Source organism: Frisingicoccus sp., assembly GCF_048388605.1.
GTDB lineage: Bacteria > Bacillota > Clostridia > Lachnospirales > Lachnospiraceae > Frisingicoccus.
Map to the genome: position 1 here is coordinate 1 of NZ_DBGCTU010000030.1, position 57,671 is coordinate 57,671.

At 43.8% G+C, this 57,671-nt stretch carries 52 protein-coding genes, 1 pseudogene and 1 CRISPR repeat array (1 of these 54 running past the window's edge); of the genes and pseudogenes, 7 read left to right on the plus strand and 46 right to left on the minus strand.

The genetic code is table 11. From position 1 onward, the window contains the following. Window positions 1-140 precede the first annotated feature (140 nt). The 10 genes from ACMN7X_RS07025 to ACMN7X_RS07070 all read right to left on the minus strand — a co-directional run bounded on the left by ACMN7X_RS07025 (window position 141) and on the right by ACMN7X_RS07070 (window position 9,363). Window positions 141-1,367, minus strand: coding sequence for an ABC transporter substrate-binding protein (locus ACMN7X_RS07025; protein ID WP_418746761.1), 1,227 nt, complete (start codon window positions 1,365-1,367; stop codon window positions 141-143). A 62-nt stretch (window positions 1,368-1,429) separates the two neighbouring features. Next, entirely contained in the window at window positions 1,430-2,338 is a 909-nt protein-coding gene (locus ACMN7X_RS07030) for a dihydrodipicolinate synthase family protein (RefSeq protein WP_418746762.1), read from the minus strand. 198 nt (window positions 2,339-2,536) lie between these two features. Then, a complete protein-coding gene (locus tag ACMN7X_RS07035; protein ID WP_418746763.1) occupies window positions 2,537-3,178 on the minus strand; it encodes a GntR family transcriptional regulator in 642 nt (213 codons plus the stop codon). A 274-nt stretch (window positions 3,179-3,452) separates the two neighbouring features. Then, window positions 3,453-4,676 (minus strand): DUF6688 domain-containing protein, encoded by a 1,224-nt coding sequence (locus tag ACMN7X_RS07040; RefSeq protein ID WP_418746764.1) that lies wholly within the window; start codon window positions 4,674-4,676, stop codon window positions 3,453-3,455. A gap of 14 nt (window positions 4,677-4,690) precedes the next feature. Beyond that, the gene (locus ACMN7X_RS07045) at window positions 4,691-5,548 is read right to left on the minus strand and encodes an NAD(P)-dependent oxidoreductase (RefSeq protein WP_418746765.1); all 858 of its coding nucleotides are present in this window, start codon (window positions 5,546-5,548) and stop codon (window positions 4,691-4,693) included. 17 nt (window positions 5,549-5,565) lie between these two features. Further along, a complete protein-coding gene (locus tag ACMN7X_RS07050; RefSeq protein WP_418746894.1) occupies window positions 5,566-6,309 on the minus strand; it encodes an amino acid ABC transporter ATP-binding protein in 744 nt (247 codons plus the stop codon). Next, window positions 6,309-7,100, minus strand: coding sequence for an amino acid ABC transporter permease (locus ACMN7X_RS07055; RefSeq protein WP_418746766.1), 792 nt, complete (start codon window positions 7,098-7,100; stop codon window positions 6,309-6,311). Before ACMN7X_RS07055 ends, ACMN7X_RS07050 begins: the two co-directional genes overlap by 1 nt. A gap of 88 nt (window positions 7,101-7,188) precedes the next feature. After that, entirely contained in the window at window positions 7,189-8,106 is a 918-nt protein-coding gene (locus ACMN7X_RS07060) for a transporter substrate-binding domain-containing protein (RefSeq protein WP_418746767.1), read from the minus strand. Window positions 8,107-8,233: 127 nt separating this feature from the next. Beyond that, on the minus strand, window positions 8,234-8,761 hold the full coding sequence (locus ACMN7X_RS07065) for a nucleoside recognition domain-containing protein (protein ID WP_418746768.1): 528 nt from the start codon (window positions 8,759-8,761) through the stop codon (window positions 8,234-8,236). Beyond that, on the minus strand, window positions 8,758-9,363 hold the full coding sequence (locus ACMN7X_RS07070; protein ID WP_418746769.1) for a nucleoside recognition protein: 606 nt from the start codon (window positions 9,361-9,363) through the stop codon (window positions 8,758-8,760). The genes ACMN7X_RS07065 and ACMN7X_RS07070 overlap by 4 nt, the downstream gene beginning before the upstream one ends. Window positions 9,364-9,575: 212 nt before the next feature. Between ACMN7X_RS07070 and ACMN7X_RS07075 the strand changes: the two genes are divergently transcribed. Continuing rightward, window positions 9,576-9,839, plus strand: coding sequence for an AbrB/MazE/SpoVT family DNA-binding domain-containing protein (locus ACMN7X_RS07075; protein ID WP_418746770.1), 264 nt, complete (start codon window positions 9,576-9,578; stop codon window positions 9,837-9,839). A 104-nt stretch (window positions 9,840-9,943) separates the two neighbouring features. On the opposite strand, the gene rsmI is transcribed toward ACMN7X_RS07075, so the two are convergent. The 7 genes from rsmI to ACMN7X_RS07110 form a co-directional block, all read right to left on the minus strand. After that, window positions 9,944-10,792: a 16S rRNA (cytidine(1402)-2'-O)-methyltransferase gene (rsmI, locus tag ACMN7X_RS07080; protein ID WP_418746771.1), complete on the minus strand. Its 849-nt coding sequence runs from the start codon at window positions 10,790-10,792 to the stop codon at window positions 9,944-9,946. 11 nt (window positions 10,793-10,803) lie between these two features. Beyond that, a complete protein-coding gene (locus ACMN7X_RS07085) occupies window positions 10,804-11,538 on the minus strand; it encodes a tRNA1(Val) (adenine(37)-N6)-methyltransferase (protein WP_418746772.1) in 735 nt (244 codons plus the stop codon). A gap of 66 nt (window positions 11,539-11,604) precedes the next feature. Further along, a complete protein-coding gene (locus tag ACMN7X_RS07090; RefSeq protein ID WP_418746895.1) occupies window positions 11,605-12,507 on the minus strand; it encodes a PSP1 domain-containing protein in 903 nt (300 codons plus the stop codon). A 56-nt stretch (window positions 12,508-12,563) separates the two neighbouring features. Beyond that, entirely contained in the window at window positions 12,564-13,553 is a 990-nt protein-coding gene (holB, locus tag ACMN7X_RS07095; protein ID WP_418746773.1) for a DNA polymerase III subunit delta', read from the minus strand. A 70-nt stretch (window positions 13,554-13,623) separates the two neighbouring features. Beyond that, window positions 13,624-14,220, minus strand: a complete 597-nt coding sequence (locus ACMN7X_RS07100; RefSeq protein ID WP_418746774.1) for a guanylate kinase — start codon at window positions 14,218-14,220, stop codon at window positions 13,624-13,626. Further along, entirely contained in the window at window positions 14,192-15,652 is a 1,461-nt protein-coding gene (locus ACMN7X_RS07105; protein WP_418746775.1) for an aminotransferase class I/II-fold pyridoxal phosphate-dependent enzyme, read from the minus strand. The genes ACMN7X_RS07100 and ACMN7X_RS07105 overlap by 29 nt, the downstream gene beginning before the upstream one ends. After that, window positions 15,645-17,042 carry an NAD(P)/FAD-dependent oxidoreductase gene (locus ACMN7X_RS07110; protein WP_418746776.1) on the minus strand — a complete coding sequence of 466 codons (1,398 nt, stop codon included), beginning with the start codon at window positions 17,040-17,042 and terminating at the stop codon, window positions 15,645-15,647. The genes ACMN7X_RS07105 and ACMN7X_RS07110 overlap by 8 nt, the downstream gene beginning before the upstream one ends. Before the next feature lie 187 nt (window positions 17,043-17,229). Between ACMN7X_RS07110 and ACMN7X_RS07115 the strand changes: the two genes are divergently transcribed. Next, window positions 17,230-18,606, plus strand: a complete 1,377-nt coding sequence (locus ACMN7X_RS07115; protein WP_418746777.1) for an MATE family efflux transporter — start codon at window positions 17,230-17,232, stop codon at window positions 18,604-18,606. Between the two features lie 76 nt (window positions 18,607-18,682). On the opposite strand, the gene ACMN7X_RS07120 is transcribed toward ACMN7X_RS07115, so the two are convergent. From ACMN7X_RS07120 to cas3, 10 genes are all read right to left on the minus strand, one after another. Then, entirely contained in the window at window positions 18,683-19,987 is a 1,305-nt protein-coding gene (locus tag ACMN7X_RS07120; RefSeq protein ID WP_418746778.1) for an ATP-binding protein, read from the minus strand. Window positions 19,988-20,049: 62 nt separating this feature from the next. After that, window positions 20,050-20,286, minus strand: a complete 237-nt coding sequence (locus ACMN7X_RS07125) for a hypothetical protein (RefSeq protein WP_418746779.1) — start codon at window positions 20,284-20,286, stop codon at window positions 20,050-20,052. 457 nt (window positions 20,287-20,743) lie between these two features. After that, window positions 20,744-21,061 (minus strand): hypothetical protein, encoded by a 318-nt coding sequence (locus ACMN7X_RS07130; RefSeq protein WP_418746780.1) that lies wholly within the window; start codon window positions 21,059-21,061, stop codon window positions 20,744-20,746. 365 nt (window positions 21,062-21,426) lie between these two features. Next, window positions 21,427-22,726: direct repeats of the CRISPR family, unit length 33 nt; unit sequence ATTTCAATCCACTTTCTCCATGCGGAGAAAGAC. 193 nt (window positions 22,727-22,919) lie between these two features. Continuing rightward, window positions 22,920-23,210, minus strand: a complete 291-nt coding sequence (gene cas2 / locus ACMN7X_RS07135; protein ID WP_418746781.1) for a CRISPR-associated endonuclease Cas2 — start codon at window positions 23,208-23,210, stop codon at window positions 22,920-22,922. Window positions 23,211-23,266: 56 nt separating this feature from the next. Next, on the minus strand, window positions 23,267-24,298 hold the full coding sequence (gene cas1c, locus ACMN7X_RS07140) for a type I-C CRISPR-associated endonuclease Cas1c (RefSeq protein WP_418746782.1): 1,032 nt from the start codon (window positions 24,296-24,298) through the stop codon (window positions 23,267-23,269). A 31-nt stretch (window positions 24,299-24,329) separates the two neighbouring features. Beyond that, a complete protein-coding gene (gene cas4, locus ACMN7X_RS07145; RefSeq protein ID WP_418746896.1) occupies window positions 24,330-24,992 on the minus strand; it encodes a CRISPR-associated protein Cas4 in 663 nt (220 codons plus the stop codon). Then, window positions 24,982-25,839: a type I-C CRISPR-associated protein Cas7/Csd2 gene (gene cas7c / locus ACMN7X_RS07150; protein ID WP_418746783.1), complete on the minus strand. Its 858-nt coding sequence runs from the start codon at window positions 25,837-25,839 to the stop codon at window positions 24,982-24,984. Before cas7c ends, cas4 begins: the two co-directional genes overlap by 11 nt. Beyond that, window positions 25,836-27,824, minus strand: a complete 1,989-nt coding sequence (gene cas8c / locus ACMN7X_RS07155; RefSeq protein ID WP_418746784.1) for a type I-C CRISPR-associated protein Cas8c/Csd1 — start codon at window positions 27,822-27,824, stop codon at window positions 25,836-25,838. The genes cas7c and cas8c overlap by 4 nt, the downstream gene beginning before the upstream one ends. After that, window positions 27,821-28,558: a type I-C CRISPR-associated protein Cas5c gene (gene cas5c, locus ACMN7X_RS07160; protein WP_418746785.1), complete on the minus strand. Its 738-nt coding sequence runs from the start codon at window positions 28,556-28,558 to the stop codon at window positions 27,821-27,823. Before cas5c ends, cas8c begins: the two co-directional genes overlap by 4 nt. Window positions 28,559-28,577: 19 nt before the next feature. Further along, on the minus strand, window positions 28,578-30,965 hold the full coding sequence (gene cas3 / locus ACMN7X_RS07165; protein ID WP_418746786.1) for a CRISPR-associated helicase Cas3': 2,388 nt from the start codon (window positions 30,963-30,965) through the stop codon (window positions 28,578-28,580). Window positions 30,966-31,204: 239 nt separating this feature from the next. Between cas3 and ACMN7X_RS07170 the strand changes: the two genes are divergently transcribed. Continuing rightward, entirely contained in the window at window positions 31,205-32,893 is a 1,689-nt protein-coding gene (locus ACMN7X_RS07170) for a M3 family oligoendopeptidase (RefSeq protein ID WP_418746787.1), read from the plus strand. A 477-nt stretch (window positions 32,894-33,370) separates the two neighbouring features. On the opposite strand, the gene ACMN7X_RS07175 is transcribed toward ACMN7X_RS07170, so the two are convergent. The 3 genes from ACMN7X_RS07175 to ACMN7X_RS07185 all read right to left on the minus strand — a co-directional run bounded on the left by ACMN7X_RS07175 (window position 33,371) and on the right by ACMN7X_RS07185 (window position 39,706). Then, window positions 33,371-35,476: an RHS repeat domain-containing protein gene (locus tag ACMN7X_RS07175; RefSeq protein WP_418746788.1), complete on the minus strand. Its 2,106-nt coding sequence runs from the start codon at window positions 35,474-35,476 to the stop codon at window positions 33,371-33,373. A gap of 231 nt (window positions 35,477-35,707) precedes the next feature. Next, a complete protein-coding gene (locus ACMN7X_RS07180; protein WP_418746789.1) occupies window positions 35,708-36,769 on the minus strand; it encodes a hypothetical protein in 1,062 nt (353 codons plus the stop codon). Window positions 36,770-36,913: 144 nt separating this feature from the next. Then, complete coding sequence (locus tag ACMN7X_RS07185) at window positions 36,914-39,706, minus strand: RHS repeat-associated core domain-containing protein (protein WP_418746790.1); 2,793 nt, start codon at window positions 39,704-39,706, stop codon at window positions 36,914-36,916. Window positions 39,707-39,909: 203 nt separating this feature from the next. Here ACMN7X_RS07185 and ACMN7X_RS07190 point away from each other — a divergent pair. The 4 genes and pseudogenes from ACMN7X_RS07190 to ACMN7X_RS07205 form a co-directional block, all read left to right on the plus strand. Next, window positions 39,910-40,221, plus strand: a pseudogene (locus ACMN7X_RS07190) (hypothetical protein); the annotation flags it as partial. Window positions 40,222-40,312: 91 nt separating this feature from the next. Continuing rightward, window positions 40,313-40,591, plus strand: coding sequence for a type II toxin-antitoxin system RelB/DinJ family antitoxin (locus tag ACMN7X_RS07195; protein WP_178041161.1), 279 nt, complete (start codon window positions 40,313-40,315; stop codon window positions 40,589-40,591). Beyond that, window positions 40,588-40,878, plus strand: a complete 291-nt coding sequence (locus ACMN7X_RS07200) for a type II toxin-antitoxin system YafQ family toxin (RefSeq protein ID WP_418746791.1) — start codon at window positions 40,588-40,590, stop codon at window positions 40,876-40,878. The genes ACMN7X_RS07195 and ACMN7X_RS07200 overlap by 4 nt, the downstream gene beginning before the upstream one ends. Window positions 40,879-40,895: 17 nt before the next feature. Beyond that, the gene (locus ACMN7X_RS07205; RefSeq protein ID WP_418746792.1) at window positions 40,896-41,096 is read left to right on the plus strand and encodes a hypothetical protein; all 201 of its coding nucleotides are present in this window, start codon (window positions 40,896-40,898) and stop codon (window positions 41,094-41,096) included. Window positions 41,097-41,104: 8 nt separating this feature from the next. On the opposite strand, the gene ACMN7X_RS07210 is transcribed toward ACMN7X_RS07205, so the two are convergent. The 16 genes from ACMN7X_RS07210 to ACMN7X_RS07285 all read right to left on the minus strand — a co-directional run. Next, window positions 41,105-42,085, minus strand: coding sequence for an ABC transporter ATP-binding protein (locus ACMN7X_RS07210; protein ID WP_418746793.1), 981 nt, complete (start codon window positions 42,083-42,085; stop codon window positions 41,105-41,107). A gap of 2 nt (window positions 42,086-42,087) precedes the next feature. Continuing rightward, the gene (locus ACMN7X_RS07215) at window positions 42,088-43,071 is read right to left on the minus strand and encodes an ABC transporter ATP-binding protein (protein WP_418746794.1); all 984 of its coding nucleotides are present in this window, start codon (window positions 43,069-43,071) and stop codon (window positions 42,088-42,090) included. A gap of 16 nt (window positions 43,072-43,087) precedes the next feature. Next, window positions 43,088-44,437, minus strand: a complete 1,350-nt coding sequence (locus tag ACMN7X_RS07220; protein ID WP_418746795.1) for a xylulokinase — start codon at window positions 44,435-44,437, stop codon at window positions 43,088-43,090. Then, on the minus strand, window positions 44,434-45,174 hold the full coding sequence (locus ACMN7X_RS07225; protein ID WP_418746796.1) for a KDGP aldolase: 741 nt from the start codon (window positions 45,172-45,174) through the stop codon (window positions 44,434-44,436). Before ACMN7X_RS07225 ends, ACMN7X_RS07220 begins: the two co-directional genes overlap by 4 nt. 56 nt (window positions 45,175-45,230) lie before the next feature. Then, window positions 45,231-46,328 (minus strand): aminotransferase class V-fold PLP-dependent enzyme, encoded by a 1,098-nt coding sequence (locus ACMN7X_RS07230; protein ID WP_418746797.1) that lies wholly within the window; start codon window positions 46,326-46,328, stop codon window positions 45,231-45,233. A gap of 16 nt (window positions 46,329-46,344) precedes the next feature. Beyond that, entirely contained in the window at window positions 46,345-47,373 is a 1,029-nt protein-coding gene (locus ACMN7X_RS07235) for a glutamate cyclase domain-containing protein (protein ID WP_418746798.1), read from the minus strand. 35 nt (window positions 47,374-47,408) lie between these two features. Continuing rightward, entirely contained in the window at window positions 47,409-48,248 is an 840-nt protein-coding gene (locus tag ACMN7X_RS07240) for an ABC transporter permease (protein ID WP_418746799.1), read from the minus strand. 11 nt (window positions 48,249-48,259) lie between these two features. Next, entirely contained in the window at window positions 48,260-49,180 is a 921-nt protein-coding gene (locus ACMN7X_RS07245) for an ABC transporter permease (RefSeq protein ID WP_418746800.1), read from the minus strand. 83 nt (window positions 49,181-49,263) lie between these two features. Then, window positions 49,264-50,892: an ABC transporter substrate-binding protein gene (locus ACMN7X_RS07250; RefSeq protein WP_418746801.1), complete on the minus strand. Its 1,629-nt coding sequence runs from the start codon at window positions 50,890-50,892 to the stop codon at window positions 49,264-49,266. 69 nt (window positions 50,893-50,961) lie between these two features. Continuing rightward, window positions 50,962-51,861 (minus strand): MurR/RpiR family transcriptional regulator, encoded by a 900-nt coding sequence (locus ACMN7X_RS07255; protein ID WP_418746802.1) that lies wholly within the window; start codon window positions 51,859-51,861, stop codon window positions 50,962-50,964. 223 nt (window positions 51,862-52,084) lie between these two features. Next, window positions 52,085-53,428, minus strand: coding sequence for an ATP-binding protein (locus ACMN7X_RS07260; protein ID WP_418746803.1), 1,344 nt, complete (start codon window positions 53,426-53,428; stop codon window positions 52,085-52,087). A gap of 166 nt (window positions 53,429-53,594) precedes the next feature. Next, on the minus strand, window positions 53,595-54,098 hold the full coding sequence (locus ACMN7X_RS07265; RefSeq protein ID WP_418746804.1) for a tRNA (cytidine(34)-2'-O)-methyltransferase: 504 nt from the start codon (window positions 54,096-54,098) through the stop codon (window positions 53,595-53,597). Then, window positions 54,099-55,274 carry an aminotransferase class I/II-fold pyridoxal phosphate-dependent enzyme gene (locus ACMN7X_RS07270; RefSeq protein WP_418746897.1) on the minus strand — a complete coding sequence of 392 codons (1,176 nt, stop codon included), beginning with the start codon at window positions 55,272-55,274 and terminating at the stop codon, window positions 54,099-54,101. 5 nt (window positions 55,275-55,279) lie between these two features. Next, window positions 55,280-55,771 carry an Lrp/AsnC family transcriptional regulator gene (locus tag ACMN7X_RS07275; protein WP_418746805.1) on the minus strand — a complete coding sequence of 164 codons (492 nt, stop codon included), beginning with the start codon at window positions 55,769-55,771 and terminating at the stop codon, window positions 55,280-55,282. A 120-nt stretch (window positions 55,772-55,891) separates the two neighbouring features. Continuing rightward, on the minus strand, window positions 55,892-56,902 hold the full coding sequence (locus ACMN7X_RS07280) for an AIR synthase family protein (RefSeq protein WP_418746806.1): 1,011 nt from the start codon (window positions 56,900-56,902) through the stop codon (window positions 55,892-55,894). 150 nt (window positions 56,903-57,052) lie between these two features. Continuing rightward, a protein-coding gene (locus tag ACMN7X_RS07285) for an exonuclease domain-containing protein (protein ID WP_418746807.1) crosses the window boundary here: on the minus strand, window positions 57,053-57,671 show its 3' portion. It continues 95 nt past the right edge of the window; 619 of the gene's 714 nt are visible here — the last part of the coding sequence; its start codon lies off the right edge, out of view; the stop codon is at window positions 57,053-57,055.

Below are 57,671 nucleotides of genomic sequence, written 5' to 3' on the forward strand. Positions count from 1 at the left end.
AGGAGATGGTTGTCGTTAGCCATCTTTTTCTCTTTTTATAGAAAAATTTCAGGGAGGTATGTGACTCGGACGAGGCACATACCTCCCTGTTTAGAACTGTCTATTAACCGACAGCCCCTTTCAAAAAGGAAGAGGAATTACTATTCTTCAACAAGTATATATTCCAGGAACTCTGCTTTTCCGTCTACCATTTTACAAATTGTTCCACCATGAACCATTTCACGTATATCATCTGCCGTATATGTAGCCAGAGGGCCTACCAGGCCGTCAGTTTCTGCCAGGGCATCACGGATTGCCGCAGGATCTGTACTTCCGGCACGCTCGATAGCGTCCGCTACGATATAAATAGAACCATAATAGGTTGTCGCATACAGTTCCGGTTCTTCATTGTAGGCTGCTTTAAAGCTTTCTACAAACTTCTGAACCTCTTCTGAAGGATTGGATGTGGTAAAATCAGTTACACTGTACCAGTTATCCAACCATTCCGGCTGACAAAGCTCATTTACCTGAGGTGTAGAAATAGATGTTGAACCAATAACCGGTACATCCAATCCCAGATCATAAAACTGACGGGCAGCCAGAGCGGTTTCTGCATCATCCGTCCAAACGATCACACAATCCACGCCCGCATCTTTTAATTTCAATACCTGGCTTGTCATGTCCGTATCGCCTGTATTGTGCTGCTCTGTTACAAAGTCAATGCCTTTCTCTGTCAGATATTCTTCAGCGACAGTTCTTGCTCCGCTTCCGTAATCATTACTGTTTGTAAATAAGCCGATCTTTTTGCATCCGAGATTTTCGGTTGCATAAACAGCCGCCAGCTGTGCCTGAATGGAATCAGAAGCACGGATCCGGAACAACCATTCGTTGTTAATTGTGGTTACAAGCTTTGGACTGGTAGCGCCGACAAGCATTGGATATCCTGCTTCAGAAACAATTCCCTCAACAGCCAATGCCAGACCGGATAAGTTCGGTCCAACCTGTGCCACAACATTCTGACTTGCGATCAGGTTTGTTGCATTAATACCTGTATCCTGAGTACCGCCGTCATCGGCTACATAAAGTTCCAACTGTTTTCCCAAAACACCGCCGGCCGCATTAATCTCATCGACAGCCAGCTGAGCTCCCTGCTGAGTACGCAGACCGTTTGTCGGTGCGGAACCGGTGATGGATGCGGAAACACCAATTAAAATTGTGTCTGAATCATCGGCTGCAGCCGTTGTTTCTGATTTGGATTCCGCTGTTGTTTCCGTCGAAGCTGCTGTATCCTTTGTTTCTTTTGTTGTTGATGCGCCTGAGCTGCATCCTGCCAGCATTGATACGGTTAAAGCTGTTGCCATTAAACCCGCCAACCAACTCTTTTTCATATTATTCCTCCTCACATATTAAAAAAATATCCTTCTCATTTTATTCCCTGTACTCTTTTTAATTACAGAATATCCTTCATATCTGCCAGTAAAGCATCGATTTTTGCCTTTTCTTCCGGAACAAGGTCTCCTAAAGGCATTCTTGGCAGACCGGCGTCAAAGCCCTGGCATTTTAATACATATTTAAATACTTCATGCCAATGCGGATCATTTGTGTTGTAAGTAATAAAGTAATCTACGAATGGCTGAATCTTATTCCAGTAAGCTCTGGCCTTATCCACATCTTTTTCAATGGTGCAGATATCAAATAATGTTCTTGCAAATTTCGGGAAAATTGCAGGCATACCGCTGAGCCAGCCGTCAGCACCGGCAAAGAATCCTTCCATCGGCGCATAATCATGGCCATATAATACTGTAAGTTTGTCGCCGCAATAATATTTTAATTCATGAATACGGTTTGCATCGCCATGAGCTGCTTTAATACCATTGATCAGGCCTTCATCTACCATCGCTTTAATTTCCAGCGGAGTCATTTCATAACCGCAGAATCTCGGGTTATTATAAAGGATAATATCGATGTCGATAGCTTCACGAAGTTTTCTGAAATGATTTACAACCGCTCTCTTATGTGGCTGTAAGTAGTAAGGCATAATTACAAGAACACCCTCAGCGCCGCATTCCTGAGCATATTTGCTCAATTCAATTGTCTGAGCTGTAGAATATCTTCCGGTTCCAGGATATACAGGCACTCTGTGGTCTACAAAGTCGATGATGCTCTTCATGATCATTTTCTGTTCTTCCATGGACATGGAAATGTTGTCGCCTGTGCTTCCTACGCAGGAAATACTGTGTGCTCCGGAATCCAATACCCACTGAACATATCTCAGTGTCTCTTTCTCATTGTAAGATTCATCCTCATTCCAGAATGTCATGACTGCCGGCATAACGCCCATTCCTTTTGTGTTTCCCATTTTTTATCCTCCTTGATATATAAGTTTTTGTTTTATAAAAAGCTTCTTTTGAGCCCTTTAATTTAAAATTAAAAATAAAAAATTTTATTTTGTTTAAAAAAAATACCTTGTCGCGCGAAGCCTGACGAAGCGCGCCCATGCGAAGCATTTGACATACGGGATGCCCGAATGGGTATACTTTTTTTGTTTTTTTTAAATTTAATTCAGCTTTTCATTCAGCCGTTCTTCCATTTTATATATATGATTCTCAAGCACGCTTTTTGCTGTTTCGCTGTCTCTGCCTGCTATCGCCCGAATCATCTGCCCATGCTCTTTACAAGCCACAGGGTCATGCACCAAGGCAGTGCCCGTCGTACTGCGAATAACCATATAACGATTGATCAATATATGATATAAATCCGACAGGCAGCCGTTCCCGGCCAGCTCTACCATTTTCCGATGAAAATACATATCCTGCATAAAATACTGATCATTGCATCCGGATTCATAATACCTGCGGCATTTCTCCTCTATCGAAGTCAAAATGCTGATAATCTCCGGATTTTCTGTCTTACACAATACATCTAACGCATCTTTTTCAAATAACAGTCTGGCCTGACAAACATTTTCTATCTCCTGATGTGTCGCCACAGGAATTATGTACTTTCCCCCGGATGTGATTTCAACAATCCGTTCATGGGCCATTCTCTTCAACGCTTGAATTACTGGCGTCTTGCTGACCTGATATCTTTCGGACAGTTCCGCCGGGTCTAAACGTTTGCCAGCCGTATAAGTTCCGCCAACGAAGCCCTGGCATATTGTTTCATAGACCAATTCATCCAAATTTCTCTTCAATGACATCTGATTCCCTCCGAAATTATATATTCTATTTCCATAATATACTTTTCATTTCCGGTTGTCCATATTGAATTTAGGTGGTCTGCCAATCTATTATTTCAAATTTTAAATTAAAAATTTTTTATTTTCGACAAAATCATATTATCACCTTTTATATTTTGAATCAATTCACAATTCTTCCAAATTTTCCATATTTTTTTCGTGAATTTTACCATAAATTTGTTTTAATCTTTAATTTATCTAAATTATCAGTCGAATATTGTCCTTTTATCTTTTTTTATTTTTTCGGCAAATACTGAACAGCAATCCGGTTTTCCGGATGAACATCGCAAAAATATAAAACGATCAGGAAGAACCACTCCAGCGGTTTCATCAGGAAATAAATTCCGTCCGCTGTATAAGGCGAATGAATCAGTTTTGCGATCGGAAATCCCCAGGTATCATAAAAATGCCGCAAATGCCGATGAAATCCCGGCGTTCGTTCTTCCAATAGCTGCTCGAAGGCATTGGCAATGCACAGCTGACGGTTAACGATCACCGGATGTCCGTGCCTCTCTCCCATGCGCAGCGGTTTGACGACTTTTTCGTGGCCTCCGGCCGCCACCGTGCAAAGATAATGTTCATCATAATAAATATTCTGCGGTCCAACCCTCTGGGACAGATGCCAGTCCGCCGTTTCTGTCCACGCTTTGATCACCGCATCCGGCGCCTGCCCAAAAAGAACCAGAACAGCGATCATCACTCCGAGCATCGGCCACATCAAAATAAATGCGGCCAACGGCCAACGTTCCGCCTTTTGCAGTTTCCTGTTCAGGGCATTTAAACCGCCTTTTGCATAACTTCTGTCTTCCTGCCTCCCGATTTCATTCCATTCGGCCATTTTGTAGCGAATCGTTTTCGCAGCCATCACGATGCAATTTGCCGGGAACAGCCACAGCAGCAAAAATCTTCCTGAAAAAATCTGAAGGATCCACAAAACACAGCCGCCGACACCAATGTACATAGCCCCAATACCGCAGACAGCCACCAGCGGCGGCATTTTTTTCAGGCTTCCCAAAGACAAAATAAGATAGCCCAAAACGCCGATCACGCCGATAGCGATCACTGTCGGATAAGCTTCTGTCCATATCGGCGTATGCACCTGGGAATTATATAACACCTCCGTCCAATCGGCCTGAAATTGAATCTCAAACAAAAACAAAACCAGCCCGCTGTATAAAAAGCCCAGAACAACCGTGATATATTCAAACTGTTTTTCTTTTTTTAACCACTGTTTCTCCGGCCGCCGCCAAAATAATGTAACCACGTTGATCGCCGTCAGAACAAAGGGGTAAATAAGAAAAACGCCAACGCAGGTACCCATGACAAAAAGGGCATAGACAACCATGCCAATGCCCTCGTTATGACTATTTTTTATAAGACTCAGCGCCGTTATTCCCAAGCCCAGAAGCTCCGAGAAAAGTATGGAACTGAATATGGGATGTTTCTTTAAAAAATTCACGGAATATCACATCCTTATTCGTAAAACTTAATCAATGTCTGCGTTCCCAGATCGCCATATTCTGCTTCCAGCGTCCGATAATTCGCCAATACCTGTTTCAGAATTTTTAAATCCAATCCCCTGGCTTCCGCTTCCTCCACAGCCAGATTCATATCCTTGATAAAATGCTTCATGAAAAATCCCGGCGCATAGTCGCCCTTCATGATTTTCTCACCAAAAGCATCCAACTGTTTGCTGCCGGCTGCACCTGTGGCAACCGAGTCCAGCATGGTCTGCAGATCCAATCCCTGGGCCTTTGCATAGCTCATAGCTTCGCATACGCCGGAGAGAGTTCCGGCAATCATGATCTGATTCGCCATTTTTGTATGCTGGCCGCAGCCCGGTCCGCCTTCATAATTAATATTTGTTCCCATTGCTTCAAATATGGCATGACATGCCTCATAATCCGCCTTATCACCGCCGACAAGAATCGACAGAGTGCCGTTTTTTGCGCCCGTATCGCCGCCGGTAACCGGTGCATCCAGAGCATGAAGCCCCTTTTCTTTTGCTGCATCATAGATTTTTTTTGCCAATTTCGGACTGGAAGTCGTCATATCGATGACATAAGTTCCCGGCTTTGCGCTGTCGAGAATTCCATTTTCACCAAAATAAACCTCTTCCACATCCGCCGGATACCCGACAATACTGATCATCGCATCAACCTCTGCGGCACATGCGCCGACAGAGTCGTAAAAAACAGCGCCCTCGCCGATCACATCCTCAACCTTTGCCTTTGTACGGGCATAAATATGAAGCTCGTATCCGGCCTTCATCAAATTTCGGGTCATGGACTTACCCATAATTCCCAGTCCGACAAAACCTATCTTTTTCATACTGAATTTTCCCCCTTTTAGTTATTCACAAAACGGCTCAAAAATTCCTTTGTCTGTTCACTCTTCGGATTTCCGAAAATCTGACTCGGATCTCCCTCTTCAACGATCACGCCCCCGGCCATATAAACCACATGATTAGAGACATCCCGGGCAAAAGCCATTTCATGAGTAACGATCATCATCGTTAAGCCTTCCTTTGCCAGCTTACGCATAACAGCCAGAACCTCGCCAACCATTTGAGGGTCCAGCGCGGAAGTCGGTTCGTCAAACAGAAGCACTTCCGGTTCCATAGCCAAAGCCCTCGCAATGGCAACACGCTGCTTCTGTCCGCCGGAAAGCTGACGCGGTTTCGCATTGATATACGGCGCCATGCCGACCTTATCTAAAAAATACATCGCATTTTTCCGGGCAGTTTCCTTATCCTTCTTTAAAACCTTTTCCTGCCCCACCATACAGTTCTGCAGAACCGTCATATTGTTAAATAAATTAAAACTCTGGAATACCATGCCGACCTTGGCGCGGTATGCGGCTTCATTCATCCGCTCTTCCATCATATTTTTTCCATGATAAATAATATCTCCGGCTGTCGGCTCCTCCAGAAAATTGATACAGCGCAGCAGCGTGGATTTGCCCGAGCCGGAAGCTCCGATAATACAGGTGACATCCCCCTGTTCTACGGAAAAGTCAATATCCCGAAGCACTACATTCTTTCCGAATGCTTTGCTTAAATGGCGGATCTCCAAAATCTTTTCTCCCATAATCAGTCTTCCTCCTTCGATTTATCCGGATATGTATACATGCCGCTCGTATGGGCCAGTGTATCCGTCGTCGCCAGATCATAGTTATCCGGGCCATCCAGTTTGCTTTCCCAGAAACGAAGAATCCGGGAACAGGTAAACGTCAAAACAAAATACATCACCATGGCAATGGCAAAGGATTCAAAATAGAGGTATTTTGCTCCGGCCACACCTTTGGTCGTATAGAACAATTCAACCGTTCCGATAATCGAAAGAACGCAGGTATCCTTGATATTGATGATCAGGTTATTGCCGATCTGAGGCATAATATTTCTCAGCGCCTGAGGCATGATAACATAGAGCATTGTCTGCACATGATTCATACCGATAGCTTTCGCCCCTTCTGTCTGTCCGGCATCAATGGACAAAATACCGCCGCGGACAGTCTCTGCCATGTAAGCGCCCGTATTAATGGATACAATGAAGAAAGCGGCAAACCACATGGACATATTAATATCAAACACTGCCGCAGAGCCAAAATAAATAAACATGGCCTGGGCCATCATCGGTGTCCCTCTGAAAACCTCAACATAGGCCGTCAAAATAAAACGGACAACCTTCAGCACAACACGTTTTACAATATTATCTTTTTTAGAAACAGGAATGGTTTGGATAATACCAACGGCAAAACCGATGATACATCCGATAAAAGTACCAACCAGGGCAATAATCATCGTCACACCGGCGCCCCGAAGGAATGATGTGGAATATTCCTGGATCAACATTACTATTTTTCCCCAAAAGGTTTCAGGCATTATTTTTTCCCCCTTCGTATATCACTCAACATAGACTTAAGGCACGGAGCGCATACTGTCCCCGTGCCTGTATTTTTCAGCTATTTCTTTATTCGGAAAGCGGCTGAACAGAAATTGCTTCTTCCATCATGGAATCGAAATCCTCTGTTGTCAGATCCTTGAGGGCTTCATTGAGCTGTGCCGTCAAAGGACTGTCTTTCTTAACAGAAATACCAATGTTGATCTCTTCTTCAGAAACTTCAAAGTCTCCGTCTGTTCCGGCAAAATCAAGCAGTTTGAAATCCGGATAAGCAACAAGCGCAGCCATACCGGTAGGCATATCTGTAACGACCGCATCACATTTTCCTGCGCTCAGCGCAACCAGCATCGCCGGAGCGGATTCCTGAGCCGGCAGCTGATTTACATTTGGAATCTGCGGGATACATGTATCATACCAAACTGTATTCAACTGGGAAGTACATGTAGCTCCATCCAGATCAGCAACACTCTTCGCATCTGCATACGGGCCGTCTGCCTTTACCAGGGTAATGATCGAAGCATAGTAATAAGGCGTTGTGAAGTCAACACTCTGAAGTCTGTCCGATGTGATGGACTGGCCTGCGATAACGCAGTCTACAGTGCCGGACTGTACGGCCGGTACAAGAGAATCCCAGTCAAGTTTTACAATTTCAAGCTCAAGGCCAAGCTTTTCAGCCACATGTTTTGCCATCATAACATCATATCCATAGGCATAATCAGAACTTCCGGAAATCGGAACCGCACCGTTTTCATCCGTTGGCTGTGTCCAGTTGTATGGCGCATAACCACATTCCATGGCAACCTTTAAAACGCCCTCTTCAACAGTTTTAACTTCAGAAGCCGCGCCGTCCGCTGCACTTTCAGTGCCTGTCTCAGCAGTTGTTTCTGCTTTTGTTTCCTCTTTTTTGCTTCCGCAGCCAGTCAGAATACCGCATACCATAACACCGGCCATCATAACAGCAAAAGCCTTTTTCAAATAACCTTTCATTCTCTCCATCCCTTTTCTTTTTTTCTATAGTTCAAAAATAGCCGCAAAGGCAGCATTTACGCACCTTTGCGACCTCTTAAAAACACTTCAATTATAAATGCTATCCTCTTCAAAGTCAATATATAATTTAATACATCAACTCAGTAAATAAAATGCTGGCAGCCACACCCACCATTGCCGCCGTCAATGCGCCCGCCAAAGTCCACCGGGTTTTAGTGATTTTCTGGGACATAAAATAGACCGACATGGTATAAATACAGCTTTCCGTGCAGCTTAAAACAAGGGCCGAAAGCCAGCCATTCCGCGAATCCACCCCATACTCGGTAAAAATATCCAGCATCAGGCCGGTGGCTGCCGTCGATGAAAACAGTTTAATAAAAATCAGTGACAGCACCTCCGGCGCCATGGCCAGTTTCTCGATCACCGGTTCCAGCAGCCGGCCGATATGATCAAATACCCGGGCGGCCCGCAGGACGCCCACCGCCGTCAAAAGGCCTATCAGCGTCGGCAAAATACCGCCCACCGTTTTCAGCCCGTCCTTCACTCCTTCAAGAAAAATATCGAAAATATCCAGCCGCATGGAAAGACCGAGAAGAACCACATACAAAATGATCAGAGGAATAATACAGTTTGACAAAAATAAAATCAGATTCATGGGCGCCTCCCCATGATTTTTACAAAAATAATTCCCGCCGCTGTAGACGCCGCCGTTGCCAGAATTCCCGGCAATACGATTCCCGTCGGCACCGCCGCGCCAAACTGGCTTCGATAGGCAATAATCGTCATGGGGATCAACTGCAGAGAGGATACATTAATAATTAAAAACGTGCACATTTCCCGGCTGGCCGTCCCAACCTCCACCGCCAGCGGATGCCGTTTGGCCCGCCGCTCCTCTTCCAGCTGCTCCAGAGCCTCCATTGCCGAAAGTCCGGCCGGAGTGGCTGCCCAGCCGAGGCCGAGTACGTTGGCCGCAAAATTCAGCGATATATACTTTTCCGCCGGATGTCCCTTTGGAATATAAGGAAAAAGGAAGTGGATCATTCCCTCCATTTTCCCGGTGAGAATATCCAGTAACCCTTCTGCCTCCGCCAGACGCATAATGCCGCTCCACATAGCAACGACCCCGGCCATGCCGATCGCGTGATTCACTCCGCTTTTTGCGGATTCCACCAACGCCGTGGATACTTCCGCCGATTGACCGGTAACCAATCCTGCTGTGATGCCGATGATCAGCATCCATCCCCAAATCTTATTCAAACATTCTCACCTTCACCCGGAATTATTCTCATATATATGGAAAATTTCTGGGAAATATTCAAAAAAATTTCATTGACAAATTAACGCGCCACTGTTATGATGATGATAAATAAAGTTAAAAAGTCAAAGGTGACTGTCAGACACACATCGTGTTTTGGCAGTTTTTTTATTTTAAAAGAAACCATGGGCTTCGTGAAAGGAAGTTGTTTAAAGTGAAAAGTACGGGCATTGTAAGAAAATTAGATGAACTTGGCCGGATCACTCTGCCGATTGAGCTCCGCCGCAACCTGAATATCAGCGAGCGCGACCCTCTGGAAATATTTGTTGATGATGAAAGGATCATTTTGAAAAAATATGAACCCTGTGATATTTTCACCGGAGATATGAATGATTTAATAGATTATCACGATAAAAAAGTATCAAAACGGTCGATTATTGAAATGGCCAAAATGGCAGGGCTTACGATTCAAGAGTAAGCCCTATAACATAGTCCGGCTAACCGCAGCCGGACCCATTTTGTTGGTGACGAAAAGGGCTCCCCCGGTCCTTTCGTCGCCATCCCCCACAAAAAATACATGGATTAATTTTCCTGATGAAGCAAATATTGATAGACCTCGCGCTTGGTCATTCCTCTATCGGAAGCAACGGATTTCATTGCTTCTTTTTTTGTCTGTCCTTTTGAAAGATAAATCTCCATATGCTCCTCGATCGGCATAGTGTCCCAGGCCGCCTGCCGTTCCTCTTCCAGAATCTTCGCGTCCGCCCCTTCAAGCACAAGCACATACTCGCCTCTGGCCTCATTCGCATCATACCATTCAATCGCCTCATCCAGGCTGGTAAGCCAGGTTTTCTCATGCCGCTTCGTCAATTCTTTACATATGGTCAAACGCCGGTTTCCTGCCGCTTCCCTGAGCGCCTTCAGCGTCTTTGCCAACCGGTGGGGCGCCTCATAAAATACCGTAGTGCGGGTTTCCTTTCTGAGCCGTTCAAGCACCGTTTCCCGCTCTTTTTTATCCATCGGAAGAAAACCCTCAAAGCAAAACCGCCGGGTGGACAGGCCCGACATCGTCAACGCCGTGATACAGGCCGCCGGGCCGGGCAGGGAAGTCACTTCAATCCCCGCTTCATGACAGAATTTCACCAGTTCTTCCCCCGGATCGGAGATTCCCGGAGTCCCCGCATCCGTCACCAGGGCAATATTTTTCCCCGATTTCAAATCTTCCACAAGGATCCGGGCCTTATCAATTTTATTAAATTCATGATAGCTTGTCATCGGGGTCTTTATATCAAAATGATTCAGCAATTTTATCGTATGCCGGGTATCCTCCGCCGCGATCACATCCACATTCCGCAGTGTTTCCAACACCCGGAAAGTGATATCCTCCAGATTGCCGATCGGCGTGGCACATAAGTATAATTTTCCTGCCATACTTTTTCCTCCTAATAACCGTAAATATCATAAATGACATCATGATAAACGCCGGGTTCCTTATAGACAATTAAAGGTTCCTCCACCTTGATCATGGATCTGGCGCCCCGAATTGCCTCAATCATCACCATATTCGGCTCCTTATCCACAAAGGGATACACCAGTTTCATCCGTTTCGGCTCCAGCTTATAGGCTGTCAGTGTCTGAAAAATTTCCACCAGGCGGAACGGCCGGTGAACCATATAAAAACGTCCTCCGGGCCGGAGCAGACGACTTGTCTCCCGCACTAAGTCTTCCAGCGTACATAAAATCTCATGTCGTGCTATGGCCTTGGGAGCCTCCGGATTCTTAATGCCATGGGCATTGGTCATATAGGGCGGATTTGATGTGATAACATCAAAAGACGCCAGCGGAAACAGAACCGATGCCTCTTTTATATCTCCCGTCACAATGTTTACCTTTTCTTCCAAATGGTTATACGCCACGCTCCGCCGGGCCATATCCGCGCTCTCTTCCTGAATCTCCAAACCGGTAAAATGCTTTCCCTCCGTCTTGGCCTCTAAAAGGATCGGAATAATACCGGTACCGGTCCCCATATCAAGGACTTTTTCCCCTTTACGCACATGGGCAAAGCCGGATAAAAGAACAGCATCCATTCCGAAGCAGAATTTATTCGGATTTTGTATAATTTTGTAACCATTGCGTTCCAGATCATCCAAACGCTCATCCTGTTTTAATTCAACCATGTTTAATCTCCTGCCCTGAAAAAGGACATCCCATATCCATGGGATGTCCCCGATTATTCCGTCAGATCACAACACGGAACCGCCGTCCCGCTTCTCCATAGCTTCCAGCTGTTTTAACTCGGCATCATTGATATTCAGCCGCTCTTTCTTCCGTTTTGACCGGAATTTCAACTGGGAAACCGGATATTCCCTGATTTCCTTTTCATCGTTATCCAGCGTTACCACGATTTTGACCAACTGGCGCAGCACGCTGACCCCGGAAACTTCACCTCGAAAACCGTCCACCGTTGTCACCCGGTCACCGATCGCCGGAAGCTTGCTGTTCAGATATTCATAGGTCTCCTCTTCATTCTTTAAGCAGCACATCAGCCGCCCGCATACTCCGGAAATTTTTGTCGGATTCAACGAAAGATTCTGCTCCTTAGCCATCTTAATGGACACAGGGGCAAATTCCGACAAATGGGAATGACAGCACAATGTTCGCCCGCAGATTCCGATACCTCCGAGAATTTTCGTTTCATCCCGGACGCCGATCTGGCGCAGCTCAATTCGTGTTTTGAAGACGGAAGCCAGATCCTTTACCAGTTCACGGAAATCAATGCGGCCGTCCGCAGTGAAATAAAAAAGCACTTTATTATTATCAAAGGTATATTCCGCATCGATCAGCTTCATTTCCAGCTTATGTTTCGCAATCTTCTCCAGACATATATTAAAGGCCGATTTCTCTTTCGCCTTATTCTTCATCTCTATTTCGTCATCCTCCGGGGTTGCCACCCGGATCACCGGCTTCAGCGGCTGAATCACCTTATCATCTTCTACCTCTTTAGGGCCCGTCAGCACCAGCCCGTATTCAATCCCTCTGGCTGTCTCAACAATAACATGCTGACCAACCTCTATATCAAAATCAAGCGGGTCGAAATAATAAATCTTCCCGGCCTGACGAAATCTCACGCCAATCACTCTTATCATCTTAATCTTCATTCCTCTCCAGTCACAAATCACAAAAGCCCCGGATGCCCGGCACCTCAGTTTTCCTTCATAGCAAGCAGCATCATCTCTATGGCCACTTCAAAATTCACATTTACCGCCAATCGCGCCTTCGCTTTTTCCAAAGCCTGAATAATATCATTCAAACCTTCATAAGAAGAACGCTTCGCCTGCTCCATTAAGGCCCTGTATTCATCTTTATATACAATGGCGTTGGCATCCTTCGTCACTTTCAAAATCAGAACATCCCGATACCACACCATCATCATATCGATCACATCGTTGATGTCCGTCTTATAGGTGCTGAGCCGTTTGACGACCTCAACCACCTCATAGATATCCATCTCATGAATATTCTTAACAATACTCAGCACATGATACTGAAGATCATTAAAATCCTCCGAGGAGGCCATCGCGATGGCTTTCCCTACAACTCCCTGAGAAAATGCGGCGCAAACCCTGGCCTTATAATCCGGCACACCATATTCCTTCTCAAGAAATTCGATAATTTTATAATTATCCACCGGTTTCAAATGAAAGGCAATGCATCTGGACAGGATGGTCGGCAGCATAGCTTCCATATTATTCGTCAACAGCATAATGATACCGTATTCCGGCGGTTCTTCAATGGTTTTCAGCAGTGCGTTCTGAGCCTGTTCATTCATCTTCTCCGCCTCATCCACGATATAAATTTTATAGCGGCTGCTGTAAGGCTTGATCGCCATGTCCGCATTAATCTGCGTCCGCACATCATCCACACTGATCGTCGCCGGTTTCTCATGGATAAGCCACTTCACATCCGGCTGATTGCCCGTATCCATCTGATGGCAGGAGCGACACATGTCACAGGAATCGCCGTATCCGGCTTCACACTCCAATGCTTTTGCAAAGGCTTTCGCCAACAGATTCTTTCCGCTGCCGTTCGGCCCTTCAAAAATATAGGCATGGGAAATCTTTTTATTTTTCAAAGCCGCAGACATATGCCGGATGATCTGCTCATGGCCAATCACATTTTTAAAGCTTGACATCATGTGTCACCTCCCGTTTAATATCACTAAGTGTCCATATTATATCATACTTTTTTGGGATTTACGATACTCAACCCTTTCGGAATTTCAAAATATCCTTACGAATTTCTTCCAGACAGCTGTCCATATCAATATTCTCATAAAACCGACAAATTTCGCAGGCCCGCAATTTCTCTTCGGAAAAATCCTCCGTATCGGCCAGAAAGCGACGGCACATCTCCGCATATCCCGGATTCTCCTGCTGCTTTTCCCGCTCCAGGGCCCTCGACAGTCGAAGTCCGTCTTCCACATAAACATAAATCGGTACGACATGCTCTTTTCCAAAAAAATCACGGATTTTCTGATAAGATTCCAATGTGCCGATGATCACCGAATCCTGGGCCCCGGAAAAATCAATCTGCCCGTCGTCCACCATAAAGTAACTCCACAGGCCGTGCACCGTATGATAGTCCCGGCACTCGATAACCCGGCCTTCCTCCCGAAAATCTCTCAGCATCTGTGGGGAAACGAAATGGTATTCCACACCTTCCCGCTCACCCTCCCGCATCGGCCGGGTGGTATAGGAAACGACCGTCTTTAAATCAAGCTCTCTATCTTTGACCAGCCGTTTAAAGATCGTATCCTTGCCGGATGCACTTTTACCCATGATGCAAAATAACTTTGACATTTCCGCTCTCCTTAGAATAACCGCCATGAACCTCAAGTCCCTGGCTTAAGTAATCTTTTATCCGCTCAATATGTTTCATCTGTATCACTTCTCCCGGGACAAGCATCGGGATTCCCGGTGGATACAGATAGAGATAATCTCCCATCACCCTGCCGTCGGCTTTGTCCAACGGTACTTCTTCCATCGGCTGAATGACCGCCCTGTCAATTTCCATACACCGCACCGGCATAGACGGAACCTCCGGCACTGCATGCCCCTCCGGCGCTATGGCGCTTTCCCTCACAGCCTGGGGGTTCATCACCTCCCGGCGCTCCGCCGCTGCTTCCGCCCTCTGCAGATCAAGATCAATGGCTTCCAGCGCTTCGGCCAGTCTTTCAAAGCCCTCCGGGCTGTCGCCTACGGTTGTCATCGCCAGAACATATTTGGCCGATGTCATCTCCATCTGCAGGCCAAAATCCTCCCTGAGCTGGTCGTAAACCGCACGCCCCGGCACATTTCGGGTACAGATTACCAGCTTGCCCCAGTCAAAATCCTCCTCCGGCTTATATAGATACAATTGTTTCATATTTGCCAGCCGTTTTCTCAGTTCCCGCGCCTGCCGCTCATAGCGTTCAAACTGCCCGGCTCCTTCCCGTTCCAGCCATGTCATGCACTGACTGATGGAAGCCATAAGCACATAGGACGGACTGGAAGTCTGATAGACAGACAACATCTTGCGGATGCGCTCCCGATTCACCAGGCTGCCATTGAGGTGGATCAATGCTGTCTGAGTCAGGGCTGGCAGCGTCTTATGCAGGCTTTGAACGACTACATCCGCACCGCAGGCCACCGCATCCGGCAGCCCGGCCCACGGAAAATGAGCCCCATGGGCCCCGTCCACAATACAGGGAATCCCCCTCTGATGGGCCGATTCACAAATGCCCCTCACATCCGATAAGAGTCCCTCATATGTCGGCGAGGTAAAGATCACCGCCCGAATATCCGAGTACTTTCCCAAAGCCTCTTCCACCTGTTCGCGGGTAAGACCCCGGTAAATCCCCGTCTTCCCGTCCGGCTCCGGCCACAGATAAACAGGGCGGAGGCCGTTTAATTCCAACCCGTGGTACACGCTTGTATGACAATTTCTGGCAACGAGCACCCGGTCTCCCCGCTGAAGTACGCCCCCGATAGCCGAGAGAATCCCGCCCGTACTACCGTTCACCACAAAATGGGTTTCCTCCGAACCGTACAGTCGAGCCGCCCGCTCCTGCTCTTCTTTTAAAATACCTTCAGCTTCATGGAGATTATCGAAACCGTCAATTTCCGTCAGATCAAACCGATACGGATTTTCCATAAACATCATTCGCCGTTTATGTCCCGGCATATGAAAGGGATAGGCCGGCGTCCCGCTGTATTCGATCAATTTTTCATAGAGATTCTTAAAATCACTCATGATTCTTTTTCAAAATACTCCGCGCAACGGCCAGTCCGTTGGCGGAAGCCTGCTGCAGGCCGCGGGTAACCGAGGCGCCGTCGCCCATTGCCCGAAGGCCCCGGATATTTGTCTCAAAATCATCATTGACCAAAACCTTGTTGGAGTAAAATTTAACCTCCACACCGTAAAGCAGCGTTTCATCACTGGCAATACCCGGCGTTACCTTATCCAATGCCTCGATCATCTCGGCAATATCCACCATGATCCGATGCGGAAATACAAGAGATAAATCTCCCGGCACCGCATCCTTTAAGGTGGCCGTAATGTTATTTCGAATCATACGCTCATCGGTTGTCCGGCGTCCCCGCTTGAAATCACCGTATCTCTGGACAAGAATCTTCCCGTCACAGAGCATATTTCCAAGGCGGGCAATGTACTTGCCATACTCGATCGGCGACTTAAACGGCGATGTAAAATTCTTAGATACAAGAATCGCAAAGTTCGTATTCTTTGTTTTTAAATCCCGGGACTTATAGGCATGTCCGTTAACGACAGCCAATCCTTCATCATAATATTCGGTCGCCACCTCACCGGATGGATTGGTACAGAACACCCGGACTTTATCATCAAAAGTCGGCGTATAATATACCAGCTTCGCTTCATAGAGCTTTTCGTTCAGCTCCTTCATGATCTCATCCCGGACTTCCACCCGGACACCGACATCCACCGTTCCAACCTTCGTATCAATTCCATGGTCCTTACATATATGGGAGAACCATTCGGAACCCTCCCGGCCGACACCGGCAACAATTTCATCCGCATAGAAGGTATCTCCCTTATCCGTAACCACGCCTTTGGCAGCGCCATCTTCGATAATAATGTCCTGAACCATGGTCATAAACTGAATTTCAACACCGGCGGCAAGCAGATGATCCTGAAGCCGGGTATAAATCTTATACCCTTCTTCCGTGCCGAGATGACGGATCGGACATTCGATCAATTTCAGATTGGCCCGAATTGCTTTGGTTCGAATACGCTCGATCGCGGCATAATCCTCCAGCCCGTAAACCCTTTCATCCGCTCCAAATTCCAGATAAATTTTATCCGCTTCATTTAATAATTCAATTGTCCGATCATAGCCGAGAATCTCCGGCAGATTTCCGCCCACATCCGGCGAAAGAGATAATTTTCCGTCAGAAAATGCCCCGGCCCCGGCAAAACCTGTCGTGATGGAACACGGTTTGCAGCCGACACACTTTTTCGTTGTCCGCTTCGGACAACTCCGATTTTCAATGGCCCGGCCCTTTTCAATCATCAGAATTTTCATGTCCGGATTGCTGCGAATCAGCTCATATGCACAAAAAATACCGGATGGCCCGGCCCCGATAATAATGACATCATATTTCATTTTCACTCACTCCTTGCTGGTCGCATTTAATCATTGTAATCATAACACATTCAAAAGGCTTTGGCAACGCAGATAAACGCCGGACATTTTTCACAATTTTTTCACAAAACGGACATTCTTGTTTTCCCTCAATGAATATGGTATGATGATTTGGATACGGATATACTAATTTTCGGGAGGTCATACAGTGGGTCAAAATACATCAAATAAACTGGGAACAGAAAAGATCAGCCGGCTTCTCTTTCAGCTCGCTCTGCCGGCCATCACAGCACAGATCATCAATATGCTGTACAATATTGTAGATCGGATTTATATCGGTCACATTGCCGGAATAGGGACTCTGGCCCTGACGGGCGTCGGCGTCTGCTTTCCTATTATTACATTGATCACTGCTTTCAGCAGTCTCATCGGCATGGGCGGCGCCCCTCAGGCGTCGATTCGAATGGGCGAAAAAAATATGGATGAAGCTGAACGAATTCTCGGCAACTGCTTTGCAGCTCTCCTGCTCCTCGCAGTCACTCTGACTGCTGTTTTTCTTATCGGAGGACGGACATTTCTCCGGCTTTTTGGCGCAAGCGGCGATACGCTTCCTTACGCGATGGAATATCTGAATATTTATGTCATCGGCACCCTTTTTGTCATGATTTCTCTGGGGCTGAACAGTTTTATATCCGCCCAGGGTTTTGCCAAGATCAGCATGTTTACAGTTGTCATCGGGGCCGTCATCAATATTATTCTGGATCCGATCCTTATCTTTGGATTACATATGGGTGTTCAGGGCGCCGCGCTGGCAACAATCATCTCCCAGTGCATTTCCGCTGTCTGGGTTTTAAAATTTCTGACAGGCCCGAAAACTACGTTGAGGATTAAATTTGCCAATATGAAAATATCAAAACGCATCCTGTTTCCGGTTCTCGCCCTCGGTCTCGCGCCTTTTATCATGCAGAGTACCGAAAGTCTGCTGAGCATTTGTTTCAACACTTCTCTGCAGAAATACGGCGGCGATCTTGCTGTCGGCTCCATGACTATTCTGACAAGCATTATGCAGGTTTTATCACTGCCGCTGTCCGGGCTGACCCAGGGTGCGCAGCCGATCGTCAGCTACAACTTCGGGGCCGGCAATAAGGACCGGGTAAAACAGGCCTTCCGCCTGCTCTTTATCTCCTGTGTCACTTTTTCCACACTGTACTGGCTTTTAAATATGATCGCTCCCGGACTGCTCGTCGGCATTTTCGCCAATGATAAAGTATTAAAGGATACAGCCTCCTGGGCGCTTCGAATTTATCTGGCCACCGGTTTTATGATGGGAATTCAATTGGCCTGCCAGCAGACCTTTGTCGCCATCGGACAGGCAAAAATTTCCCTTTTCCTGGCCCTGCTGAGAAAAATCATTTTACTCATTCCGCTCATTTATATTCTGCCGAATTTCTTTGCAGATAAAGTATTCGCTGTGTTTTTGGCCGAGCCGATCTCTGATTTTCTGGCCGCCTCAACAACCTTTACTTTATTCCACCGGCGCTTCAACAAGGTGCTGAACGAACGGCAGGCCCTGCTTGAAAAATAATAACAAAAAAGATGCATATCCTATACATCAGCGACTTATGCACTCTTCACAATAATTATAAAGTTTATCATTTACTTTATGCCTGCGGCTCTATGAACTTATATTTGCCTCTGCCCTTTGCACTCTCGATTAAGTTATTGCCTTTTAGTTTACGCATCAATTCTGATGCCGGTGTAGCTGTAAGCCCTGTGATTTTCATAACATCAGCTCGCGCAAATATAACATCAAAACCGAAATTATCATAGAGTTTAAAAATATTCTCCCTTGTTGGAGTGCTAACATTTAGGCCTGAAATCATTGCCTCAACGGCCTGCTTTTTCTCGTAAAGGCCTGTTTTTGGAGCCATCTGTCCGTAATTCAGATTATATAATGTGACTTGGAACGAGGTGACATCTGAATAAAACTTAGGCTCTAATTCCGCCCGGTAATTATATGCCGCATAGTAAGCTTCGGTGATTTTCTTGAACCCGCTGCCCTGACGCTCCATATACCCCAGCCGTCCGAAAATATCTGCCAACACAGGATTACGACGGGTAGAGGAAATGCTGTCAATATCCCGTTCCTGAATCCTTGTACCATCTGCCATGCCGCCGGGAGAATAGATAGTAAGGCGGTCATCATAAATATCAATATGGACTTCGCTGCCTAAAATAAGATAGTCGCGGTGGATTAAGGCGTTTACAAGTGCTTCAAAAACACTTCGTTCACAGTAGCCGGGCATTTCAATCCGGGAGTTTGCGGTTTTCTTCCAGCGTATTTTCATATTCCGCTTTACAAAGCCCACACCCTCATTGAGTAGGATAATCAAACTGCCGGAATACTCTGCACTATCCAGTGCGTCCACCATACCGCCGCTTTTGTCCATACCATTCCAGCGGGTACAAAATAAGCGGGAATGACGAATCGGAGAATCATCAGCAAGCAGTGCACCGGCATTGGTAAGTTTTCCGCTTGCGTCCCTTATTTCAAAGGAATCAAACAGCTTTTCTTCCAGACTGTTGCCTGTCCAAACCTTATAGCATTCCCGCAGCTTAGAAAAGGCATAGTCGTTGAAGTCATATTCTGAGCTGAGCGCATCATAAGTATGGTTCATCCCTTTTAGGAGCAACTGATTCAGCACATAATTGGGAACAATCACACTTTCATTGCCGATGCGGATGTAGACTTCCATGACCCCATCTGCCTTATAATAGTAAGGCGTTGAACGCCCGGCATACACCGTAAGCATCAGCAGATCTTTCCCGTTTTCTCTTTCTGGTATCAGGACAAAATCAGGGAAAGGCATAATGCGCTCCTTGATGAGCCGACTAATGATTTCTGCATCAGTCTGTGCATCCTTCAATCCAACAACATTTCCATCATTATCAATTCCAAAGAACAAAGTACCACCGATCCCGTTGCTTCTGCAATCAATCTCTCAATCATTTTCCTGTTCCTCCCTGTTCAGGTGATTTTTCTTTGCACGGTTCTTATAGACATTATACTGCTTTTTGCACTGTTTACACAGGCCCCGATCTGCAAAGCGTCAAGCATAATCTCCTGCATTTCTTTCAAAGGATCGTAGATACTTGTCCTGGCGTTCGGCGCCGGTATTAAGTAAAGTGTACCGTCCTCCGCCTTTTTCCATTCATATTCTCTGTCCCTCACCCAAGCGGAACTGGTGCGTTCAAACAGATTCATTGACATTCCTTATCATATCCAATCCGCAATCCCATATTTCTCCATCAGCGTTTTCGCATAGTCAACTGCTCCCTAACCCAGAGGAATATCATTACCGCTGCAGCTGATCTCATGGCATCATTCCGCCTCTTCCTCATTTTCATATTCATCAGAAACACCAATTCCCCATTCTTTCCTCACAGACACACCTCCCCCAAAAAGTTTAATATTTTCTCAAAAACAATTCCGCCAAAAGCGTTCTATTTCTCTTATTAGTGAGGATGTAATCTGTTTTAATTATTTTAGATTACTTTTATCATTCAGAGAAAGAAGAATACGCCTATGAGAAATCAGCTCAGAGAACTGGCAGAAGGTGGACAACGCCACACCTGTATATTTCCCAAAGCATATTTTTCGCCATATCCATTTTCATTTAAAAGAACATTAATCGTATCGAGAAGCCCTGCAAGCCGATAATTCAGTGTTCCCCGCCAAACAAATACATACCCATTCGGGCATTCCTGTTTGTATTTTCTTCTATTTTTCTTCCATCAATATAAAATACTTCTAAAGCGATCCGTCCTTCTTTTTTCAAGCGGCGCAGTAGCCGATAATTCAAGCCTTCCAATATTTCAGGAGCCAGCTTTTTGTCAATAAAATCATAAAAAGCTTCTCTTTTGGATTTTTCGCCCTGGTTAAACCATATGAATGCCAAATCTTTTTTACATAATTCGACAATGCGGTCAACAAAACGGATGCTACGCATACTCGCATAGGTAAGAACTCCGTATTTCATGATCAGATTAAACCCTTTTCTTCCTTTGTTTGAATACCGAGCTAACAAGCCCTAAAAATCCATCGTCTCCATCACTTTTTAAGGGTATAGACCAAATCGTCGTCAAGCAAACTCAATTCATAAAATTTAAAGTTGATTTTCTGTGGTCCAATTTCAAAAATTTGATATTGTCAATATTAGTTTTCCCAACATTATACAGATTCACAATCCGCTGCTTGAATTCCGGGATCTAAGATTTGGGGTTATTCACCATGTTGAATATCTCCTTTTCTCTTTCATTTGATAGTACGGGTTGGCCAACTTTTCTTGACTACACTTATATACTAATGCCAGATTTTTTCCCAATTAATAGTTAACAATGGAACATCTCAATCCACTTCCTCCATGCGGAGAAAGACCAAATGACCGGAGTACAACCGATGACAATTAATATTTCAATCCACTTTCTCCATGCGGAGAAAGACAATATGCGGTCAACGTCTATTTTACCGCTAAAAAATTTCAATCCACTTTCTCCATGCGGAGAAAGACGCTTACCATTACCATGTTTTTAGACGCCATCAACATTTCAATCCACTTTCTCCATGCGGAGAAAGACTTTCGTCCTGCCATTCACCCACCCAGAAGAAATCATTTCAATCCACTTTCTCCATGCGGAGAAAGACTGAATCCCTGCATCATACCCATGTTGGTGTTGTTATTTCAATCCACTTTCTCCATGCGGAGAAAGACATCTACCCTGTCCATCATGCTGGTGACATTGTTATTTCAATCCACTTTCTCCATGCGGAGAAAGACGGGGAATGGTGGCAGACCACCAAAGTATAGGAGCATTTCAATCCACTTTCTCCATGCGGAGAAAGACTTCTTGCATCGCGAATCTCCTTATGCCATTTCAATTTCAATCCACTTTCTCCATGCGGAGAAAGACTAACCCCTCCTTTAAACCGATGCTGGATTAAATATTTCAATCCACTTTCTCCATGCGGAGAAAGACTCCCGATTCTGCAATATCCGCCGCCGGAAATGGTCATTTCAATCCACTTTCTCCATGCGGAGAAAGACCTCCTTTCTTTTTTATGCTATCCCCATGTAATCATTTCAATCCACTTTCTCCATGCGGAGAAAGACAGAACGGGGAAAATGAAATAGCCGTTACTTTAGCATTTCAATCCACTTTCTCCATGCGGAGAAAGACTCGACGATCTGGCCACATGGCCGGACTATATACATTTCAATCCACTTTCTCCATGCGGAGAAAGACATAATCTTTTTGTTGGCTGCGTGGCTAAATGTTTATTTCAATCCACTTTCTCCATGCGGAGAAAGACATTTTAACTAGTTTCCCCGGGGTGCGGGTACGTATTTCAATCCACTTTCTCCATGCGGAGAAAGACTTTAGCCAAAAAGCTCGACACAATGGACAAGCTTATTTCAATCCACTTTCTCCATGCGGAGAAAGACCCTGAAAACATTGAATTATTGGAAGATGGTGATTATTTCAATCCACTTTCTCCATGCGGAGAAAGACGCATGACCGGTGCCAACACAAACCGGCCTGATTTATTTCAATCCACTTTCTCCATGCGGAGAAAGACATAGGCCGGAGAACAGGCTGCCGCCGGATGAATCATTTCAATCCACTTTCTCCATGCGGAGAAAGACGGCAAAAATCACCTATATATCATATCCACAGCCGCCAAGTTTTGTGACATATTACCACTAAAAGTTTCATACTCAACCAATACTGACCAATTTAATAATTATATATCCGATTTTTGCACACAATCACATAATTTTCAGGTGCGAATCTCATGACAAATTTGTGAGTACACGACATTCGCACCCAGATATTGCATTAAAATATAAGCGTTTCCGTCACATCAAACCCAGGCTTTGCACCAATATGCTCCACCTTATTTTTGTAATTATCCCCCAAATAATAAAATCGAAGACTGTCCTTATCTTTATCGATAATACCTTCTAAAATTGCTTTTACCTGCCGACATTTTGCCGCATCCATATTACATTCAAACACAGAATTCTGAACCCGCTGTCCATAATTAACACATTGCTTTGCAACTTTACGCAGCCGACTGCGCCCAATAGCCGTTTCTGTATTCACATCATATGTGATCAATACAAGCAAAACCATCCCCCCTATAAGTTATTAATCATTCAAATAGATCTACTCCGCCAATTATCCTATTTCCAGAAAAACGGTGGATACTCATCCAAATCCTCCCGCAAATATCTTGCCAACAGCATTGCCTGTACATAAGGAACCATACCCCACTCCATTTTTTCTCCCAAAAAGGGATGCGTAATCATTTCCTGCTTTTTAGTTTGCCATGCTGCCAGAAATATTTTGCGCATTTCATCTTTCATGATGACAACTCCGTTTTCTTTTCTAAAAAATCCCTGTTTGTTAACCACTTTTTTATTTATTAAAGTGAGCACAAAACGATCTGCCATCACGCCCCGGAATTCTTCGACCATATCAAGCGCCAAAGACTTTCGACCAGGCTTGTCGGTATGAAAAAAACCCACATAAGGATCAAGGCCAACTGCTTCCAGCGCACCCGCACACATAGATGTCAGCAATGTATACGCAAAAGAAAGCATCGCATTCACCTCATCCACCGGCGGCCTTCTGTTTCTTCCTTTAAATTGAAAATCATCCTTCTGTTGCAAAATCATATCGTCAAAACATGAAAAATAAACGGAAGCCGCTTCTCCTTCAATTCCACGTAAAGTTGCAGAATCACCGCATTTTCTGATTTTTTGAAGTGACTCTGCCAAAAAAGCAGATTTTCTTTTCAATTTTTCTGTATCCAACCGCAAAGGATAATCTCTGGCAGCCCGCTCCAGAATCCAACGGCAATTATATACCTTTCCCGAAATACAGTTTCTTGCAATTTTAATCCTTTCAATGGAATTCTCGCTCCGGCGATATTGTTCCTTGCGAAGTGTCACATTTCCATAAAACTCACCTGTTACCCTGGCAACAAATCGACCATTTCCACTCATAAATGTCAGTCCGATATTCCGTTGTGCACAGGCCCCCATCAGCGCTGGACTCGCACCGGTATAACCAAAGGTTACAATTCCCTCCAGATTGTGCAAAGGAATCCTTCCAACTTCCTGACTTTTCTCCAAAATCACCACATTTTCGCCATCCAGAGAAAGATAGCGATCAGGTGTCGTCACATAAAGCGTATTCAGCAGCCTTTTCAACTTTTATCCCCCAATTCAAAAAAACAGTACATCAGGTATTCTCCTCCATATGTGCCTCCACGTATTTCCGGACAGATTTTTCCTTTCCCAATACCGGCAGACAAATATCCCTCAAAGAGCATGCATTGCAGCTTTTGCTCCACTTCACCTTCGGTGTATATTTTCTGGAAAAATACCTATGCATCTCCAAAAGCATGGATTTGACCTCCTCACGTGCCGCTTCTGTCAACTCCACCTTTTCCCTGTGACGTGTTTTTCCATAAAAAAGATATCCATATGGAATTTCACAGCACAGCATTTCCTCCAGACACATTGCCTGGGCCGCCAGCTGCAAAATATCAACATGATTCTGTTTCGGCGTTCCCCGCTTGTATTCAACCGGAACAACCTGATATTTCCCATCATATCCCCACAGAGAAATGCCGTTCCCGCAGTGATAAAATTCCACAACATCACATTCACCGCTGATTCCCAGCTCTCTGGAACTGACAGGCATCGCACGAGAAATGATCAATTCTCCTCTCTTTTCCCTGCTAGTTACATCATGCGCCTTTTCATGAAGCAGCCTTCCTTCCACGGTCCGCACATTCTCTGCCCACTGCAGCTCTATATACGCCAATGCCCATTGCCGTCTGCAAAAGGCAAAATGCTGTATTCCGGACAACTGGAGATATTCCTCTTCTTCATACAAAATCATACACCTCCGGCTCTACACAGCCTGGATTTTCGTATCTGACTTCATAATCCGCAAAAGAGGCCGGTTTGTCTGTCTTCGGCTCCACCTTTATGCTTCGATGCACCTTTGCAGAAGAAACCGCCGGCATCTTTTCTTCGTGCTGCCACCAATAAAGCCGGCACACCTCCATGCTGCCCTCCGGTCTTGCGGAAGAAGCATCATTTTCAAACAGAGTTTTCAGTGCCTCTTTCAACAATTCCGCATCCTCCTGTGTAAATCCTGTTTTCTCCGCCAGTTGAACATTAACACTACCCTTCAGGACATAAAGCCCAAAACCAATTCTATGTTTGGTTCCCATGGTATCCGATGCTTTTCCTTCTTTTCCGGATTCACTGTTGACACTTTTGGTAATCTGCATGCTGATAATGTCCACCGGCTGCACACTCACTGCCTGATGAACGGAAACAGGGCCACGCACGCCGATAGATACTTCAACACCTTTAAACGCAAACACCTGCCCAAAGCTGCGCACATCAAGCCACTCCTCGCAGGCAATTTGTGCACATTTGTCTCTGTCCGCTCCCTTTTTCTTCTTGATTTCTTCCCTTAAGAGAGCGCAACCGTCTGCCCTGTCCTTCAAACTGCTAAAACCATCATCTGCTCTGTCATCGGATTGCACAAAAATTTTCTGTCCCATATCCTGCCATCGGTTTCTTATTTTTCTTTTAATGCAGACATCTGAGATTTCTCCATACCCATCAAAGTTCTCTCTTGGGCGATTTCCGTTTAATGGATCCCCATTAGGGTTTGCATTAGTTGCCGACACCAGCGCCACAAAATCAATCTTCCCTCTCAATTCACTCATCTCTCGTTTTCCTCCTTTTTGTTTTCCTTCAATGCCAGCGCCTGATTATGGTATCCCAACAGATACAGCCCGCTTAACGGCACATCATTTTCATAATCTTCCACTGTAAACCGGTCGTAGATTTCATTCATCAGATTCTGATAGAAAAGCCGTTCCGACACGCTTAACCGCACAAGATAAGGCTCCAGTTTTTCCTCGATCACCTTCCATGTTCGAAACGGGTGCTGGGAAAAAGCACACATATACCGCTTCGCATTTGTCTGCCTTCCATCTTCCTTATCATAGGTACGATACTCAATCCGATCCGCCAAAGCCAGCAGACGACCATATAAATAATCTCTTTTTGTACACGTTACATCCAAAGCCATCGTCCAATCCCCTTTCTTCTTTGCAAGATATTGCTGTCTGACCAGAGAACAGGCCAGCGTCAAAATCCGTTCCCATAAAAACCGGCTGTCAAAAGACATTGGTGAAGATGCCCTCTGAACTGCCAATCGCACCATATCCTCCGGTACTTCTCTTCCTTCCAGAATACAGGGCATCCATCGTTTCGCCACATCCTTGTAGCGTTCTTCCTTCCCCTTTAACGAAAAATAGCCATTCTGCTCTGTTCCGTATAGAAGTTCAGCCGCATCTCTGATGCCTACCATCCCTTCAAAGGTATAGCGACCTTTTTCCTTTTTGCTTTTCTGGTGAATCCAGTTGCACCGCTCATGCCAGCTTTGAATTGCCTTCAAATATCTCGACGAGGCATAATTCTTAAATTCCATCATGGCAAGTCTTCCTGTAGTCGCAGCATCAAATGCCATAATCACTGTTTTGGATGACTGATCCAGATTCCTCCGATACCCACGCAAAGCCTGTCGAAACCGCGCTGCACCCGCTTCTCCTGTCACAGACACTTTCCGGACATCCCCCAGGCCGTCAAGATCAACCTCATTATCCAGATTGACTTCCGCATCCAGATCAATCTCATTATCCCGCTCGTCTTTAACACTCCAGCCCATTTCTTCCGCCTTTTCACAAATTTCATCCGATCCGGTTTGCCAGTCCGGTATCGCTTTCAGGCTTGATTCCCAGGTTACAAAGCACATAGAGCCATAATTACATCCCTGTTTTCTGATAATCCACTTCAGCGCATTATGCGCCTTCTGGGAATCCTCATAACCGATTGCAAACGCTTCCTCCTTGTTGATAAAACGCCCGCGAAACGTATAATTTGATTCATCATTAGAAGAGATCAGCTTTGCCCCGTCCCCTTCATTACGGATTTTTTTCGGCTGTAAAAAAGATATCTGCGCCATTTCTCCGGTCAGATAGGATAACCCTTTTTTATCCTGCCGGGAACGGCAATACTCAATATAGCTTTTCTGTAACGTCCTGTCCTTCCAGCACTCCGGCAAATACTTTCCATCCTCATCCGCCAACATGTCCCTATCCGGCAGTTCCCCGTTCTCTATCCGGAAACGCACAAACGCCTCCGTCTGTGAAACAATCTGAATTTTTATCTTATCCGATATTCTCCCGCTCTCATCGGCTTTCAGCACTCCGGCTTTACATAGATCCGATATCAGGGAATTTTTCTGCAAATAACTTAAAATTGCCCTGACTTTTTTATGACTATAGGGAGAATCTGCCCAACTTTCCAACTGCTCCATATATAATGAATGGTTTTTTGAACAGTCCTTTTTCGTCACATAGTCTGCATAGTCTCCAGCCAGATATTTGAGATTATCGCAGAGCGGATGTGGCTCAACACCTGCCGTCCGGCTGGCAGATTTTTCCGTAACAGGAATAATCGTAAGCTTATCTCCATCCGACACGGTCTCTGCACGCAGAAAATTCCCGCCTTCATCAATCGTCACCGAAATCTGGGCTGCAACCGTTGTATGATAAAGAGGCAGCAAAGGTTTATCATCCTCCAGAATACCTGCTATCGCCTGATTTTTTTCATATAAATCACTCAACTCCGCAATCCAATTCATCCGATATCACCTTCTCCCTCAAACTCCCGAAGTCCTCTGAACTTTTTATCCGGAAATTCTTTCATATCCATCTCATGAATGTGCCTCTTCTCCGTACATTCCTCTGGCCGCAAAAACACGATATAACCGTTTTTCATCACCGGACGCCAGAAACGCACTGTCATCTTTCCTTTGTCTTCTTCCAGAACCGCTTCGTCCGCATATGTAATCCCATGATACATAAAACCAAACGCAAGCTCTCCCGGTGCACGGTCATAATAGCCTTCTCCTTCGTCAAAACCACAGGGCTCCACATAACCCTGACATTCCCGGGTTCCCAGAAAGATATCCCTTCTTCCCCCACGCTCTATCATCCGCTTCGCAATATTGTGATGCTTATTTTCATTTCTGTCCTGTGCAAGCTCCGGCCGGTTTTCATTCCACTCAAAATGTGCGCGTACCCGATAGCATACATCCTTCAAATATGTATAATAGGACAAATCATTTCCTCCATTATATGCAATCGGGCGTATCGCCTTTGTCTCCGTCTGAATCGGATTCATCACGCGAATCTCATCAATGATCCAAATTAAGGTCGGTTTCCAATAAATGCTCTGTAATATTCCTTTTACCGCTTCATAAGTAGGTATCTGATAAGAGAATTTTTCTCCGCCCACTCTGGTAATTGGATCCGAAAAAAGCGCATAATCACCGCTAACCTGAAACTCTACCGTATTTCTGTATTTCGTCTGCAATAATCTCTTTTCCTCCTTTTCATATATTCAAAAATGGCATTTCCCCAGGCTCCTCCTGCACCCCGGTATTCTTATCATAATATCTGTCGTTCAACTTCATCACTCTGTTTTCCTCTATTCCATATACTGCGCCGCTTCCAATTCTACGCAGCCATTCATCAGAAATATTAACGGTATAGCGCTGCAGCTTCCTTAAAATCTTTCTTTTCTGATCCGGATCAGTTTCTCTTTGCAGTTCATTGACCAGGCAATCCGACACCCCATAGGAAACCACCACATCCGTTCCGCCTGTTTCCTCTATCACAGTAAACGCTTCACCGGCACTTTTAAATGCCTGTTTTATCACCGGAAATTTCCGTTCCCCCGCCAGAATCCTGTTGGATGACAAAAGCTCTACCAGATCCGTCTGCACCCCATCCACATTTACACGATAACACATCTCATTTTGCCGGGCGTAAAAGTAAAAACGATAATAGGTCCGAATCGCTTCTTCTGAATCCAGGCGATGCCCGAATTCTCTCGGATTGTTCCGGTAGGTATATAAAAAACTCATCATCGCATCCTGTGCCTTTTTGATATCCGGAATTGATATCACATTTTCAACATCATTTGACATTTTTATCAGAAAAACATGACCGGGTTCCAAAGAAGCGCCATTCCGGTTACAACGTCCCGCTGCCTGAATAAGATTATCCAGCCCCGCCAGCGAACGGATCACACATTTAAAAGAAAAATCAACTCCTGCCTCCACCAGCTGAGTACTGATGCAGATCACCTTTTCCCCACCGGCAAGCGTTTCCCGGATTTCCTCCAGTACATCGTTCCGATGCTGCGCACACATTAACGTACTCAGGTGAAAGAGCCTTCCTTCCACACTTCCGGACAACTGTTTATATACCTTTTGAGCGCTGGATTTTGTATTTAAAATCAAAAGTACCTGCCCATACTGCTGCGCCTTTTCCCGCACAAACTCCGCTGCCTGTTCCACTGAAAATCCACTCTCACACTCCTCTGTGCAATCATGATATTCCACCCGCCGAAACGCCTCTTCAAAAACGGAAAGCTCTTCTGTCATTTTTTGAGCTGGCAACATTCTGTTTTTTTGTATCTCAGAAAACAACGGCTGTGTTGCCGTACACAACACTATTGTTGTATTGCATATCCTAGTCAGAAAATTGGCTGCCAAATTAAACACCCCAACGGTCTTTATCGGCAGTGCCTGCGCTTCATCCACAATGATCACACTGTCACACAAACTATGGAAGCGGCGCACACTGCTTCTTTTTTCCTTAAATAATGTATTCAGAAACTGAACTGCCGTGGTAACGATTACCGGCACCTCATCCCAGTTTTCAGTCAGCCGTTCATACCTCCAAAGCCTTTCCTCATCCTCCTGTACCACATCGCTGTGGTGCTCTAAAACCATTTCAGGCATATCCAGCGCCTTCCTGATCTCATCCGCATTTTGCTCCAATATACTTTTAAACGGTGCAATGTAAAAAATATGCCTTTTGTGATGCTGCCTCGCGCAATATAGAGCAAACCGCAGACTACTCAGCGTTTTTCCAGCTCCTGTTGGCACTGCCAACTGATATAAACCATAATCCGAAAAAGCAGCTTCCCTGCACTGCTTTGAAATTCTGTCTCTGTAAAAATCGAGCTTTCCTTTTTTTGTATATCCCGCAATTCTTTTTTCCAGACTGCTGATCCCCTTTTTCCAAACCGTTTGAATCTCTTCATCGCTCATACCGACCGTTGTCACCCGGTTCGCCATGAAGTCCGCAGTATCTCTCCAGTCTGCATCCATCAGGCATGAAAACAGCATCCTCTCACACATACCCACATAAAAATTGGGATCTCCAAATACGCGTTTCTTATTTTCATCCATAGACAGCTCCAACAACTTGCGAGTCAGTTCATTGATATCCCTCTTAGCCGCCCTGCAGCACCCCCGCATATCCTCCTCCGGAAACTGGCACTGTGCAATATCCCTCGCACTTTCAATCCCTTCGCGGTGATATTTCTGCTTCCGACGCTGAATAAGCGAACTGCCGTCTGCCATTGAGATGCAGTCTGCCAAGCCATGATGCATATAGATCACATTCTGCATCATTTCCGAAAATCTTGTGTCCGGCTCATACTGATCAATAACAAGTCCTCCCAATGTAGAATGATCTTCTTTTTCTCTGCTTCCTTTTTCCTGATGAATGGAAGCTTGAAAATATTCCTGCCAGCTTTCCGTATTCTTTCCGTCATCATGATGAAAACCTATCAGCCGGGCCGCTTTTTTTAACAAAGGTATGTGACAATACTCTTCGGACAAGGCCGCCACATTTCTTCCATGCTCCTGATTAGTCTGATAGGTGTTGTCTTCAGGCCGATAATGTGAATAATATATCTTTTGCATTCATTCCTCTTTTCTAATGCATTAATGATTTCAGTTTTATCAATAAATCTGTCTGTTCCTTGTTACAAGAGTATCATGATTAGTAAAACATGTCAATTTTACTATCATTTTTATCAGAATTTTATTCAAATCGTCTAAAATAGTCTAATCATAGATATTCATTTTCATATTAGCCACACTTGAGCAATCCGCAAAACGATGATATAATTCGGTTACATTAAGAAAGAGGATGATAAAATATGAAAGTTTCAGAACTGCCATACAAACGAGTTACATTGGAAGATGCAGCTTCCACTATGCAGGATATTATCTCCCGCATAAAAAATGCTGAAAGTGTTGACGAGATACTCAGCGCCCGTGAGGATTATCTTAAATTCAACACCGAATATAGCACAGCAAACGAGCTTTCCTATATGCGCTATTCGATCAACACCGCGGATGAATTTTATGTGGCGGAAAAAGATTATTATGACGAGATAGGCCCTCAGGTGAAAAGCTATTTTGTGGAATATTCATCTGCTTTGCTGGATTCACCTTTCCGCAAAGAGCTTGAGGAAAAGCTCTCTCCGGTGCTGTTTAAGTCTATGGAGGTACGGCGCAAATCCATGTCCAAAGAGATTGTTGAGGATATGATCGAAGAGAACAAGCTTGTAAGCGAATATTCAAAGCTTATGGCAGGCATGGAATTTGAATTCCGTGGAGAAAAAATGCCCCGGGCCATGCTTACCGGTTTCTTTAAAAGCGATGACCGGGAAACACGCCGCGAGGCTTATGAAGTGCTGGGCCGGGGGCTTGAACAACATAAGGCAGAGCTGGACCGGATATATGACGAGCTGGTCCATATCCGCGATCGAATGGCCAAAAAGATGGGTTATAAAAATTTTGTAGAGCTTGGCTACTACAGAATGGGCCGACTTTGCTATGATGAAAGCTCCGTTGCCACATTTCGTGAAAATATCCTCAGGGATATCACTCCCGTCGTTGCAAGACTTCGGACAGAAAATGCAAAGCGCATGGGTATCGATCAATTTATGCTGTATGATAACGATGTGATCACTCCCGGCGGCGACCCGGTACCCGGCGGCGGGAAAGAGAATATTTTTGCCGCCGCAAGGGTTATGTACCACAGCCTGGGCGAAGAAACCGGAAAGTTTATTGACATGATGCTGGAAAATGATGCCTTTGATGTCGATTCCCGAAAAAACAAATGGGGCGGCGGTTACTGCACGGAATTCCCAAAATACAGGCAGCCGTTCATCCTTGCGAATTTCAATGGCACAGCGGGGGATGTCGACGTGATCACCCATGAAGGCGGTCACGCCCTTAACTCTTACCTCATTGCCGATAACCGCTTTGCGCTGGAACTTAACTGCGGCGGAATGGAGACTGCTGAGACGCACTCCATGTCCATGGAATTTTTCGCATGGCCTTATATGGAACACTTCTTCGGCGAAAACGCCGAAAAATATAAATACATGCACGCGCTGGATTCCCTGTCATTTTTACCTTACGGCACAATCGTTGACGCGTTCCAGCATATTGTTTATGAAAACCCCGATATGACTCCCGATGAGCGCAATGAGGCGTGGCTTGAATTAGAGCATAAGTTCCGCCCTCATATTTCTATGGAAGGTATGCCATATCTCAAAAAAGGAACCCGCTGGCAGTACCAGATGCATATTTACGAATCTCCGTTTTACTACATCGATTATGTACTGGCTCAGACTGCCGCATTTAATTTTCTCCTCGCATCAAGGGAAAATTATGACGACGCTTTTGCACGCTATATCCGTCTGAGCCGCCAGGGCGGAGAAAAGGTGTGGACCGACCTCCTTGAAGAGGCCGGCTTTACATCACCCTTTGAACCCGGCGCGCTGAAAACTCTTGCCGAAAAGGTTGAAGCTTTGTTAAATGAAATAAAGAGGTAACCTCACGATAAGCAGCTTTCTGCAATATAAACCGGAACAGGGCTGTCGCACTAGCTAAAAATACTTAGCTGGGCGACAGCCTTGTTTGCTTCACTTGATTTTCTTTGCATTTATTCTAATATTTTCCAATAACCAGTCTTTTTATTCCCTAAATCGGGATTGTCACAATCCACTATTCTAAAAAATAAAGGAACAGATAAGGTTTTATGTATACCCCACCTGTTCCCTTATTGAAATTAAAAGGCTTCTTTAATGATATTTATTTAAAAAATTTTGAACGCAAAAAGAGAACTAAGAAAAAAATCGCCGCGACTGCATAGGATATCTTAAACATCTCTCCTTCACTCCACGGAATCTTTAGCCATCGAAGGAATTTCTCGTACATTCCTGATCCCAGAATCTCATACAACAAGCCATTTATCATCACAATAACTGCTGCCAAAAAAGAAATTATCTCAATTACCGAAAACACCTTCTCTATAATATTCTCCACTTTAAACGATACCTCCTTTTCGTTGCTCGCGCTATCACATCCTTACAAAGGAATGACCATAATACATTCGCCCAATTATAAGCAACAAATGCATATGGAACAATTTTTCCTCCGGAAGATTTCAAGGTTCCACGAATACTTATCTCCTTATCAAGCATCTTTCCAGCCGAAATATTTCGTACATGTCGTACTCCTATACCTATTCCCTTTGTAATAGGTGTAATGCCAATGACTTTTGCCCTATTATCATAAATAGCTTCTACAACATTAGTTGCTATTTTTTTCGTATCCAATCCTTCTGCCCTACTTTTTCTTGCCTGCAAAACAGACACCTCAGTTGCTCGAGCGGCAATAGAGGCCGTGGCCGTTATAGCCGCCACTCCGGCAACGGACCCTGCGCCAAAAGTTGCTACCGTTACAGCCGTTACAGCCACAACAGCCGCCGCTACGGCAACAACCGCAACCGCTTTTTTCACCCACTCCGGCCAATCTCCATATCCGTCAAACATATTGACCGGATTGTTCCAGCAGTAAACATATAAATTATACTGCACAGAATTTTCATGGTCTCTCACAAAAGGCTCCAAAACATCCGCACTAATAAACCGACACAGCTCCGGACTGTAATAACGGCTGAGTACATAGTAGAGCTTTGTCTCATTATCGTAGTAATATCCACGATAGCGGATTGGGTTATCCTGTCCAAGGGTTGAGGCCATGCTTCCAAAAACACTTCGGATATTGCCCCAGACATCATAGGAATACTCCACCACCCATGTTCCGGCGGTATCAATCAGTCCAATGACATCCCCCTGAAGGTTTTTCACATAGTAGTATTCAACATCATTATACAGGATAGAGACCGGATTGCCAACACTGTCATAGGAAAATCTCATATCCAGGCTGCCCGCCTTTTCACGGATTAGGATGTTTCCGCTATAGAAATAGGTATGTTTTACAGCGCCGACAGTCTTTGATACTCTCTGTCCATTATGGTTATAGGTGTAAGTTGCTGCTGTGCCGTCAGCCTTCGTCACTCCGCTGAGCCGGCGTCCTTTTGTCCATGTGAAGGCCGTACCATCATAGGATAAAAGATTACCTGCCCCATCATAGGTCAAAGTCTTTCCACCGCAGGTCAGCATCTGGTCCTTCCATGCCGTATCATATGTGAACGTCCTCTGGCTCAGCGCTTCGGTCGCCGGTTCGGCCGCCGTTGTATAACTATAGACTTTCTCCGAAGTCATATTGCCTCCGGCGTCGTAACTATAAATCGTCGTATGCCCGGTATCATCGTCATTCACACGGATAAGCTGCCCGATGGCGTCATATTCAAAGGTCTGCGTTGTCCATGGTGTCTGTATCTGACGGATATTTCCATCATCATGATACAGATAGGAGGTGGAACGGCCATTGTTGCTCACACTCTGAATCATCGCCGAGGACGACCCGTTGGCTCCGTCCCGATAGCCATAGGTGACTGTAAACTGATTGTCTGTATTGAGCCGTTTAGTAATGACCCGTCCCAGGGCATCGTATTCGGATGTCAGAGTCTTACCGCCCATAGTAGTTGTTTTTGTTTCATTATAGTCTGCATCGTACTCATAAGACATCTGTTTCGAAACCTGGTCATAGGTTGCACGCACGGTTTTAAGCGCGTCGTTTTCATCATACCCATACTGGACAGATGCTCCGGTTGAATTCTCCACTCGGGCCAACTGATTGGAAATACTATAAAAATAATGCTGCTTTTCATTATTTACTTTATCAGTTACCCCCGCCAAATTGCCGTCATGGTCATACAGATATTCATATTCTGTCACTGCGGCGCCATCGCTCTTAACAGATTTTTCCCGGACAACACGGTCATATTGATCATATTCATAGCTTGTCCCCGTGTTATTGCCCAGAATGGATTTTTCCAGTTGGGTTCCATTCATTTTGAAGGTGTTTGTCACCAATGTCCGGCTTCCGGCTTGAGCCTGAGTCAGGTTTCCAAAGGAATCATAGCCGAATGTGTAATTCATTCCATTATGACCGATGGTTTTCAGTCGGTCGTTTTCATAGGCAGTTTCCAGAAAAGAGAAGTACATAGATATGGGGGATTTTAAAAACAATAACGTTTACAGCTATTTGAAAATAAAAAATCTGCACCACATAGGATGCAGAACAAGGAAATCGTATAATTGAAAATATGCCCCAAACAGAAAATGCCTGTCAACCGTTGCTGACCAGAACTCCTTATATATACTATCCGACCTCTTCCCACCCTGAAATCGGAACCATTAAAGACCTGGCCAGCAATGGTAAATCAAGCACTATTTTTATCTATAAGCCACACTTAAATTTATTAACTCTCCATTCACATAAAACTCATATTCTTCTATCGGACATGAAATATATGTTTGATATACCAAATACCCATTGCTTGTCCTCACCGTTTGAATTTCCCTTTCCTGATTATCCTCAACGTTTAAATCTTCACCGGTAACAGAAAGATACTGGATATAATATTCTCCATTGAGTTCGAAGACCCAACATTCCCCGGTAATATCATACATCTGAACATCTTCCGCATTTGTATAATATTTCCCATTTAACTTTTCTCCCAGAGAATATGTAACCTGTATTTTTTCACTTGAGCCTTCTTCTTCACCGAAGAAAAAATATGTATTCTCCCCAGGCACTAACACATAATTCTTAAACCACGGGGCCTGAAGATTTTCCAGTTCCTCTAAAGAATCAAAACTCTCAACAGCTTTCTCTTCGCTATCCAAGCCATATGCAGAACTCAGATCTATTGGAGCGCCATCTATATCAAGTTCATACTCTTCTATAGGACAGTCGATATATTTCACTTCATAACATGTCACGCCATACATTTCAAGGGTTTCAAATTCTCCTCCACGATTATCCTGAATTTGCTTTTCGCCATTTTCAGTATCTACCCCCACATAATATTCTCCCCTACAGCAGACAACAAAGGCCCCTTCCATGGATATATATTTTTCTTCACTTGTTGGCAGCTTCTGATAACCGTCGTCCTTTTTTTCGAACACTTCGATGCTGAAGCCAGCGTTCCCATCCGACATTTTTCCCATAAGGAGCATCATCGTAGTGCCACCCGATACGGATAATACTCCCTCATTATTTTCTTTTTTGACCTTAAGTAATTCTTCTATAGAAGGATAATAATCACCGTCATGGATACTTTGAGTTTCAGGGATAGTTTCTTTATTTTCTGCAACAGAAACTGTTTGATTTTCCTCTGTTTCATTCGTTTTTGTTATACTCAGCTTTAGTTTAATTCCTCCACTCAGAATCCCCCCAAGGATAGCTATTAAAAGTATGATAATCGACAAAATCAAAGCTGTCTTTTTTGACATTCTGCACCTCCGCGTAATTAATTATTATTTTCATTATAGCTATTTCTCCCTCTATTGTCTATAGTCCAAAAATCATTTATTTTGCAATAACAATATAGAAAATCCCCTTGACTTCATTCTTTATTGAAATCAAGGGGACACTTTTTATCCCAAAATAGGCCTTAGTGCTTGCCCGAAATTAAATAAGCCATTCACAATTGCTGTTGCTGCAGTTATTACTGTACCCACTGTAGCAGTAACTGCTGCTGCCGGTGCCATAGTAACCATCGCCATTACCCCCACAGTAACTGCCGCTGCTGATAAAAATAACATAGTTTCATCACTAATGTGAAGGGATAAATTTAAATTTGTTCCACAAAGTGTTTCTTCACTATATCCTATTTCCAATCCATTTTTGTCAACTGCAACTAATGATTGCTTCGTTGCCGTATAAAGGCCACCACCAAAACTTCCCGTACTTGGATTAATTTCTGAATACATGCCCACGCCTCTAAATTTCGCGGTTCTATAGCCTGCACTTGCCGTAATTTGGCCCTCGCTGAACTTTGTATGGATATAATCACCTGATTTGGCTTCATTCAACTTCTTTGTAGTACTTTCGCTAATACTAAATTTTATTCCTAAAGCCTCAACACTTAGATTCCAATGTTCAGTTTCTATATCATATTGTATAGAATTTGAAACTTTTTGAGTTTTACGAGCTGTCTCTGATAATTTTAAAGCTGCCACTACTCCTACACCAATAAGGAGTGGTACAGACATATTTCCTCCCGCATCTGTATTATTCACCGGATTATTCAAACAATACACAAATAGATTATGGGTTCCAAGCTGTCCTACAACTCCGGCCAGAATATCTGCATTAATAAACCGCTTCAATTCTGGAGAATAATATCTATCGCCAAGATAATACAGATTGGTTTCTACATCGTAGTAATATCCTCTGTATCTTAACGGATTACTTTTCCCCAATGTATTAGCCAAAGAACCGAAAACACTTTGTATATTACCCCATGCATCATACTGGTATTCTACAACCCATTCTCCACTGGCATCAATCAGGCCGATAACATCATTCTGGAGATTTCTTACATAATAATATTCCGTCCCGTTATAAAGAACAGCCACTGCAATTCCCTCTGTATTGTATGAGAACCTCATATCGGTATTGACTGATTTTTCTCTCATAAGCTGATTCCCTACATACATATACTGAGTTTTGACAGCTCCAATCGTTTTTGAATTGCGTTTTCCATTATGATTATACGTATAGTTTATTTCTGTTCCATCTGCTTTTGTAATACCCGCCAACACTCTTCCATTTTTCCATGTGAAAGTCGTACCATCATAAGATGTCAGATTCCCAATAGCATCATAGGCTAACGGTTTTCCGCCACATGTGAGCATTTTATCTTTCCATACAGAATCATAGGTAAATGTTTTCTCGCTAATGAGAGCGGTCGTTGGAACGGCTTCCGTTGTATAAGCATACACTTTTTCCGAAACCATATTACACCCGGCATTATAAGTGTACAGTGTCGTATGACCCGTATCATTATCATTAACACGTATTAACTGTCCAAAATTATCATATTCATATGTTATTTTGGTCCAATTAGTAGAAATCTCCTTGATATTACCATCTGTATCATAAAGATATGATATGCCTCTTCCATTGTTTCTAATACTTTCAATAACCGGAGTGTATGTATTATTACTTCCAAATCTATACCCATAAGATGTTGTAAACATATTGGTTGTATCCCACATTTGAGAGGTTAATCTGCCAAACATATCATACGTGGATGTCAAATGTTTCTCTCCCAACGTAGTCATTTTTGTCTCCCGGTAATCAGCATCATATTCATAGGAATTTTCTGTTGTTTCTTCTCCATAGTTTTGTCTGATGTTTTTTAATTTGCCATTTTCATCATAATTAAAAAGAACAAAATGGTTATCCTTATTCTCCACCCGTACCATCTGATTTGCCGCATTGTACAAATAGTGCATACATTCATCGTTATCTTTATCAATAACATAGGAAAGATTTCCCTCATTGTCATAGATATATTCAAAGCACTCAGATTTAGTTCCATCACTCTGGACAGAATATTTTTTGCTTATACGGTCGTATTTATCATATTCCTGACTGACTCCTGTTCCATTACCATAAATCACTGTGTCAACCAGATTACTATTAGCCTTATATGTATTAGTTGTAATTACCTGATTGCCCACTTTAGATTGAGTCATATTTCCTAAGCCATCATAAGCAAACGCATACCCCATACCATTATGGGTAATTGTCTTTATCTGGTCTTTTTCATATACATAGCTCTGGGTAATCGGAAGGTTAAGGTCAATTACTTTATTGTTTTTACTAACAGAAACAACTCTCCCCATCAAATCATAAGTATAACTTGTTTTTCTGTCTTTAGCATCTGTAATCGATATTACATTTCCAGTATTTGTATCATATTCATAGGAAACTTTATTACCAAAGTAATCCTTTTCTTCAGCCAGATAATTTCCATCCGGAGTATATATATACTCCTTCTTAATAAACTGTTTTTCATTGTCTGGATTTACAATTTCATATGATACTACATTTCCATAGCCGTCATAAGTAAACTTATATTTACGATTCCCTGCTGTCGTTGCTTCTGTAACATTATGCTTAGAATCATATACATATTTAAAATCATTTCCAGATGGCGTCACAATTTTTGTAATATTGCTATTTGTATCATATGCAAAAGTCGTCTTTCTATTTCCAGCATCCGTGCAGGAGATAACATTTCCATCTTCATCATAGGTAAAACTCGGCCAATATTCATCCCGGTACACCGACAGTCCGTCAAAATAAACTTTATTCGCATTGTTTTTTAACAGATAACTTGCCTTGACAGAGGTATAATCTTTCTTTGCAACAACCACTTTATTTACATACTGCCACTGATTCGAATCGCTGGCAAAATTCCCCGTAAATGCCTCTTTGCTTCCATCTGAATAGGTAAATTCCAGTTCAACGCCAAAGGCCCGGTTATCATTTTTAGGAAGCGGGTTTCCACAGCCCCATCCGCTGATAACATAGGAATCATTTGCCTTTCCTGAGACAGGAATGAAAAACCTGTGTTTTAGCCGAAGAATTGGGACATCACGAAACTTCTTTCGGAGACATCCTTGATCAATCTTCGACGGCAAACCGAAAACAGGAGTATAAAGCCCGAATTTGGGCCTATAAAAAGATGATTTCCCCGGAAGACTTGTATTCGGCCTTTAAAGCCGGATGCCGGAATCGCTATGAGATCGCTGAACATATCGGTGTTACTGAAGAGTTTCTGGAAGAAGCTCTGACCTACTTCAGAAACCGATATCCGGAAGGCCTGAGAAAAAGCTCTTATATGATTCGTTTTATCCCAAACCTTCAGATTCTTATGTTTTTTGATTAAATGAAATTTCTGTTAATTATTCGTGCAAAGTATTGCGTTTTTCGTGCAATCAGCATATACTGTAACTACCAGCAAGAAGGGAGATGATTGTATGGCTGGCTCTACCACAAACATCAGCATCCGCATGGATTCGGATTTGAAAGCACAGGCCGACGCCTTGTTTGGGGAACTCGGCATGAACCTGTCTACGGCATTCAACATTTTTGTCCGTCAGTCGCTTCGCGAGGGCGGGATTCCCTTTAACATTTCTCTGAATCAGCCCAACAAGGAAACTATTGCCGCCATGTTGGAAGCGGAAAGGATTGCAAAAGACCCGTCTGTGAAAGGTTATACCGATTTGGATGAGCTGTTTGCAGACCTGAAAGCATGAAGAAAACAAAGTATACTGTCAAAACCACCACGCAGTTCAAAAAGGACTACAAGCTGGCAATAAAGCGAGGGTTCAAAATCAATCTGTTGGAAAATGTGATCGCCGCTCTTGCAATGGGGGAACCGCTGCCAGAAAAGTGCAAAGATCACGCCCTCACCGGGAATTGGGCAGGACACCGCGAGTGCCATATTCTCCCGGATTGGCTGCTGATCTACCGCATTGAGGACGATGTGCTGGTACTGACACTGGCCCGCACCGGGACGCACAGCGATTTATTTGGAAAATGAAAAACACAGGCCGCCGCATGGAAGAAATTCTGTGCGGCCAGTTTATCCGCTTCAGCCTGCCATTTCTTCAGAGTGATCAGTTCGCCAGCAGCTTTCAGATTTTCCCGATACCAGGCGGCGAGTTCCTTTGTGTTTTTCGTACTGCGTCCACATTTTCAGGTGTTCGTCCAACACTTTCATTCGGCGCTCCCCAAAACCGGCAAGAGTATTTTCTATAACAGATTTTTTATTTTACACTTATCCCCAACGGAAAATGGCATGCTACCATATGGTCTTTACCCACAGTTCTAAACTCCGGCTGTTGGGTTTTACATATATCCTGACAATATCTGCATCTCGGATGGAATTTGCAGCCGTTTGGCGGTGCAGAAGGATTGGGTACATCGCCAGCTAAAACAATCTTTTCTTTTCGCGTTTCTTCATCTATCTGAGGGATTGCAGAAAGCAAAGCCTCCGTATAAGGGTGCAGACTATTATTATAAAGTTCATCTACCGGCGCCAGTTCCACCAAATTCCCAAGATACATAACTCCAACGCGATCTGAAATATAATTAACAACACTCAAATTATGAGAAATAAAAAGATAGGATAATTCATATTTTCTTTGAAGCTCTTTTAAAAGATTCAAAATCTGTGATTGGGTGGAAACGTCCAGGGCGGAAACAGCTTCGTCGCAGACAATAAATTTCGGATTCAAAGCCAGAGAGCGGGCAATACTGATTCTCTGCCTTTGTCCACCTGAAAACTCATGAGGCCACCGCTCCATATATTCTTTGCCCAAACCCACATCACAAAGGAGCTGTTCCACCCTCTGTCTGCGTTCCTGAGCAGATTTCACACCATGGGCAATCATGGGTTCCTCAATAATTTCTCTTACTCGAAATCTGGGATTTAAAGACCCATAGGGATCCTGAAAAATAATCTGCATATCCTTCTTTAATTCTCTGAGCTGTTCTTTATTCAGATCTCCGATTTCCCTTCCTTCAAACTCAATGCATCCATCTGTTTTCTGCAGCAAACCTATCAGGCACTTTCCCATAGTACTTTTCCCACAGCCGGACTCGCCGACAATTCCAAGCGTCTCACCTTTAAAAAGTTTGAAATTGACATCATCTACGGCTTTTACCGTTTTAACAACCTTTTTCATTAACCCCTTTCGGACAGGAAAATATTTCTTTAAATGTTTTACTTCTAATAAAATTTCCATCATTATTCCCCCCTGGCATTTTCATAAAGCCAACATTTTACTGTCCGCCCGCCATCCATTGTAATTGTAGGAGGCATTTCTGTTTTGCATCGTTCCCGGCAGCACTCGCACCGATTGCAGAATCGGCACCCCGCACTGCGCTCACCGGGCGCAATCACTGTTCCGGGAATAGCGTACAGCTTTTCCCCTTTTTCTCCAATTTTTGGTATTGATTTCAACAAAGCTTTTGTATATGGGTGCAATGGCTTTTTGAAAATTTTATCCGATGCTCCTGTCTCAACCACATTTCCCGCATACATAACAATAACTCTGCTGCATAATTCAGATACAACACCCATATCATGCGTAACTACAATCGTACTCATATCTCCACTCTTGCAAAGTTCCTGCATTAAACGAAGTATCTGAGCCTGAATGGTTACATCCAACGCTGTTGTCGGTTCGTCTGCAATCAGTAACTTTGGATGACATGACAGGCAAATGGCAATCATAACTCTCTGCCTTATTCCACCGGATAATTCATATGGATACTGTTTCAAGCGATCCTTCGGCATAGAAATTCCTACCTTCTCCAACATTTCTGTCGCATATTCCAACGCCTCTTTTTTATTATATTTCAAATGTTTACAAATACACTCCGCCATCTGTTCGCCAATGGTATATACCGGGTTTAATGCTGTCATCGGTTCCTGAAAAATCATGGAAATCTCTTTTCCCCTGAGTGCTGTATATTCTTTTTTTGACAGCTGAGTCAATTCCTTTCCATCAAACAGGATAGATCCCCGGTCAATCTGTCCGGGTTTTTTCACCATTCCCATAATTGCACGGGAAGTGACACTTTTTCCACATCCGGATTCTCCAACAATGCCTATAATTTCAGCTTTATTTAGCGAAAAACTCACGTTTTCCACGACTGCCGCACGTCCATTAACTGCCGGATAGCTCACCCTCAAATCTTTTACTACAAGTAATTCTTCATTCAACATTCGCACCTGCCTTTTTCTATAGATTCTTATATATTTCCCATTCCTGCTTTAAAGAAATATCGTTTTCAGGCAGAAATATTTCTTGCTTTAAAGAAAGCTGTGAAATAGCTTCATACAACTGACTTGCCTTCTTCTCATATATCAGTACCAGTGCTGTTAAACCGGCAAACGTTTCCCCATTTTGCAGAATAAAAACAGGCATCCCAAAAAGATTTGAAATTCGCTGCATAAACCCTTTATTTACTGTGCTGCCTCCGGTAACAAATATTCGTTTTATTTCCTCTTTTTTTATGAATGTTTGAGCCTCATTATAAATCTGAAACAAAATACCATTCAGGACAGCTGTCATCTTCCCGCCGTTTTCACTTGGAGCATGGGGATAAAACACTCCATTTTTAAATACACAGCCTTCTGTTTGACCTTCCACTCCTCCTGCCAGCCGTATATATTCCTCTGCGCTGTCTCCACCTTCATTTATTCGTACTCCCTGCAAATAGAGATTTCCGTCCAAATGTTGTGAAAAAAAATTATCCGCAGGAGTAATGCTTGTATCTGTCAGATATCTCAAAACTGCTGTTGTTCCAAGCGAAATGCAACAGTCGCCTTTCAATACTGCGCCTGATGAGATATTTGCCGCCGGTCCATCACCACTTCCTACCAGCACCGGAACTGTATCTATCGACCAGGTATTGGCCACTTTTTTCTTAAGTATACCTGCCAGTTCATATGGTTTCTTCACTTCAGGAAGCATCTCTTCGGGAACATCCAATACTTTAAGCATTTCCTGCCACCATTGCCCGTCTTTCTGACAATAGAGTTGTGTCGTTGATGCCGAAGCACAATCGATTACCCGTTCTCCGGTTAAACAATACAATAGATAGGTTTTAGCATCCATGATATATCTCGTTCTACTCATAACCTCCGGACAATATTTTTTTATCCACAGCAGTTTTCCCGGCCAATATATACCGTTCAACGGACAACTTGTGTTTTTATATATTTCTTCCCGCGATATTAATTCTGTAAGTGATTCGATAAATCCTTCTCCTCTGGTATCTATCCCATAAATCATATTTGCCAATGGAAGGTTGTTTTCATCAAGAAGCAGCAAACTATTCATTTGCGACGAAATGCAGATTGCCCCCACCTGATATTTCTCTGATAAAACTCCCCGAACAGCCTCATTAAATGCCTGATATAGCGCCTCTGCAGAACTTTCGACATAAAAATGATCATATATCTTTGGAGTTCTTATACTTGTTTTTGTTAAAAGTGCTCCGTCGTAATCCATCAATGCAGCCTTTATGTTTGTGCTGCCCAAATCTACCGCCAAAATACATCTTTTTCTAAGTTGGACATTTATCATTTCAGAGCCCTTTTAATTTCTGCTACAGCTTTATCCATTTTCTCAAAGTTCAATGACCCCTTCTCATCTTTTAAGGAACCGTAAAGATGAGGCATTACATATTTTGCACCGGCCTCAAGGCATGTCCGAACAACAGTTCCCACATTATCCGGCGTAATTCCACCTGTTGGTTCTATCATCATATCAAACTCACCGGCAACGCGTGCCGCTTCTGCCAGTTCCTCTAAATGCTGCAGCCCTTTGACCGGGAAAAGCTTTAAACTTTTGACATGTGTTTCTTTGAGCATGGCTACCGCAGCACGGATTGGCACTACAGCCTCTTCATTCTCGCTCATTGGGCCGGTTCCAATCTGCACATAACCAACCCTGCCGGTAGGTTTAATTAACGCATTTGCTATTGTTCGATTTCCTTTTTCATCAATCAATCTCTGTGCCAAAGCTGCCGCAGGAAAAACCTGATTTAAATGTTCCGTGTTACAGCTCAATGCCAGCTTCAGAGCTCGTTCCCACTGGGTGGAGGCTCCATCGCCAAGCCCCGCCGATACACGGATTCCTTTTTCCTGCAAGGCCTGAACAGTTCGAATACCGTCTTCCAACTCAGAGAAAGATTTCGCCGTGACTCCCGTTAAAAAGACATTTCCATAACGCTCCCTCGCCTCAAGACATTGCTCGACACTAAAGCACTGAATGTTAATCAATATTTTTCCGCCAATACTATCTTTAAACATCTGTTCCATTGTTATATCCTTTCCTTTCACTTTGTGCAGACACAAAACCTTACACCTGTAAAAAATCAATCTAATATTTCAAAGATTCGTTTTGCTATGACAGGCAATTCATCTTCTTTCAACTCTCTCGGATCAAATTGAATAATTCCTTCATCCACAAGATGATTTCTTGTTCTGATTGACGGATTGCCGCCTTCTAATTCTGAAATCATTTGTTTTCCGGTCAATTTACAATTTTCCCCAAGTATTAGCTGTACACGGGGAATCGGGCGTGTTGCATCCCACTTGATTCTGGTCGTAATTCCTTTTACATCTGATAAAAGACGCTGTAATTCATTTGCAATTTTCTCAAATCCTGCAACCTGTTGTTCCTCATTTCGCCTGCTGTATTGCTCCAGAGCAAAATAAAGACCCATAATATTTTCTTTTCCTACCTTCATCATTCTGGCAATGCCTTTATCCTGAATCTGACAGTTATGCATCCGCTCTTCAGACCCGATAATTAAACCCGAGGTCGGCCCGCCAATAGCTTTATGACCGCTGAACACTACATAATCCGCTCCACTTTCTGCATAATATAATAAATCCGTTTCTGCGGCAGCATCTACGATTACCGGAAGGTTGTGTTCATGCGCGATTTTAATCACCTGTTCCAAAGAAAGCATGCCGTTCGATACCGCATGATGGGAAACTACATACACAACCGCAGCCGTTCTTTCATTAATTGCGCCAAGTAAATGATACTCCTTTGTCCCTGTTACCATTCCAATCTCTTTAACAACTGCACCGGTCAAACGAATGGCCTGAGCAATATTGGCGCCAAAGTTAACCATATGACCTTTTTGAATAATAATCTCATTCGGTATCCAGTTCACATCCGGGAGCATTTCTACCTTATACATATCTCCTCCGGTTAATACCGATGCAACAGAAATCACAATTCCCGCGGCACTGCATGCGGTTACACAGCCGGCTTCCGCACCTGCCAAATGAGCTGCCAATTTTCCAATCTTTGGTTTCAGCAATTCCATATCCACGTATCCTTGAGCAGCCATCCCCATTTTTTCAATGACATCCGGTTCAATTGCAGAGCTCCCCAAATATGTCATCTTTCCAGCCCCATTAATAATCTTAGGCAATCCTATTGTCTCATATGGATTCATATCTCTTCTCCTTCTGTCAATTCTTATTCCATCCGCCCATATGCATATGTATTGTCATAGACATTATTTCCGTCAATCCTACATTCACTTTATGACAAGTTCCATCATTTTTAGGATCCACATATGCGGTCAACCCGTCAATTGCCCCTGCATCCACTAAGGCATCTGTGATTCGAACGATATCTATGTGATCAAATATTTCTGCTTTATTTACTGCGGCTGATATGCATGCCGCCATGCCAAGCGCTCCCCAATTGGAGATGCAGGATACAACAAGATGATCTACTTTCGTAGCCGGAACTACAATGTCGCCATTTTTTAAATACCGAATAATTGCTCCTGCTGCATTGCCCATACCCAGCTCATTTCCGCCGTCTCCAATGCCAATGGTTAAAATTCCTCTCTCTCTGGCCTCTCTCATACAATAATCTGCTTTGATGACCAACTCTGTCGGTACTTCTCTGCCGGTTACATTGTGATAAACGCCCTCTTTATTTGCTCCTGGAAGTTCTATGGAAATCAGCGCATCCGGTCTTATTTTATCAAGCAATTTTTTTGCATCTGATTCCGCTTTCTCTGTTTCCGTGGTAAAACTGATCACTGTCGAAACAGAGGCTTTCGGTGGCCCCGGTTTTGATTTTAATGCCGTCTCCAAATCAGATACGATCAGCCCCGCGGCTCTCAGGCCCGCAGCACCGAATTTATATAATTTTTCTTCCATAACAAGAATCGGAATAACATCAAAAGCTTCTTCCAGAGCACGTGCCAGAATAGCTGCCCCTACCGGCCCATCCGTTTCCGTTAATCCTGAGATCAGCCAGGAACGGCTCGGCCATCCGGTAAAAATCAATACACGGCTTCCCGGTTTCATACGTTCTTTTAATGCAAGTACTGCTCCCATGGCAAGCGGCATTTTTCTCTCTCCATACACCTGAGCATATAATTCATGAGAAATGCCTCTCGCCGTATAATCTTTTGCAACCAACGCGTCGATGACTTCTCCCAATCTGATCAATTTATCCATATTATCCATTCTTTGCTCCATTTCTAAGTACTCTTTTGTTTTCGTGTTTTTGTAAATTATGTTTTTTTAGAATCCAGTCTGTTTCTGATTCCGTCTCCCAACAAATTAAATCCTAAAATTAAGATTGCAATAAACAATCCCGGGAAAATCATAAGGTGAGGCGCCATATCAAAATACATGCGTCCCCGACTTAACATTGTTCCCAATTCTGCTGTAGGCGGCTGAACCCCTAATCCCAAAAAACCTAATGCGGACGCAACAAGCAACGCTTCACTGGCCATCAAACTTAAAATTACTGCCGTATTTCCTGTAATATTTCGTATAATGTGCCTCGTCAAAATAAAATATGTGGTACTTCCTACTGCTTTTCCAGCTTCGATATATTCTAAATTTTTGACCTGCATTACAAAGCCCCTGATATACCTGATCAACTGCGGTGCCTGAGTAACAGCAATCGTGAATACCAACCCCCAAAAACTGGATCCAAAAATAGTTACAACAAAAATAGAAAGAACCATAGATGGGAATGTAAGAATAGATTCCGAGACAACAGAAATTACCCTATCCACATTGCCTCCCACATAACCGGCGCACAATCCAAAAGGAAGAGCGAGAATATAAGCAAAAGACACCCCACATACCGCAATCATCAAATCAATCCGTCCTCCCTCAAGAACTCTTCTGAATAAGCCTCTTCCCGCTTCATCTGCTCCAAATAAAAATTCTCTATCCGGTCTATGCAAAGCATTCGCCAAATTCTGACTTTCCCCTTTTAAGAAAAAAGGAACAATGCATACAAGTACGGCATAAATAATAATAATACCCGCTCCGATTGCCAGGCTTCGATCCTTAAAAAAACGAAACAGCTTCTTTTTCCCTATTGACTTTTCTCTCACGCCTGTCCCTCCTATTCCAGCCGAATTCGTGGATCAATCTGTCCATACAATAAATCTACAATCAAATTTATACTCAGAAACGCCAGTACAAAAAAGAACGTGATCCCCTGCATTAACTCATAATCTCTGAAACTTACAGCCGCCAATAACAGTTGTCCCATTCCCGGATAGGAAAACAAATTTTCAATAACAACAGATCCCCCCAGCAGATACCCTGCCTGCATACCAACCATTGTCACTATTGGCGGAAGAGCCGGTCTCAATATGTGACGAAAAATAATAACCCCTGTTTGCATTCCTTTAGCTTCCGCGAATCTTACATATTCTTCATTAACTACTTCCATAACCGCAGATCTGGTAATTCTCGCAATTAAAGCAATAAGTCTCGCCGCGATTGCCAACACCGGCAATATCATTGCATAAAATGAGCCATATCCAATTGCCGGTAATACGCCTAATTTCACCGCAAAGATCTGAACCAAAACAAGGCCCAGCCAAAAATTGGGTACTGCCAATACGCATACCCACAGCATCAGCAAAACCTTGCTGAGTTTTGAATCCGGGTATACCCCTGAAAAAATACCTGCACTAACACCAATTACAACAGAAACCAGGATACTGCCTGCCATCAATTGCAGCGTAGGGATAATTCGATTTTTAATTACTTCAAAAACCGGCTGATTATAGGAATAGGAAAATCCCAAATCACCAGTCAGCAAATTTTTCAGGTAATTTACGTATTGTACACCCAAACTTTGGTTCAATCCCATAGTCTCTCTGAGATTATCCACCTCTGCCTGTGTCGCCCCCGGTCCTAAAATCAACGATGCCGGATTCCCCGGGAGCAGACGGAACAAAATAAACATAAGTGATACCACCAAAAACACCTGAAAAACAAGATTACATAGCTTTTTTACTACATAGCCAGACATACAAATCCCCCTTGTATTCTTGTTTTTAAAATAAAAACCGATAAAGCATAATCCGCCGTACCGGTTTTTATTATTTTATAATATTATTTCATGCGATGAACCAGAGTAAATACTACCGGTAATACTATAACATTATCCACATCCGCCGTTGTTGCCGAAATAATATTATTAGAATATAACCAGATATATGGACATTCTTCCCAGACAATTTCTTCTGCCTGTCTCATTGTCGCATTAAACTCTTCTTCTACAACCTGCTCTTTGGCGGAGGTTAATAAACTGTCTACTTCTGAATTGTTATACCATATGAAATTCCACAAACCTGGTTTTTCGTTTTCATCTGCATTTGAAGAAAACAAATTTTCCATATGAATCTGTCCATTACCATGAGATGGATTATACCCCCATAATGCCATATCATAACCCGTCTTATCTGCAGGTACCTTTAATTGATCCCAATAAGTGGATTTTTCTACTTTGTTAATCGTTACCTGAACACCAATCTCTTTTAACTGACTTTGAATTACTTCTGTAAGAACAACATCTTTCGGATACATTCCATCCGGAACAATTAAAGTGAATTCCATTTTTTTGCCGTCTTTTTCTCTGACATCGCCGTTTAATTTCCATCCGGCTTCATCAAGCATCATTTTTGCTTTTTCAATATCGACTGTGTATGGCGTTAATTCTGTAGAACCCACTGTATTCTGCGCCAAAGGTCCGGCCAACGGAGTCACGTACCCCATAAACAATGTTTTTGCAATTGCCTCTTTATCAATTGCATAGTTTAATGCCTGTCTTACCGTCTTATCCTGAAGAATTTCATTTTTCTGATTCAAGCCGACACCAAACACCTGAAGACCCGGTTTAGATATCAATCTGATGTTTGAATCCACCTCCAAATCATCTGCATATTCCACAGGGATTGCATCTGCGACCTGTACATCGCCGCTTTTTAATGCTGAAATACGCGCTGAAGGATCACTTACATATCTAAAAATAACTCTTTCATATAAAGGCGTTCCCTCATAGTAGTCATCATTGCGAACCAAACTTAATTCTGTGCCGGGTTCAATTTTTTCCAGCTTGTACGGACCGGTTCCCACTGGCGCAAGGCCATAATTGTCCGGATCTGCTTCTACCGCTGTCGGACTAGGAATCAGGGCTGAGCCGTGTGCCATAACATTCAAAAAAGCACTATATGGTGTTTTGGTTACTATTTTTACCTCATAATCTGATACTTTTTCTATTTTTTCAATTGGTTCCCACAAAGAATAGGCTCCAAGGTTGATATCAGGATCAATCATCCTAGTATACTGTTTTACAACCGCATCTGCATTAAACGGAGTTCCATCATGAAATTTTATACCTTCTCTAAGCTTGAAATCCCATGTGAGTCCATCTTCAGAGGTTGTCCAGCTTTCAGCTAAATCTGGTTCAAACTGTAAATCCTCAGTAAATCTAATCAACCCATTATGCACAGCAAACGCCGCTTCATAACCTGATGGATATCCCTGTGGCTGCATTCCAGCAGGATCCAAAGATGTAATTGCCATGCTCTGGGCATAAACTAATTCCTTCGGAGCTGCTGCAGTTTCAGAGTTATCTTCTTTTGCCTGCGTTTGCACTGAGCTTGATTTTGAACCGCAGCCACTAAACATACAGCTCAAAATAGCTATCATCAATATTATTGCTATTTTTTTCCGTTTCAAACTTCTTCCTCCTTGCTGTTGTGTATCACTTTTATAATTTACCGATAACATGTTTTTATCCGAACCGTTCTATTCTCCCCCCTTCTCGCACTTTTTAATATTTTTAATATTGTCGGATTTTGTACTTTGGAACATTTCCCAACTTCTTTCATACCTCTCAACTACTTCTTGATAATCGTCAAAGGCCGAACACGTGAATAAACTGTCCAGTATGGCCATTTCCGCAATCCGTGACGCCATAGCATCGTGGCGAAAGGCCGTTTCTTTTGAAGATGTAAAGAATACAACATCCGCTAATTGTGTAATCGGGGAATTTCCAAATTGTGTTATTGCTATAATTTTTGCATTATTGTTTTTTGCATTTTGTAAAGATACTAAAATGTCTCTCGTTTTTCCCGAATGCGAAATGGCAATAATTAAATCATGTTCATCAGCAACCAGGCTCTTATTCACCTGACTGTAATAATCCGTAAACAGCTGACACGGCTTCTTTAATTTACAAAAGCGATGATATGCGTCTGTCGCTACAACGCCAGCCCCTCCAACACCAAAAAAACTAATTTTCTCTGCTTCGGCTATCAACTTCATTCCATTTTCAATTTTTTCCTCTGTCAGAATTGTCACTGTATCCATAAGCGCCTGAGCTGATGCATTAAAAACTTTTATTGCAATATCTTTCTTACTATCCCCCGGCTCTACATCCTGTTGAAGATACTTTGAACTATAATTCTCGGAAGTGTTCTGTGCTAATGCAATTTTAAATTCCTGAAATCCCTTATATCCAATTTTTTTACATAATCGAACAATACTGGATTCACTGGAATTACATTTAATCGCAAGCTCCGTAATCGAATAACGCATTACATTTTCTTGATTTTGTTCAATAAATTCTACAATTTTCACCTCCTTCGGCGTTAATTCTTTTTTGATTTCTCTTAAAACTACTAAACCTGGTTTATTGTCTTTCATATAACCTTCTCTTTTATCCTCCTCTTTTGAAAATAATTTCTGTAATTATTATATATTATGTGGAAGAAATTTTCAATCACTTTTTTATTATTTTTGTGGAAATAATTTTCTGACTCTTTTTTAGAAATGAATGTTGCTGGACACACATAAAAAACACCCGCCGAAGTCCCATCATCCGGGCACTTTTCGGCGGGTGTTTTCTGTATTTTTCTGTATTCATCCATCACAAAAACAGCAGCATATAAATCGGCAGGCAGACAACGTCCCCTTCAACCTTTAAATCTTTCGTATAAACAATATACCGTTCTCCTGTCTTTGCGGAAAATTTATTTTTAAATTTATCCAGCGATACATGGTTTTTATAAGCGGAGGACTTTACTTCAAGCGGACAGATTTTCCGTTTTTTGCTTATCAAAAAATCGATTTCCATGCGATTTTCCGAATTTTCCCTGTCACTTCTTGAATAAAAATAGAGCTTATGTCCCCGGCTCCGCAGCATTTGCGCAGCCGCATTTTCAAAAAACATGCCTTCATTCAATCCAATCCGGTCAAATAGAATGGCTTTATAAACCTCCTCTTCCATAAGCTCATTGTCTGAAAACGCATGACTGAATAACAATCCCGTATCAGCCATATAGCATTTTAATGTAATCCGCTCCTCATTCAATCTCAACCCCACATTGGGATCTGAAGAGTTAAAGCAGGTGTTAATGATCATCGCTTCGTCCAGCCACATAAAGGCGTCTTCATATTCTCTGAACCGAGCCTCTTTCTGAATCGATGCCAGTGAATATTTCTTCTCATGCTTTGAAAGTTGAGAAGGAATACCGTCAAAAATAGAAAGAACTTTACTCTCATAGCCCTTCGCAAATTTTGTGACATCATTTCGGTACAAATTAAGTATCCTCCGTTTTGCCCGGTCCGCCTTTTCAAAATCCTTTGTTTCGATAAAAGCTACTACGGATTGCGGCATGCCGCCTACCAGCATATATTGTCTGAAAAGATTCATTGTCTTGCGATGAATCGCCTCACCCATCGGCTTCCGCTTATCAAAACAATCCTTCATATATGGAACTGTTACCTCATCGCCCATGGCCCAGAGAAATTCCTCAAAATCCAGAGGATACATACTTACATGTTCTTCTTCCGAAGGCAGAACAATGCCTTCCACATTTTGCTTCAGTGTAAGCAGAGACCCCGTTTCAATATAATCATAGCGCCCATCAGCCACGAGATGCTTAATCATCTGTCTGGCTTTCGGATACATCTGAACCTCATCAAAAATAATCAAAGACTCCCGATGAAACAGCTTTACACCATAAAATACGGATAGCTTACTGAAAAATATATCATACTCCGTAAAATCATTTTCAAAAACATCCAGAATTTGCTTCGAAACATTTGAAAAATCAATCAAAAGATAAGATTTATACTCCCGCTTTCCGAACTGCTCAACAATATGACTTTTCCCAACCCGGCGGGCGCCCTCCAGCAAAAGCGCCGTGCAACCGGCGTCTTCCTGTTTCCACTTCAGCATACGGTCATAAATTTTTCTCTTTAATTCCATCGTTCCACCACCTGTCATCACGTTTTCAAGGTTTTTTTAAATTCATATTATCACGTTTTCAACGATTATTCAACTTCATATTATCACGTTTTCAAGGTTTCTTTAAAAAACACCCGCCAAAGTCCCATCTAAGCTCTCTTTGGCGGGTGCTTTTATCTTGATTTTTTTATTCTTTCCAATGCAGCCGATGGAGTTCACCGAAAAGCTGCATCTGTTTAAAGTTCTGCTGGCGAAGGGCCTCATACAGCACAATAGCCACAGAGTTGGACAAATTCAGGGAACGGATATTTTCAAGCATTGGAATCCGCACGCAGGATTCTTCATGTTCCACGAGAATCTCCTCAGGAATTCCGGCGCTCTCCTTGCCGAACATGATATAGGCGTCCTCCCCGAAGGCCACATCCGTATAAACGTGTTTTGCCTTAGTCGTCGCCATATACAGTTTTCCCTGACATTCCGGATTTTTTTCAAGGAAATCGGCAAAATTATCGTAGACGGTCACATCCAGATCTTTCCAATAATCCATTCCGGCCCGGCGAAGCTGCTTTTCATTGATCTGAAAGCCCAGCGGCTCGATCAAATGAAGTCTTGAACCGGTGGCCACACAGGTTCGCCCGATATTTCCCGTATTTGCCGGAATCTCCGGCTCCAATAATACAATATTCAGCAACTAGATCAATCCCTTTTCTTTACGAATTTCCGCAACAAACCGGGCGATGCGGTCCGTTGCATGTTTTAACTCATCCAATGAGTAGGCGTAAGAAATACGCAGGAAGCCTTCGCCGCAGTCGCCGAAAGCGGTTCCCGGAACAACGGCAACCTTTTCCCTTTCCAAAAGCTTCATCGCAAATTCATCCGAAGTCATTTCCAGCTCTTTAATGCTCGGGAACACATAAAATGCGCCGAAAGGTTCAAAACACTTCAGCCCCATCTTGCGGAAAGTGTGTACAAGGAAACGGCGGCGCTGATTATAAGAAACACGCATTTCCTCCACATCCCTGTCCCCTTTTTTCAATGCTTCCACCGCCGCGTACTGGCTTGTGGTCGGCGCGCACATGATGGCAAACTGGTGGATTTTCAACATCTGCTCTAATATGGCATGAGGCGCGCAGGTATAGCCGAGACGCCATCCGGTCATGGCATAAGCTTTGGAGAAACCGTTGATCAAAATCGTCCGCTCCTTCATCCCCGGAAGTGAAGCAATTGTTACATGTTTTGCCCCATAGGTCAATTCACTGTAAATTTCATCGGACATCACAAGAATATCCTTCTCGATGCAAACCTCGGCGATATCCTCCAGATCCTCTTTTCGAAGCACCGAGCCCGTCGGATTATTCGGAAAAGGCAGAATAAGCACTTTTGTTTTCGGCGTGATTGCCGCCAGAAGTTCTTCTTTTGTCAAACGGAACTCATTTTTTTCCTGCAGTTCCAAAATCACCGGCTTGCCTCCGGCCAGAATAGTACACGGCTCATAGGACACATAACTCGGCTGGGGAATGATCACCTCTTCCCCCGGATTTAACACAGCCCGCAGGCCGATATCGATGGCCTCGGAACCGCCGACCGTCACCATCACCTCCGTATCCGGATCATATTCAACCTGATACATCCGTCTCAGATAGTTACATATTTCATTTCTCAAATCTTTCAGGCCGGAATTGGACGTATAAAAAGTCCGTCCCCGCTCCAGCGAATAAATGCCTTCCTCCCGGATATGCCACGGCGTGTCGAAATCCGGCTCGCCGACGCCGAGGGAAATCACTTCCGGGTCGTCCATCTCGGACACCAGATCAAAAAATTTACGTATCCCCGAAGGTTTAATCCTCACGGTTCGTTCTGCTAACATGTTTTTCACGGTGTAATCAACATCCTTTCACGAGGGCTCTGGGAAACAAAAATTGTCCCGTGTTCTTTGTACTTTTTCAGCACAAAATGAGTTGCCGTACTGAGTACTGAGTCCAATGGCGACAGCTTATCCGAAACAAACATCGCCACTTCCTGCAATGTCTTTCCTTCCAGCATGACCATCAGGTCAAAGCCGCCGGAAATCAGATACACCGTATTCACTTCACTGAAATTGTAAATGCGCTCCGCGATCTTATCAAATCCCTGTCCGCGCTGCGGCGTCACCCGCACTTCAATCATAGCGATAACCTTCTCGTTATTCACTTTATTCCAGTTGATCAGGGTATGATATCCGCAAATGATCTTATCCTGCTCCATTTCATAAATGGCCCTGGATACATTATCTTCCGTATCCCCCAAAAGAACGGCCAGGTCCTCCACACTGACTTTGCTGTTCTTCTCCATAATCGCTAAAATCTTTTCTTTTAATTCACTCATTTTACTAATCCTCCAAGAAAATCTATGCCCATTCGGGCATCCCGTATGTTAAATGCTGCGCATGGGCGTGCTACGTCAAGCTCCGCGCGATAAGGTATGCCCATTCGGGCATCCCGTATGTTAAATGCTGCGCATGGGCGCGCTACGGTATAATTTATAAAGCTCATCCGTTTTCGGCGATTCCAGATAACGGGTCTCCCCCTCGTCATAAACAATGATTTTATCATTATTATCCGTAAACTTGCCGATCACCGCGCTGTGGATGCCTGCTTTTTTCAAATGTTCCACCAAATCGTGCCCCCGGTCGCAGGCGATCAACATCGAACCGCTGGAAATAAGCTGATAAGGATTCAAGTCAAAATACTCGCAGATCTCCACCGTTTCCTGCTTTAAAGGAACCTTTTTTAAATCCACTGTCAGGCCCACATTTCCCGCGGCCGCCATTTCCCAGAGTGCGCCAAAAATGCCGCCCTCCGTAATATCATGCATCGCAGCGACACCGAAGTCTCTGGCGAGCATCGCTTCCTTCACCACGGACAGATACTGAATAAAGCCCTTTGCCCTGTCCACAAATTCCCGGCTGTAACGGCTTTTAAGCTCTGCTTCTCTGTCTGAGGCGATAATGGCCGTTCCCTCCAGGCCGATCCATTTTGTCACCACGATATCCTGTCCGGGCTGGGCGCCTTTGGTGAAGATCACCGCATCCTTTTTTGCCTTTCCAACGCCTGTCACCGTCACCACCGGCTGATTGACCACCGGCGTCACCTCGGTATGGCCTCCGATAATTTCTATATTTAATGGTTCACAGGCCGATTCAATCTCCCCCATCAGGGATTTTAAATCAGCCTCCTCCGCATCCTGCGGCAAAAGTATGGACAATAGCATCCCCACCGGCTCAGCCCCGGCCGAAGCCAGATCATTGGCTGTCACATGGACTGCCAGCGTGCCGATCTCGGAGGCTGCCCCTGTGATGGGATCCGTTGAAAGAACAAACACCTCGTCCGGCGCCAGTTTAAGCACCGAACAGTCCTCGCCAACCCCCGGATGGATTAAAACCTCGTCCCTTTTTAATTTTATCTGCTTAAATACCGAGCGTTTCAAAACGTTTTCCGGTACTTTTCCAATCTTCATGTTAATAGCTCCTTAAATTATAAAAATGAAACAAGAATTCCGGCCACCATCGCTACCACTAACAATATAACAATAATTCTCGATACCATCTGTCTTGTTTTATGATTCATTTTCTATCCACTCCTTATCTTGCGCCGACCGAAGATTTTATTACCGCGCCATCCGTCCATACTGAAAAAGAATTTTATCAATCAGTCGTGACGCCTCACTCCGGGTCAGGCTTTCCAAATCGCTGTTAACCTCTATTCTATGATATTTTGCCAATTCCTTCAAGTATTCCTTTTGCCGATTTGTCGCCGGCTGAACTTTCTTTTGCTTCCACACCAAGGGCTCCGCATTGAACAGCTTTGCCTCTGAGGCGCCGAAATAATACTTTAATGTTTGATACAGCTTTGCCGTCGCCAGCGCGTCGTGATAGGCCCGATGGGCCGACACATTCACAATGCCATAATGATCACACAGACTTTCCAGGCTTCTCGACGGCAGCTCCGGCAGAACCTTCCGGGCAATCTTTAGTGTATCCAGCCCTTCTTTCTTAAAATCCATATAATATTTTTTCGCGTACCGATATGTAAATCGATAATCAAACATAAGATTATGGCCGACCACCGGATACTCTTCACAAAAATACAGAAAGTCATAAATTGTCCTGTCCGTCGGCCCTGCATTGGCCACCATGTCATTGCTGATGCCCGTCAGAGAAGTCACCAGCGGTGAAATGGGATTATCCGGCTTCACAAACCGTGAAAACCGGTCGATCACCTTGCCC

Excerpts from the sequence above, each read along its gene's own strand:
- ACMN7X_RS07025 (WP_418746761.1), bottom strand. The coding sequence starts at position 1,367 with ATGAAAAAGAGTTGGTTGGCGGGTTTAATGGCAACAGCTTTAACCGTA.
- ACMN7X_RS07030 (WP_418746762.1), bottom strand. The coding sequence starts at position 2,338 with ATGGGAAACACAAAAGGAATGGGCGTTATGCCGGCAGTCATGACATTC.
- ACMN7X_RS07035 (WP_418746763.1), bottom strand. The coding sequence starts at position 3,178 with ATGTCATTGAAGAGAAATTTGGATGAATTGGTCTATGAAACAATATGC.
- ACMN7X_RS07045 (WP_418746765.1), bottom strand. The coding sequence starts at position 5,548 with ATGAAAAAGATAGGTTTTGTCGGACTGGGAATTATGGGTAAGTCCATG.
- ACMN7X_RS07055 (WP_418746766.1), bottom strand. The coding sequence starts at position 7,100 with ATGCCTGAAACCTTTTGGGGAAAAATAGTAATGTTGATCCAGGAATAT.
- ACMN7X_RS07060 (WP_418746767.1), bottom strand. The coding sequence starts at position 8,106 with ATGAAAGGTTATTTGAAAAAGGCTTTTGCTGTTATGATGGCCGGTGTT.
- ACMN7X_RS07065 (WP_418746768.1), bottom strand. The coding sequence starts at position 8,761 with ATGAATCTGATTTTATTTTTGTCAAACTGTATTATTCCTCTGATCATT.
- rsmI (WP_418746771.1), bottom strand. The coding sequence starts at position 10,792 with ATGGCAGGAAAATTATACTTATGTGCCACGCCGATCGGCAATCTGGAG.
- ACMN7X_RS07085 (WP_418746772.1), bottom strand. The coding sequence starts at position 11,538 with ATGGTTGAATTAAAACAGGATGAGCGTTTGGATGATCTGGAACGCAAT.
- ACMN7X_RS07090 (WP_418746895.1), bottom strand. The coding sequence starts at position 12,507 with ATGATAAGAGTGATTGGCGTGAGATTTCGTCAGGCCGGGAAGATTTAT.
- holB (WP_418746773.1), bottom strand. The coding sequence starts at position 13,553 with ATGTCAAGCTTTAAAAATGTGATTGGCCATGAGCAGATCATCCGGCAT.
- ACMN7X_RS07100 (WP_418746774.1), bottom strand. The coding sequence starts at position 14,220 with ATGTCAAAGTTATTTTGCATCATGGGTAAAAGTGCATCCGGCAAGGAT.
- ACMN7X_RS07105 (WP_418746775.1), bottom strand. The coding sequence starts at position 15,652 with ATGAGTGATTTTAAGAATCTCTATGAAAAATTGATCGAATACAGCGGG.
- ACMN7X_RS07110 (WP_418746776.1), bottom strand. The coding sequence starts at position 17,042 with ATGAAATATGATGTCATTATTATCGGGGCCGGGCCATCCGGTATTTTT.
- ACMN7X_RS07125 (WP_418746779.1), bottom strand. The coding sequence starts at position 20,286 with ATGAATCTGTTTGAACGCACCAGTTCCGCTTGGGTGAGGGACAGAGAA.
- ACMN7X_RS07130 (WP_418746780.1), bottom strand. The coding sequence starts at position 21,061 with ATGAAATACGGAGTTCTTACCTATGCGAGTATGCGTAGCATCCGTTTT.
- cas7c (WP_418746783.1), bottom strand. The coding sequence starts at position 25,839 with ATGAGTGAATTGAGAGGGAAGATTGATTTTGTGGCGCTGGTGTCGGCA.
- cas8c (WP_418746784.1), bottom strand. The coding sequence starts at position 27,824 with ATGAATTGGATTGCGGAGTTGAGTGATTTATATGAAAAAAATCAGGCG.
- cas3 (WP_418746786.1), bottom strand. The coding sequence starts at position 30,965 with ATGCAAAAGATATATTATTCACATTATCGGCCTGAAGACAACACCTAT.
- ACMN7X_RS07170 (WP_418746787.1), top strand. The coding sequence starts at position 31,205 with ATGAAAGTTTCAGAACTGCCATACAAACGAGTTACATTGGAAGATGCA.
- ACMN7X_RS07175 (WP_418746788.1), bottom strand. The coding sequence starts at position 35,476 with ATGTACTTCTCTTTTCTGGAAACTGCCTATGAAAACGACCGACTGAAA.
- ACMN7X_RS07180 (WP_418746789.1), bottom strand. The coding sequence starts at position 36,769 with ATGTCAAAAAAGACAGCTTTGATTTTGTCGATTATCATACTTTTAATA.
- ACMN7X_RS07195 (WP_178041161.1), top strand. The coding sequence starts at position 40,313 with ATGGCTGGCTCTACCACAAACATCAGCATCCGCATGGATTCGGATTTG.
- ACMN7X_RS07200 (WP_418746791.1), top strand. The coding sequence starts at position 40,588 with ATGAAGAAAACAAAGTATACTGTCAAAACCACCACGCAGTTCAAAAAG.
- ACMN7X_RS07205 (WP_418746792.1), top strand. The coding sequence starts at position 40,896 with ATGGAAGAAATTCTGTGCGGCCAGTTTATCCGCTTCAGCCTGCCATTT.
- ACMN7X_RS07210 (WP_418746793.1), bottom strand. The coding sequence starts at position 42,085 with ATGGAAATTTTATTAGAAGTAAAACATTTAAAGAAATATTTTCCTGTC.
- ACMN7X_RS07215 (WP_418746794.1), bottom strand. The coding sequence starts at position 43,071 with ATGTTGAATGAAGAATTACTTGTAGTAAAAGATTTGAGGGTGAGCTAT.
- ACMN7X_RS07220 (WP_418746795.1), bottom strand. The coding sequence starts at position 44,437 with ATGATAAATGTCCAACTTAGAAAAAGATGTATTTTGGCGGTAGATTTG.
- ACMN7X_RS07225 (WP_418746796.1), bottom strand. The coding sequence starts at position 45,174 with ATGGAACAGATGTTTAAAGATAGTATTGGCGGAAAAATATTGATTAAC.
- ACMN7X_RS07230 (WP_418746797.1), bottom strand. The coding sequence starts at position 46,328 with ATGAATCCATATGAGACAATAGGATTGCCTAAGATTATTAATGGGGCT.
- ACMN7X_RS07235 (WP_418746798.1), bottom strand. The coding sequence starts at position 47,373 with ATGGAGCAAAGAATGGATAATATGGATAAATTGATCAGATTGGGAGAA.
- ACMN7X_RS07245 (WP_418746800.1), bottom strand. The coding sequence starts at position 49,180 with ATGTCTGGCTATGTAGTAAAAAAGCTATGTAATCTTGTTTTTCAGGTG.
- ACMN7X_RS07255 (WP_418746802.1), bottom strand. The coding sequence starts at position 51,861 with ATGAAAGACAATAAACCAGGTTTAGTAGTTTTAAGAGAAATCAAAAAA.
- ACMN7X_RS07260 (WP_418746803.1), bottom strand. The coding sequence starts at position 53,428 with ATGGAATTAAAGAGAAAAATTTATGACCGTATGCTGAAGTGGAAACAG.
- ACMN7X_RS07270 (WP_418746897.1), bottom strand. The coding sequence starts at position 55,274 with ATGTTAGCAGAACGAACCGTGAGGATTAAACCTTCGGGGATACGTAAA.
- ACMN7X_RS07275 (WP_418746805.1), bottom strand. The coding sequence starts at position 55,771 with ATGAGTGAATTAAAAGAAAAGATTTTAGCGATTATGGAGAAGAACAGC.
- ACMN7X_RS07280 (WP_418746806.1), bottom strand. The coding sequence starts at position 56,902 with ATGAAGATTGGAAAAGTACCGGAAAACGTTTTGAAACGCTCGGTATTT.